Genomic DNA, 41,358 nt, shown 5'->3' on the forward strand with positions numbered 1-41,358 from the left:
AAAAGTCGAAAGCCCTTCTTAAACTTTCATAAATACTAACTTTATTATGTGTTGATAAACTTTATAAAGACTGGGAATTTTTGTATAAAGTTTGTGCTTAAAGAATACTATCACTTCATAAATTTCATTAGATTCTTTTTCAGGGTTTCTGAAGCAAAAGATGCTTTTACACTATTGTAGTATATTGTCCTATATTCTTCATATGTGATATGAAACTCTTTAGAAACAAGACTTATCTCTTTTTCTAAGTTTGTATTTGATACTGTCCTATTATCTGTGTTTAGTGTAACTTTTATCCCATCCTTTAAAAATCCGTAAACAGGATGCTCTGAAAACTTTTTTACAGCTTTTGTCTGAATATTACTTGTTGGACACATTTCCAAAGTTATACCCTGTTTTTTAACAATGTCATAAGCCTCTGGACAATCTTTTATAAACACCCCGTGACCTATCCTTTCGGCTCCTAGTAATTTCACCGCATCCCTTACATTTTCCCCTATACCAGTTTCTCCCGCATGAATAGTTATCCTATAACCATACTCCTTGGCCAGTTTGATCGGCTCCTGAAATGCCTCACAAAAGCCTCTATTTTCATTGGCACACAAGTCTATCCCAACTACTCCTCTGCCTAAAAATTCTTTTCCTTTTTCAACTACTTCAAAGGCTTTTTCGACATCAAAATTCCTCATACAACAAAGTATAATATTTCCGTATATTTGGAATTTCTTTTCTCCAATTTTCATACCGGTTATAACACTAGAAATAACCTCTTCTATTGTAAGTCCTTTTTGAGTATGAAGCTGAGGTGCAAATCTTATTTCTATGTATTTCACATTTTCCTTAGCTGCATCTTCCATCAGTTCAGAGGTCACTCTTATGAGGTTCTCTTTCGACTGCATCACAAGTCCAGGAAGACTAAATCTTGTTAGGTATTCACTGAGGTCCTTACAGTTTATAGGAGCTATCATTTTTTCTTTAATTTTATCAAGGTCGTAGGTAGAAAGTTCTATCCCATCCTTTTTAGCTATCTCTATAACACTAAGAGGTCTTATACTCCCGTCTAGATGACAATGTAATTCTATTTTTGGTAAAGAGTTTACGTTCATTTCTCCTCCTATAAATAAAATAAAATTTTACTTAAATGCAGTTAAAAACTTAAATTTGTTTTTTATAATTTATCAATTACTTAGAAATAAAAAAATCTCATTGCGAAAAAAACATAATAATTAAATCTTTTTCGTAATCAGAAAATTAATAGTTTCTGCCAAAGGTCTCTATCATAATTAATAACAGAGAAATATAATTTTATTTTTGATTTTACTTATATTATCACCAAAAAAAGAAAAAAAGTAGGACAGTTGTCAAATTTTAAAAATTTGTATAAAAATACCGCCCTTAAAAAGAGCGGTAAAAAGTATACTTAACTTTAAAATAGTTACTTACCAACTATATCTTTTTTTCTGTATTCAAAAGCCCTCAACATACTTTTCAATTCTCCATAAGTACTATTTGCAATAAAAGTGGAACCTGCAAGTCCGTCAAATTCCATTTCATCATATTCTTTTCCTATGTAACTGTTTTTCCAATTATAGTCATGAACCTCCTGGTGTTTATCATTTGCATCTGGAAGATAAAAGTCCATTAGTTTTCCCTCAGGAGAAATTATTGCTAAAAGTGCCTCATGCTTGTTATAGCTCTTTATGTGGGTTATGGCTCCATACCCAACTGTTTCACCATTTTTATAAAGAGGAATAAAGTTATAATATCCTAGTTTCTTTGAATCCTTTTTATCTCCAAACCTATCATAGTCTACCTTCATCATTCTAAAACTTCCTCTAAAATAATCGATATTGTATCTTGACTCATCCTTACTGCTTATCTTATACCCCCAAGAAGAAACTGAAAAAATCATAATAAATAAAAATAAAATATTTTTTTTCATAAAATCCCCTCCTATATAATAATACAGCCTATATCTAAATTATAATCTATTTTCTATACTTAATCAATTAAACAGATGAGTACTTTATTTAAATTATTTAATCAAAATTCTTCTTCAGCTGTCTTGAACTTTATCTTTTTATAAAGTAATCTCTTATTAAAAAAGCTTCTTAAATGGTGGTGTTTATGAAAATTGATTATTCTTTCCCCAATACTTTTTTTGATTTCATTAGAGAAAACAAAACTCTAAAAGAATTTATGTCACATCCCTTCTCAGAAATTTTTCTTAAAAATAACTGCTGTAACTCAGAAAATATTCAAGATTTCAGGAAAAATCCGATTTTTCAAAACTTTTTAAATAAAGAAAGCATAATTAATGAGATTATAGAGGAACTGACCTTTCATGAAAATGTCTGGTTTCATAACTTAAAAAAACATACAGAATACTTATTTCCGCAGCACAACATAGAGAATACAGAGCTTTTTTTCACTTTAGGCGAAAAACAAAACAGCAAGAATGAAATTTTTGTAAATATTGGAAAATATATAGACAGTAATAATTACCAGGAGATCATTCCTGAAATAATTTATAAAACAACTCTTTTCCTCTATACCCGTAAACATCCATACAAAATTGATTTAAATCACCTAGCTCCTGTCCACTATATGGATTTTATACATTATCTTATTCACTACAAAGGAGCTGCAGCTTATTCAACCAGACTTTATATGAGCTCTAGCTCTTTTGATTACTCAGACTCACATTTTCTTGGAGATTCTCTCAAATTAAATGAACTTCTAAACTCTTATAACTCTTTATCAAACACCTTAGAAAAGATGAAAGAGATAAATCTTTCTCCGTTTTTAGAAACTAATTCTTTTCCGGAAAATTTAGGTTATCAGATTTTCAGAAGAACTATTTTATCTGGAAAAAGTTTCTATGAAGTTGTCTCTAAACCCTTTCCAGACTTTATAAATATGTATCTCCCTCCTATACTTCCCCAGAATATACAAAAATTATCTGCAGGAAACCTAAGTGAAAGTCAAGCTAAGGAGATCGTTAATTGGGAATATCCAGATGAATTTTCTGTATACAACTTTCCATCCTGGGATGAGATGTCAAAACTTCGGTGGGCCATTACTTTTAAAGAAAAAAGAAAAAAAGAGTTCATAGGTTTTTTTATACAGGACTCTCTTATCGGTTTCGGACAAATCGTAAAAGGATCAGGGGAAATAATCATTGGTGTCGGTATACGTCCTGACCTTTGTGGCTATGGATATGGAACTAGGGTAGTAGGTATTCTTATAGAAAAGTGTAAAGAAATAAATGCAAATTCTACTATCACCCTAAAAGTTAGAAGTTTTAATAAAAGGGCAATTAACTGCTATAAAAAACTTGGTTTTGAAGAAATATCAAAATACAAAACCTATTCCCTTGCAGGGGAAGAAGAGTTCATAAAAATGGAACTTTACCAAATACACTGAAAAAGGAGCCTAAAAAGGCTCCTTTATATATTTTTGTACCAGTTCCATGCAGTTTTTATTATATCATCTATATTTGTATATTCTGGCTCCCATCCCAGATCTTCATTGGCTTTTTCGCTACAGGCTACAACACAGGCAGGATCTCCTGGCCGCTTTTCAGATATCACTGCAGGTATTTCTTTCCCTGTCACTCTTCTGGCTGCGTCTAAAATCTCAAATACAGAAAATCCATTGCCGTTTCCAAGGTTAAATAAACCACTTTCCTCTTTCTTTAGCTTGTTTATCGCCATCACATGAGCACGGGCAAGATCAGTAACATGGATAAAGTCTCTCACCCCTGTTCCGTCCTTGGTACTATATGTATCTCCAAAAACTTCAACTTTGTCCCTTTCACCCTTTGCAGCTTCTAGAACCACAGGAATAAGTGATGTCATTCCTTCGCCTATCTGACCGATATGATATTTTTCATGGGCTCCGGCCACGTTGAAGTATCTAAAAATAACATAATTCATATTATATGCAGAAGCTGAATCCTTTATTATTTCCTCAGCCATAAATTTACTCATTCCATAGGGGTTTATAGGCTGAGAGTCAAAACTTTCCGATACCAGATCGTCTCCTGAAACTTCCCCATACACCGCAGCTGTAGATGAAAAAACAATATTTTTTACATTAAATTCCTTCATTATTTCTAGAAGATTGAGAACTCCACCGGTATTATTTTCATAGTATTTATTTGGCTCGGTTACACTTTCCCCGACTTTTATATAAGCGGCAAAATTCATAACCACGTCTATTTTTTCCTTTTTAAAAACATTTCTCAGACTTTCTTTTTCTCTTAAGTCAGCCTTATAAAATTTTGCCCTGCTGTCTACAAGCTCTATATGACCCGTTTCAAGGTTATCAAGTATAATCACCTCATATCCACCATCTAAAAGTTCTACCACAGCATGACTCCCTATATAGCCAGCTCCTCCAGTAACAAGTACCCTCATAAACATCCTCTCCTCAATTATTTTGACAACTCAATATATTCAAAATACTTTTCAAAAATTTTATTTTTTATTTAATCTTTATCGCTGTCTTTTAAAATATACTGCTTGTACTTTTCAACATCTTCAGGTTTCAGAAATGTCGTTACAAGAAGTCCATCACCTGTATATTCTTGCTGAATTACCCTTGTACTGTCGAGAATATATGAAGAAATATCCCCTCTTGAAAAAGGAATCAACAAAGTTACTTCCTTGCTTGTTTTAAAAATTTCTTTTTCGATCTCTTTTAAAAGTTCCCCTATACCTTTCCCCTCTATAGCAGATATATATACAGACTTTTCAAAGATATCACCTGTTTTTTCTAGTTCCTCAGAACTAAGTTTGTCTATCTTATTATAAACCACAAGAAAAGGAGTGTCCTTTACATTTAGTTCCTCTACCACATTTCTAGTGACCTTTAGCTGATGTTTATAGTCTTCTCTAGATATATCTACTACATATAAAAGCAAGCTAGCCTCTTCAACTTCTTCAAGAGTAGATTTAAAAGATTCTACAAGATCATGAGGAAGTTTGCTAACAAAACCTACTGTATCTATAAGTATAAACTCTAGATTATCTTCAAGCTTAATTTTCCTGTGGAAGGGGTCTAGAGTTGCAAAAAGCATATCCTTTACAAAGGACTTTGTCCTTGTATCTTCCTCTTCTTCCATCTGCATAAGGTGGTTCATAATTGTGGACTTCCCTGCATTGGTATAGCCTACAAGAGCTACTGTAGGTATAGAGGTACGTTTACGTTGCTTTCTCTGAACTTCCCTCTGTTTTTTTACCTCTTCTAGTTCTTTTTCAATATCACTTATACGTTTTGATATTACCCTTCTGTCAAGCTCTAGTTTTGTTTCTCCTAGACCCCTGGTTCCTATACCTGCACCTGTTCTAGACAACTCTCCCCCTAGACCTATGAGTCTGGGTTTCTGATATTTCAACATGGCAAGTTCTACTTGGAGTTTACCTTCTTTAGACTTTGCCCTGTGACCAAATATATCCAAAATAAGACTGGTTCTGTCTATGATTTCTACACCTATTATTCTTTCTAGATTACGAATCTGTATACCGGAAAGTTCATCATCAAAGATAACCATGTCTGCATTTTTTCTTATGGCCTGATCTCTGATTTCCTCTATTTTACCCTTTCCCATATAGGTAGAAGACTCCATTTTTTCTCTGCTTTGAGTGATAATATCTATCACCTCTATACTGGCCGCACCTGCCAGTTCTTTTAGCTCATTTAATGAATCCTCGAGGTTTATACTCTCACCTTTTTGGTAGACGTCTAGTCCTGCTAAAATAGCTCGTCCTCTTATATTTTTGTTAAATATATATTCACTGCTAATATTAATCACCTCATCTGAAAATATCTTTTACTATATAATACCAGTTTTTAAATTTTTTATACATATAAATTTAGAATATCAGTAAACAAAATAATATAAAAATAAAAGATGAAATCTGAACTTATAAAGAAAAACACTATAAGACCATCTTTAATAGAAATGTCCAATGGATGAACAAAACATCTTCTGACCCAGTAAGAAATAAATATAAGACTATAATCCTCTACATAGAAAATTTTTCTTACTTTATAAACTTCAGAGCAGTGAATTTATAATGCCGAACTTTTAAGGATGTGGTTTTTATGGAACTTTTTATTACAATTTTTCTTCAGGTAACTGGTGGATTGGGAATGTTCCTCTATGGAATGGATCTTATGTCAAAGTCCTTTCAGGAAATAGCTGGAAACAGATTAAGGGAGATAATTCATAAAATGACCTCAAACATATTCCGAGGGATTATTGTGGGAACTTTTATAACGGCCATTATTCAGTCTAGCTCAGTTACCACTGTTATGGTTGTAGGGTTTATAAACGCCTCTCTCATGACTCTGAGACAGGCCATAGGCATAATCTTAGGGGCAAACATAGGAACCACGATAACAGGATGGATACTTGTTTTTAAGATAACAGAGTACGGACTCCCTATGATCGGTATAGGGGCTTTTGTTTTTCTCTTTTCGAAAAATCCAAAGAGGAAAAAAAGAGCCTCGATCTTCATAGGTTTAGGACTTATTTTTCTGGGATTGACCCTTATGAAAAAAGGAATGGCTCCCTTAAAGGATATGCCTCAATTTATAGAATTTTTCCACATCTTTTCTGCAGAAAGCTATAGAGGCGTCATCTTATCTGCACTTACAGGGGCTGCCTTGACCTCTATACTTCAGTCCTCATCTGCCACTATAGGTATCACCATGGCCCTTGCAACTCAGGGACTTATTATTCCAAAAACTGCAGTTGCACTTGTTTTAGGAGAAAACATAGGAACCACAATAACAGCATATCTAGCCTCTCTCAAGACACGGTCAGATGCAAAGAGAGCCGCCTATGCCCATATTCTCATAAAGATAGTAGGAGTATCCTTGATACTTCCTTTTTTCTACGGCTATGCTTCGATAATCGAGAGGTTAACCCCTCCTGAAAAAAATATCTCCGAATATATCGCACTTTCTCACACCCTTTTCAACATTGGAAATGCCGTTATATTTTTACCCTTTATAAATATATTATTAAGATTTTTAAATAAAATAGGAGTTGATAAAAAAGAAAATGAGTCAGAGTCTTATGTAACTGAAAAACTATACCAGTTCCCCTTAGCATCCCTTGAAAAATCGAGACTTGAAGTTAGTCAAATGATAACCAGATTCAGAGGAGATCTATATATTTTCATCCGACTAATAAAAAGTGAACTATCTCCAGAGAACTCTGAGCTTCTCTTTGAAGGGGAAAAATACCAAGATGAAAAAAAAGACTCTATTTTTAAAAACCTTACAGGTCTACTTCACTCTACAGACTCTAAAAACATTTTGAAATCCATTAGGCTGTTGCTTCTTTTGGCAGACACAATGGAATCCCTAGGAGATTATGCAGCAAGCCTTGGAAAAATATACAAAAAAACAATAAATAACAAACTTATTCTACCTGAAAATTTTATCAACCAGATAGATTATTACCATGAGAAAATAGCCATGTCCTTGGAAAACCTAGAAAAAATAACCATGAACCCCAATATACAGGAGATAATAAATGAAAAAAAAATATGTCAGGATATCTCCACTGCTCTCCAATTTGTCGACCCCCTCAAAAATGTAGATTATCCAGAGCATATTTTTATGGAGGTCTTATCAAAGTACAGGAGAATAAACAGACATATTTTATTTATGTTAAACAATCTAGAAGAAGAGATAAAATTGCAGATGAGTTGATTATAATGTATACTCGCAATTCAATTCTACAGCACTATACTTATATTGATATATACCTAAAAAGAACGCCTTTTAAAGAATAAAGTCTGTTTTTCTATTATTGACAACAATTGTCTTTTGTGGTAAGATCATTCCAATATATTAAAATAAAATTTATTTTTTTCTCATATAAGCTGCTAATAAGGTGCAGTGTATCTACGATTAACCTAAAATTAATCTCTATGAGTGAAAGCGGTTCAGCAAATTTAAGGCCTGAGTCTAATCTTTCACCAGCTTAAAAGGTGAAGTTTGGACTTAGGCTATTTTTATTAGAATTAATTTATCTTAAGGAGGAATTCAGTTCATGTTGAATGGAAAAATTATCAAAGAGGCTATAACTTTTGACGATGTTCTACTGGTACCACAAAAATCTGATATCTTACCAAATGAAGTTTCGCTCAAAACAAAAATTACAAAAAATATAGAACTAAATGTTCCAATTTTAAGTGCTGCCATGGACACAGTAACAGAGGCAAAACTGGCTATAGCCTTAGCAAGACAGGGTGGATTGGGATTCATCCATAAAAATATGGCTATTGAGGAACAGGCTGCTGAGATAGATAAAGTTAAAAGAAATGAAAGTGGTATGATCACAGATCCTATAACTCTAAACAGGGAATCTACCCTTGCAGATGCTGATGGTATAATGGCAAAATACAGAATCTCTGGACTTCCTGTAGTAGAAAGCGACGGAACTTTAGTCGGTATAATCACAAATAGAGATCTGAAATACAGAAAAGATCTAGATGAAAAAGTAGAAACTATAATGACAAAAGAAAATCTTATAACAGCTTCTGTAGGTACTACTCTTGAAGAAGCAAAAGAGATCCTTTTGGAAAACAGGATAGAAAAGCTTCCAATAGTTGATGAAAATTCCAAGCTTATGGGACTTATAACAATAAAAGATATTGATAATATAGAAGAATATCCAAATGCCTGCAAGGACTCTCGTGGAAGACTCAGAGTAGGAGGAGCTGTAGGTGTAGGAGCTGATACTTTAGAAAGAGTAGCTGCCCTTGTAAAATCAGGTGTAGATATAATTACAGTAGATTCTGCTCACGGACATTCTAATGGTGTAATTCAAACTGTAAAAAAAATCAGAGAAGCATTCCCTGATCTTGATATAATCGGTGGAAATATAGTAACTGCCGAAGCTGCCAAGGATCTTGCTGATGCAGGAGCAACTGCAGTAAAAGTAGGAGTAGGACCAGGTTCTATATGTACTACCAGAGTGGTAGCTGGTGTAGGGGTTCCTCAGATATCTGCGGTAAACGATGTATATGAAGCTTGTAAAGAAAGAGGTATAGGAGTTATTGCCGATGGTGGAATAAAACTTTCTGGAGATGTTGTAAAAGCAATAGCTGCAGGTGCTGACTGTGTTATGATCGGAGGGCTTTTAGCCGGTACAGAAGAGGCTCCTGGAGAAGAGATCATTTTTGAAGGAAGAAGATTCAAGGTTTATGTGGGAATGGGTTCTCTAGCTGCAATGAAGAGAGGTTCTAGCGACAGATATTTCCAAAAAGAATCTGAGGCAAAAAAACTTGTTCCTGAAGGTATAGAGGGAAGGGTTGCTTATAAAGGTAAATTAGAAGATGTGATTTTCCAACTTACAGGTGGACTAAAGGCAGGTATGGGGTATTGTGGTACTGCCACTATAGCAGATCTTAAAAAAGATGGTAAGTTTGTAAAAATAACAGGTTCTGGACTAATCGAATCACATCCTCACGATATAAACATTACAAAAGAAGCTCCAAATTATCATAAATAAATTCTTCAGCTGCTGAAATATTTCAGCAGCTTTTTTTTATTCTTTGATACTCTTCCGCTTTCTATCTTTACAGGATTTTAATTTTTCACTTTGAATAACTATATGAATCATATTTCAAAATATCTTTCCTAAAACATATAAAAAAAACTTAAACTCAGTTTCTTGACTTTTTTTCAAAAAAGTTATATATTAAACATAAGAAGTTTAGCACTCACTTTGATAGAGTGCTAACAAAAATTAAAAGGAGGTTTACTATGAATGATAAATACACAGAAAAATCAGTTCTTGCCATAAATGATGCCCATAATTATGCATTAAAATACAAGCACACAAATATCAAACCTGAACACCTTGCCTTGGCTTTAATGACTCAAAATGATGGACTTATTCCAAGGCTTCTTGAAAAAATGGGGCTCAACCTCACCTCGCTGATAAAGGAGATCCAAAATGAATTGGATAAATACCCCAAAGTAGAAAGTTCATCCCAGGGAAATTTGACACTTGAAGCTACCACCAACAGGATAGTCATGGAAGCTGAAGATATTATGAAAAAAATGGGAGACTCTTATATAAGTGTAGAACATCTTTTTAAAGCCCTTTTAAAAAATCTTCCCATTTTAAAAAGGATGGGGATAGATAGTAAAGAGTTTGAAATAGTTCTCACTGAAGCGAGAGGCAGCCAAAAGGTGGACTCTCCAAATCCAGAAGGTAAATTTGAGGCACTTTCAAAATACGGAAAAGACCTTGTGGAACTTGCTAAAAAAGGAAGCCTTGACCCAATTATAGGAAGAGATTCAGAGATAAGAAGGGCTATTCAAATATTGTCTAGAAGGACAAAAAATAATCCAATTCTTATAGGGGATCCCGGAGTAGGGAAGACTGCCATAGTAGAGGGACTGGCCCAAAGGATCCTCAAAGGGGATGTTCCAGATTCCCTCAAAGGAAAGACTATATTTTCTTTGGATATGGGATCACTTATTGCAGGGGCAAAATTCCGTGGAGAATTTGAAGAAAGGCTTAAAGCTGTTTTAAAAGAGGTAGAAGAATCTAAGGGAAATATTATTCTTTTTATAGATGAGATCCACACCATAGTAGGGGCAGGGAAGACAGACGGAGCCATGGATGCAGGAAATATCCTAAAACCAATGCTTGCAAGGGGAGAGGCTAGAGTTATAGGGGCTACAACAGTAGACGAATACCGCAAACACATGGAAAAAGATGCTGCACTAGAAAGAAGGTTTCAGACCATAATGGTCGACGAGCCAGATGTGGAAGATACAATTTCTATATTGAGAGGTTTGAAGGAGAAATATGAAGTTTATCATGGTATCAGAATAAGTGACTCTGCAATAGTTTCCGCTTCTACGCTAAGTCACAGGTATATAAGTGACAGATTCCTTCCAGACAAGGCTATAGATTTGATTGACGAAGCTGCTGCAATGATAAGAACAGAGATAGACTCTATGCCAAATGAACTAGATGAACTTACCAGAAGAGCCTTACAGCTAGAAATTGAAAAAGAAGCCTTAAAAAAAGAAAAAGATAAGGGGTCCCAGGAAAGGCTTGGAATTTTAGAAAAAGAACTCTCTGAGTTAAACTCCAAAAAATCAATATTAAAGTCTCAGTGGGACTTAGAAAAAAACGAAATCTCCAGCGTAAAAGATATCAAAAAGAAAATTGAAGAAGTTCAGCTAGAGATAGAAAAAGCAGAAAGAGATTATGACCTAAATAAATTAGCAGAGTTGAAATATGGTAAATTGGCTTCCCTTGAAAAGGAATTAAAACTCCAGGAAGAAAAACTTAAAAAGGGGGAGAATACTGCAAAACTTTTAAAACAGGAAGTTACCTCTGAAGAGATAGCAGATATAGTGGCCCGTTGGACAGGAATTCCTGTATCTAAGTTGATGGAAGGAGAAAGGGAAAAAATTCTTCACTTAGAAGACTCTCTGAAGGAAAGAGTAATAGGTCAGGAAGAAGCCATAAAAGCTGTATCTAATACAATCATAAGATCTCGGGCAGGTCTAAAAGACCCAAACCGTCCAATGGGTTCATTTATATTTTTAGGACCTACAGGTGTCGGTAAGACATATCTTGCAAAATCATTGGCACACAACCTTTTCGATGACGAGGACAACGTTGTAAGGGTGGATATGAGTGAATATATGGACAAATTTTCTGTCACAAGGCTTATAGGGGCACCTCCTGGTTACGTAGGTTATGAAGAAGGAGGACAGCTCACAGAATCCATAAGAAGAAAACCATACTCAGTTATACTTTTAGATGAAATCGAAAAGGCACATCCTGATGTATTTAATGTCCTTTTGCAAGTTTTAGACGATGGAAGACTTACCGACGGAAAGGGAAAAGTTGTAAACTTTAAAAATACTCTTGTTATCATGACCTCAAACATAGGAAGTCAGTTTATAATAGAAGACCCTGACCTTTCTGAAAGTACAAAAAAATCGGTGATGGATATATTGAAAACAAATTTCAAACCGGAGTTTTTAAACAGAGTGGATGATACAATTATATTTAAAGCTTTAGATTTACAAGCAGTGGAAAATATAGTGAAGCTTATACTTGCAGATATAAATAAAAAACTAGAAGAGCGTTATATTTCTCTTGAATTTACAGATAAAGCCATAAGGTATATTGCAGAGACTTCCTTTGATCCGCATTACGGTGCCAGACCGCTTAAACGTTTTATTCAAAGGGAACTAGAAACAAAACTGGCAAAAATGCTTCTAAAAGGAGATGTTCCTGACAACAGTAAAATTACAGTAGATCTTTCTAATGGAAATTTGGATTTTTCTATCAATTAAGGGGTGCTCTTGCACCTCTTTTTTATGTATTAAGAGGAAATTTTTGACATAGCCTGTACATTAGTTTAGGTTCACAGACTATAGTGAAGAGGTGATGGTCATGTCAAAGAAACTCATGCCACTGCTAAATACAGATGATATATTTCAAATTTTAAATAAAATATCTATTTTTGGAGGACTAGATGATAAGCAACTTGGTTTCCTTTTTGAAATTTTAAAGCAGTCTAATTATAAAAAAGGAGAGTATATCTTCAGACAGGGTGAAGTACCTTCCAATATATATATTATACAGAAGGGAAGGGTTCGGTTTATAGAGGAATTGGATATGACCCCTTATCAGATTTTTGAATTTGGCGAGGGAAACTGTATAGGGGAGGCATCTGTTCTAAGTAGACAACCCCACGTTGTTTCGGCCGTTGCATGTGAAGATACTCTTATTATAGTTCTTTCAAAAGAGGAATTTTTTAAAATTTTTAAAAAAGATAAAAACCTTTTCAGTATTCTCATCTTAAATATAACAAGAGAGGTCTGCAGACGTCTTAAAAGTAGTGATGATGTTTTACTTCATTATATAGACAAAAGACAAGTATAATTGGTTTTCTTATCTTTATTTATATTAAAATTTAGGAGGTATATATTTATGAACAAGTTAGTTTTAATTCTTTCTCTTCTTATTCTTATTCCAAATTATCTATTTGCTCACTGTGAGGTTCCTTGTGGAATTTATGATGATGAATTGAGATTCAAGGAACTTTATGAAAATACCGCCACTATCGAAAAAGCTACAAAAATAATAATTGAAATTTCAAAAGACAAGTCCCCAGACTACAACCAGCTGGTTCGATGGATAAATACAAAAGAGATCCATGCTGAAAAAAATCAATCTATAGTTTCTCAATATTTTTTGCATCAAAGAATAAAACCTGCACACAACAACAGTCCAGAATACAAAGATTATATTCGATCCTTAGAGCTTCTCCACCAAATCTCTGTATATTCTATGAAAACTAAACAATCTACAGACCTTAAAAATATAGAACTTTTAAAAGATTCTATTCATGACTTTCAACATCATTATTTAAAAGAAGATAAGTAGCGAATAATATTCGCTACTTATCTTCTTCATTTATTATATAAATTACATTGCCTTTTACAAAAGAGGCTGGGAATTTTTTTCCAGACAAAACTAACTCAAGTATCTCTTTTTTATCATTTTTTAAAATAAACAATTTTTTTCTACAACTATTTATTACCCCTAAACCTAGACTTATTCTATTGTATTTATGATCTTTACCTTCCAACGAAGGCACAACAGTTCCTTCCATATCCAGATTATCAGAAAAAAGAGAAGCTGTATGACCGTCCTTTCCCATCCCTAGAACTATAAAATCAAAGGATTTTTTTTTACCTTTTATAAAATCTTCCACTTCTTTTTCATATTCTAAACGACTAATTTCCAAACTTTCCATGTACTTTATAGTTTTAATATTTTCAATAGGTATATTTATCTTGCTAAAAAGATTATCCCATAAAAGTCTATTATTACTGTCTACGTGAGTTGGAGGAAGATACCTCTCATCTACCATAAAAATTTCTACGTTTTCCCAATTTATTTCCATCTTTACAAGTCGTTTAAAAAGTTCTTTAGGAGTATTCCCTCCAGATAAGGCTACAGAAAAACTTCCTTTTTCTGATAAATAATTTTTATACTCTTCCATAAATATCTCAGCTGACCTGTCAAAAAGGTCTTTCTCATTTCTGGTTTTTATTACCATCTAAAACCACCTCTTCATGGAACTCACATGTATTCCCAAATCTCCAGCATCTTCCATCTCTTCCTAAAAGAAGCTCCGCTTTCTCAGGTCCCCATGAACCGGCAAAATAATTTGGTAGTTCCCCTTGATAACTGTGTTCAAAATATTCATTTATAGAGTCCACAACTTCCCACATAGCCTCTATACTGTCCTGCCTTGCAAATAAGGTCAGATCCCCCTTTACACAATCTAAGAGAAGTCTTTCATAGGCATCTAACGATAATATATGTGCCAAATCCTTATAGTTAAAGTCCATCTCCACAGGATGAGGAAAATTTTCACTCCCAGGATATTTCAAGTTTAATCTAACTGATATTTTTTCTTCAGGCTGTATAGATATCAGAATACCATTGGGAACTATCTTATTATATTTATCTCCAAAAAGCTTTAAAGGAGGTTGCTTAAACTGCAGATAGATTTCCGTGACTCTTTCTCTCAGTCTTTTTCCTGCTCTTATATAAAAAGGAACATCTGCCCATCTCCAGTTGTCTATATAAAATTTCCCTGCAATGTATGTTGCCATTTTTGAATTTTTTCCTACATCTTTTTCCTCAGTATATCCAACTACACTTTTTCCTCCGGATTTACCAGGTCCATACTGCCCTTTTACAATATTCTTTTTAAGATAATTAGAATTCATCGATCTTATAGATTTGAAAACTTTTAGTTTTTCATCTCTGATTCTGTCTGCATCAAAGTTTGCAGGAGGTTCCATAGCAACAAGAGATAAGAGCTGCATTACATGATTTTGAACTATATCTCTGATTACTCCAGCCTTTTCATAAAATTTTCCCCTATGCTCTATTCCAAGGGTTTCCGCCGCTGTTATTTGGACATGGTCAATAAAATTCCTATTCCATAGCGGTTCAAATATACTGTTCCCAAATCTGAAAAATAATATATTTTGTACAGTTTCTTTTCCTAGATAATGGTCGATTCTATAAATTTCATCTTCTTCAAATGCTCTTAAAACTATACGGTTTAGTTCTTTTGCACTTTCTTTGTCCACTCCGAAAGGTTTTTCCATAACTATTTTTTTTTCATATATTGCAGAGCAAAGGCTTGATTTTTCCAGATGTTTTATTACAATAGGTGCATATTGCGGCGGTATGGCCAGATAAAAAATAACCTGCCTTTTTTCATCAGCTATCTCAATTGATTTTTCATAAATTTTTTCATACATTTTTTTGTCATCAAAAGCACCTGATATATAATGAAATTTTTCCAGAAACTCTCCCCATTTTTTCTCTGATTTTTCAGAGACAAATTTATTTAGAGAAGTTTTTATAATATTTCTATACTCTTCTTCTGTAAGATCAGGCATTCCACAGGAGATGACATTAAAATCTTTATGCAATTGATTTAAATTAAAAAGATTATTCAGTGATGGTGTCAGCTTTCTCTGACTAAGGTCTCCAGCACCTCCGAATATCACAAGGGTAAAAGGAAGTTTTTCATTATTTTTACAATCTTTTTGTGCCGAATCCAAATCGATATGTCCGTCCATAGAGTTTTAACCTCCTTTTTTGCTTTTTACAGAGTGGCCTCCAAATTGATTTCTAAGCCCTGCTATAACCTTGTCACTAAAGGTTTCATCTTTTCTAGACCTAAACCTTTGAAGAAGTGAAAGAGTAATAACAGGAGCCGCAACTCTCTCCTCTATGCTCTCCATAACAGTCCATCTTCCCTCTCCCGAATCATCCACATAGCCTTTTATCCCTTCTAGATTACCTTCCTTTTCAAAAAGTGCCCCACAAAGTTCTAAAAGCCAAGAATCAATAACACTTCCGTGCTGCCAAACCTTAGATATTTTTTCAAGATCCAGGTCGAACTCCTTCTTTTCTTTTAGTATCTCAAATCCTTCTCCAAAGGCTTCCATCATAGCGTACTCTATACCGTTATGAACCATTTTTACAAAATGTCCAGACCCTGCAGGTCCCATGTATTCATACCCACCTTCAGGCTTTGAGAGGTCTTTTAGAATAGGCTCTATAAAGTCATAACTCCTTTTATCGCCCCCTATCATAAAACAGTATCCTTTTTCAAATCCCCATATCCCACCGCTGGTTCCGGCATCCATCAGGGTATGTCCATTTTTGCTTATATTTTCTTCAAGTTTTACTGTATTTTTATAGAATGAATTCCCTCCATCTACTATTATTTTGGATTCTGCACACCTCATAGATATATCTAGTATCGTGTTTTCAGTTATCTCTCCTGCAGGAAGCATAGACCATATTATATCAATGTTTCCTTTTTCAGCCTCTTTACATAATTTCTCTATACTTTCTACAGCCTTAGCTCCCATATCTTCAAATTCCTTCCTGAGTTCAGGACTAATATCATAAACCGTAACATCATGTTTTTTTTCTATGAGTTTCTTAGCCATATTCCCACCCATTTTCCCCAAACCTATCATGGCTATTTTCATCTGCCACCTCCTATATACAGTATTTTCTTCTACACCTCATTAAAAATTTTTACTGTGCAATTAGTCTAATTCCTCTTAATTCCTTTATTCTAATTATCATATTTAGATTATTAGTTATAAATTTACTTTTAAATTTAACTGTGAATTTAATCTGTATTTAATGCAAAAAGGACCTTCATAAAGAAAGTCCTTTAAAATTATTATTAATATAATTTTCTCACAATAAATTTTTGATTTTTATAAATAATAGCTGTTTAACGGTACACAAATTGATAATATAATTAATATCATGGGAATATATTGTCTCATTATTTCCCAAAAAATAAAAAAAAGCTTGGCAAGTACCTATCCTCCCAGAGGGCTGCCCCTCAAGTACTTTCAGCGTATGCAGGCTTAACTTCTGGGTTCGGAATGTGACCAGGTGTACCCCTACAGCTATTCTCACCAAGCTGTTATCAACATTTATATATTGATATCATATTCTTTTGTCTGTCATGGACATTCAAAACTATATAGTAGATTTAGGTTAAGACTTCGACATATTAGTATTGGTCAGCTAAAAACCTCACGGTCCTTACACCCCCAACCTATCAACCTCCTAGTCTCGAAGGTGTCTTAGTTCATATAGAACAGAGTACTTATCTCAAAGCTGGCTTCCCGCTTAGATGCTTTCAGCGGTTATCCGTTCCAAACGTGACTACCCAGCTGTGCCACTGGCGTGACAACTGGTACATCAGAGGTTTGTCCATCCCGGTCCTCTCGTACTAAGGACAGATCTTTTCAATACTCTTGCGCCTGCAGTGGATAGGGACCGAACTGTCTCACGACGTTCTGAACCCAGCTCACGTACCGCTTTAATGGGCGAACAGCCCAACCCTTGGGACCTTCTCCAGCCCCAGGATGCGATGAGCCGACATCGAGGTGCCAAACTTTGCCGTCGATATGGACTCTCGGGCAAAATCAGCCTGTTATCCCCAGAGTAGCTTTTATCCGTTGAGCGACGACCCTTCCATTCGGAATCGCCGGATCACTATGTCCTGCTTTCGCACCTGCTCGACCTGTCAGTCTCGCAGTCAAGCTCCCTTATGCCATTGCACTCTTCGGTTGATTTCCATCCAACCTGAGGGAACCTTTGAACGCCTCCGTTACTCTTTCGGAGGCGACCGCCCCAGTCAAACTGCCCACCTAGCACTGTCTCTATGCGTACAAAGCACAGATTAGAATTTCAAAATTACGTGGTTGGTATTCCACCAGCGACTCACACACAGCTAGCGCCATGCCTTCATAGTCTCCCAACTATCCTATACACGTAATGCCAAAACCCAATACCAAGCTACAGTAAAGCTTCATGGGGTCTTTCCGTCCTACTGCAGGTAACCGGTATCTTCACCGGTAGTACAATTTCACCAGGCCTCCCGCCAAGACAGCTCTCAAGTCATTACACCATTCGTGCAGGTCGGAACTTACCCGACAAGGAATTTCGCTACCTTAGGACCGTTATAGTTACGGCCGCCGTTCACCGGGGCTTCAATTCGGAGCTCTCACTCCTCCTCTTAACCTTCCGGCACTGGGCAGGTGTCAGCCCATATACATCGCCTTTCAGCTTAGCATAGACCTGTGTTTTTGCTAAACAGTTGCTTGAGACTCTTCACTGCGGCCACCAATCGCTTTAGTTCGCTTGTAACTATCACAATCAGTGGCACCCCTTCTCCCGAAGTTACGGGGCCATTTTGCAGAGTTCCTTAGCGAGAGTTAGCCTGTACGCCTTAGGTTTCTCACCCTGAACACCTGTGTCGGTTTCGGGTACGGGCGGTTATAATTTAACGTTTAGAAGCTTTTCTCGGCAGCGTGGGATTTGCACCTTCGTCCGAAGACTCCGCGTAACACCTCAGATATAACCTGGCGGATTTTCCTACCAAGTCACCCTACATGCTTGCACATGGACAACCGTCGCCATGCGCGCATACCCTTCTGCGTCCCTCCATCACAAACTATAACCGGCGCAGGAATATTAACCTGCTTTCCATTCGCCTACGCAATCTAGCCTCGGCTTAGGTCCCGGCTTACCCAGGGAAGACAAACTTTACCCTGGAACCCTTGTTCTTCCGGCGAGGGGGATTCTCGCCCCCTTTCTCGCTACTCATTCCTGCATTCTCACTTCTGATACCTCCAGGGTCCCTTATCAGTTCCCCTTCAACGGCCTACAGAACGCTCTCCTACCAATCCAACTTAAAAGTTGAATTCCACGACTTCGGTTTATAGCTTAGCCCCGTTACATTGTCGGCGCAGAGACTCTCGACCAGTGAGCTATTACGCACTCTTTAAAGGTATGGCTGCTTCTAAGCCAACCTCCTGGTTGTTACAGAATCTCCACCTCCTTTCCCACTTAGCTATAATTAGGGACCTTAGTCGGTGGTCTGGGCTGTTTCCCTTTTGACCATGGATCTTAGTACCCATAGTCTCACTCCTAAGCTCTAGAACTATGGTATTCGGAGTTTGATTGATTTCGGTAAGCGGTACGCCCCCTAGACCATTCAGTGCTCTACCCCCATAGTTGAACGCTTAAGGCTGCACCTAAATGCATTTCGGAGAGAACGAGCTATCTCCTGGTTCGATTGGCTTTTCACCCCTATACCTACCTCATCCCCCGGCTTTTCAACGACGGTGGGTTCGGACCTCCACTGTGTCTTACCACAGCTTCATCCTGGACAGGCATAGATCACCAGGTTTCGCGTCTACGACCAGCGACTGTATCGCCCTATTCAGACTCGGTTTCCCTACGGCTCCGTTATACTTAACCTTGCCACTGATCGTAACTCGCAGGATCATTCTCCAAAAGGCACGCCATCAGTCCGAAGACCTCTGACCGCTTGTAAGCACACGGTTTCAGGTTCTATTTCACTCCCCTCCCGGGGTTCTTTTCACCTTTCCCTCACGGTACTATTCACTATCGGTTAACAAGAGTATTTAGCCTTACGAGATATGGTCCTCGCAGATTCACACAGGGTTTCACGTGTCCCGTGCTACTCGGGAGAGAACGCACAACTTAAAGAGTTTACCTGTACGGGGCTATCACCCGCTACGGCGGAACTTTCCAATTCCTTCCAGTTACGTCTTTAAAATTGCCGGATACCTTGTAGTTCTCCAGGCGTTCTTCCCACTACCCCAATACAGCAACGGCTACATCCTTGACACTGTATTGATTTAGGCTCATCCCCGTTCGCTCGCCGCTACTTAGGGAATCGTTTTTACTTTATTTTCCTCGGGTTACTTAGATGTTTCAGTTCACCCACTTACCTCTTTCGCGCTAGATCTTCAATCTAGCAGGTTGCCCCATTGGGAAATCTGCGGATCAATGCTCAATTGCAGCTAACCACAGCTTATCGCAGCTTATCACGTCCTTCATCGGCTCTTGTTACCTAGGCATTCTCCGTGTGCCCTTAATATCTTAACCTAAATTGTTCATCAGCTAACTCTCTTTCTTGACAAATTTTACTTCGAATGAAATAAATCCATCCTCGAAAATTTCTTCAGAAAAAAAATTTTATGTTGATTTCTCTACTATATAGTTTCCAATGTCCATCTCAGTAATTATTCAAACCTTTACAGGAAAGAACAATACCAAATAAATAGAGAAGGTCGTCTGTGCTCCTTAGAAAGGAGGTGATCCATCCGCACGTTCCCGTACGGATACCTTGTTACGACTTCACCCCAATCGCTAATCACACCTTAGGAACATCCCTCCCGTAAACGGGTTAGGCCTGCTACTTCAGGTGCAACCAACTCTCGTGGTGTGACGGGCGGTGTGTACAAGACCCGAGAACGTATTCACCGCGACATTGCTGATTCGCGATTACTAGCGATTCCAACTTCACGCAGTCGAGTTGCAGACTGCGATCCGAACTAAGAACAACTTTCTGAGATTGGCTCCCCCTCGCGGGATCGCGACCCTCTGTATTGTCCATTGTAGCACGTGTGTAGCCCAGCCCATAAGGGGCATGATGACTTGACGTCATCCCCACCTTCCTCCTGCTCGTCGCAGGCAGTCTCGCATGAGTCCCCAACTTAATGATGGTAACATACGATAGGGGTTGCGCTCGTTGCGGGACTTAACCCAACATCTCACGACACGAGCTGACGACAGCCATGCACCACCTGTCACCAAGTTCCTCCGAAAAGGCACCTAAGCATCTCTGCCTAGTTCTTGGGATGTCAAGGGCTGGTAAGGTTCCTCGCGTTGCGTCGAATTAAACCACATGCTCCACCGCTTGTGCGGGTCCCCGTCAATTCCTTTGAGTTTCATACTTGCGTACGTACTCCCCAGGCGGATCACTTATCGCGTTAGCTTGAGCACGGAGGTTCGACCCCCCACACTTAGTGATCATCGTTTACGGCGTGGACTACCGGGGTATCTAATCCCGTTTGCTCCCCACGCTTTCGCGCTTTAGCGTCAGTATTCATCCAGTGAGCTGGCTTCCCCATCGGCATTCCTACAAATATCTACGAATTTCACCTCTACACTTGTAGTTCCGCCCACCTCTCTGATACTCTAGCCTTCCAGTTTCCAACGCAATACGGAGTTGAGCCCCGCATTTTCACATCAGACTTAAAAGGCCGCCTAGACGCGCTTTACGCCCAATAATTCCGGATAACGCTTGCGACATACGTATTACCGCGGCTGCTGGCACGTATTTAGCCGTCGCTTCTTCTGGTGGTACCGTCACTTTCTTCTTCCCACCTGAAAGCACTTTACGATCCGAAGACCTTCATCGTGCACACAGAATTGCTGGATCAGACTTTTAGTCCATTGTCCAATATTCCCCACTGCTGCCTCCCGTAGGAGTAAGGGCCGTGTCTCAGTCCCCTTGTGGCCGATCACCCTCTCAGGCCGGCTACCCATCATCGTCTTGGTAGGCCATTACCCTACCAACTAACTAATGGGACGCAAAGCTCTCCTCTAGCGCATATAGCCTTTCATAGTTCCGCGATGCCGCAGTTCCATAATATCCGGTATTAGCTGTCGTTTCCAACAGTTGTCCCAGTCTAGAGGGCAAGTTCTTTACGCGTTACTCACCCGTCCGCCACCGTACTATCACCCGAAGGTGAATTCCAGTCGACTTGCATGTGTTAAGCATTCTGTCAGCGTTCATCCTGAGCCAGGATCAAACTCTTCATTCAAAAAGTTTATTTAAATCTCTTGCGAGATTATTAACACCTAACTGTGTCCAAATCTTGTTTGGACTTCTTTGTCATCTATGATGACGATTTTGACTTCCTTCTCTATTTAATTGCTAATGTCCTTTTGTTTTTCTCTGTGCAGCTCTCTCGTGCACAAGGAGTATAATATCACAGTTGAAAACATGCGTCAACGTTTTTTTTATTTTTTTCTGTTGTTTATAAATAAAGCTTATTTCAACTAAATTTTATTAGAATATTTTTTAGAAAGGGTTTCAATTATATATTTTGAATAAATAGATATCAATCTGTCAATTCTAAGGTGGTGTAAGACTGTGAATGATTTTAAAAATATTAATGAAAGTATAAATTTGTCAATTTTTGATAGTGAAAGAATTTTAAAAAACTTTTTTCTAAATACTACTGTAGAAGTGACTTTTATATCAGGTGACCTCAACATAAAACAAACTCTTAACATTTCGAAAGTTACCAGTAAAGGAGAATTTATCGATCTCGTTTTTTTAGAGCTTTCAAACTTTCAAATAAATACGCTAGAATTTGATTCTGTCTATTATTACTCTATAGGATCCCTTGTGTTTATATTTAAAAATGGTTCTACCCTTACATTTAGGCCCTTAGATAATTTAAAAAAATTAAAATCTATTATTGACTAAAAAATAAAAAAAATCTGTAAAATTACAGATTTGAGATTAAAAAATGGCTGGGCTGGCTGGATTCGAACCAGCGCATGACGGAGTCAAAGTCCGTTGCCTTACCGCTTGGCGACAGCCCAATAATTATAAAGTTTAAGTGGTGCGTCACACAGGGATCGAACCTGTGACAACACGATTAAAAGTCGTGTGCTCTACCAACTGAGCTAGTGACGCAAATGGTCGGAACAGCAAGATTTGAACTTGCGACCCCCTGCTCCCAAGGCAGGTGCGCTACCGGGCTGCGCTATGCTCCGATATTTTTTACGAACAGGATTGATTTTATCACAGATAAATACTCCTGTCAATTTTTTTTATAAATATATTCATTTTTTATTTGAAATAAAATATATAAGCCAAAAAATTATGGTCTCATAACTTCAATCCTGGTATAATTATTTAAGTGAAGGATATTTTTCAACTCTAAAATCAAACTTCAAAAGATATACAAAATTTAATATAAAGGAGTTTTTTATGAATAGATATAAAGCAGTTATATGTGACCTTGACGGGACTCTCTTAAATTCAGAACACACTATCTCAGCTTACACCAAAAAAGTAATAGAAAAAATTAAAAGTCTAGGCATAAAGTTTTTCATTGCTACAGGCCGTCATCATAGAGATGCTTTAGCATTTAAAAATATTTTAGGCTTAGACTCTTTTCTTATAACCTCAAATGGAGCAAAAATACATGATGAAAATGACAAAGAAATTTTTTCAAGTAACATCCCAAAGGAAATGGTGAAAAAAATCATTGACTTTCCCGTTGATGAAGAAATACATAGAGGAATTTACAAAGATGAATTTTGGTTTCTCGAAGAACACATAGAGGGGCTCGATGTTTTTCACAAGGAGTCTGGATTTTCTTCAATCATAAAACCTTTTGACGAATTAAAGAATGAGGATGTTACCAAATTTATTTTTATAAGTGCAGATTCTGACAAAATAAACGAATTGGAAAAAATTATTAAATTAAAATTTAATGATTTACTTAATATAACTCTATCATTTGAAAATTGTCTTGAAATAGTTCAAAAGGGAGTTTCTAAAGGCTTTGCTATAGAAGAGATATTAAAAAAGGAAAATATCTCCCCTGTAGAGGCCTTGGCTTTTGGTGATGGACTAAACGACCTTGATATGCTGCAAACAGTTGGAAAAGGTTTTTTGATGGGAAATTCCCACAAAAAGTTAATACAGAGTCTCCCTAACCATGAGATTATAGATACCAATAACAACGATGGTGTTGCCAAATATTTAGAAAAAATATTTTTGTAATTAAAACAATAAAATAAGCGACCATATGGTCGCTTATTTTATGAATGCACTTGCTATAACTTTTCCGTCAAAATCATAAAGTACAAGCCCCTGACCAGGTGTAACTGCTCGAACCTTGTTATCTAAAAACTTCACTTTAATCAAATTATCTTTTATAACTTCCACCTTACAAAGATGAAGAATATCTCTAGATCTTGTTTTTGCCTGACACTCTATTCCATCTATGTCCTCAATTTTATCAAAAGATAACACATTTATACTATCAGCAAAAAGTTCATTTTTAAAAAGGTCTTCATTACCTCCAACTATAACTCTATTTTTTTTAGAATCCAATTTCAAAACATATAAAGGAGTTTCATGCTGTATTCCGAGACCTTTTCTCTGACCAATTGTGTAAAAAGCAAATCCTTTATGTTTACCTAGCACCTTCCCGTCTTTAGTTACTATATCTCCTTCTTTTTCCACTCTTCCATCTGTCATATCTACCAAAAACTCTTTAAGCTTACCATCCTCTATAAAACATACTTCTTGGGAATCTCTTTTTGCATAAACTCTAACCCCTAAATATTCGGCTATTTTTCTCACCTGAGGCTTTTCCAGGTCTCCTACAGGAAACATTAAATATTTTAAATTCTCTCTTTTTACCTGAGATAAAAAATAAACTTGATCTTTTTTAGGGTCATCTCCCATATAAAGATTACCATTTTTTATTTTTGCGTAATGTCCCGTAGCAACAAAGTCTGCTCCCATTTTTATTCCATACTCCAATAGTTTTCCAAGCTTTATATATCTATTGCAGACCATGCAAGGATTAGGAGTTCTACCTTTTTCATATTCTTCTATAAAGTAATCTACGACTTTTTCCTTGAAAGGTTCTTTTAAGTTTATAACATAGTGAGGTATATCAAGGTCATCACATACTCTTTTGGCATCGTATATATCATCAAGGCTGCAGCATGTTTTTGAATTTGAGTCTTCACTTAGTTCATCCATTCCACTCCAGTGTTTCATTGTAATCCCTATTACATTATAACCCTGCTTTTTTAACATATAAGCGACTGTTGAGCTGTCTACTCCACCACTCATTCCTACTGCTACAGTATACTTATTGTTTTCAGGGCTGTATTCAACATATTTTTTAAAATCATTTAAATCAAAAACCATTCCACTACCTCTTTTCTTAAAATATAAATTCATAAATTTTTGAAAAAAATAGGAAAAAGCTATTCCTTCATTTTTTTATGACTAATCAGTGATAAAAAAGTGTAACCAAGGTCAAAGCTCCAAAAAAAAGCAAAACAAGACCACAACTCTTTGTTATTTTCTCTAATATTGGTAATTCTATTTTCTTTCTACAGTGATATAATATATAAGTGATGAAAAACCACATAAAAGCTCCACCTATAAATATCCCACCTCCCAATTCCAAAGGAAGAAACTTAGAATTATCCTCTACTATTCCCAATGTTGTAAAAATTGCAACAAATATAAATACCGTCGAGGGATTTGCTAAAGTTACCAAAAAACATGTAAAAAAATTTTTTACTATGCCCTCTCCTTCATTTTCAATTTGTTTTACTTCAAAATGGGATTTAAACTTTTTATATCCCATAACTATGAGGCATATTCCTAAAATAAATTTCAAGTAGGTTTCGTATTTTAGTATTAAAACTTCTATCTGGTTTAAAAATAGATAAGCTAGAATACCATACACAACGTCTACAGAAACCATTCCCAACGCAGAAAAAAAACCCTCTTTCTCGCCTTCTACAAGGGTTTTCTCCATACAGTATATTCCTATTGGACCCAGAGGTAGAGAAAGGATAAATCCAGTTAAAATTCCCTTCAATAAAACTATACCCAAATTACTCACCCTTTTTTCTCTAGATTATATTTAGGTTTCTCTCGTTTGCTACCGCCAATTCCAACGCTTCTACAAAATAATCTATATCTTCCTCTGTTGTAAATCTTCCTAGACTTATTCTCAGTGTGCTCTTAGCTGTGTTACCGCTAAGAGCTATAGCTTCTAAAACGTGCGATGGGCTAAGAGTACTAGAAGCACAGGCTGATCCGGCACTTACAGCGATTCCTTTCATATCTAAAGCAAATAATAATGATTCTGCTTCCACTTTTTCAAAAGTAATACTAGAAGTATTGAAAAGTCTATTGCTCAAATCTCCGTTAATGGTTATTTTGTCTATTTTTTCTAGTATTTTATTCTCCATATGATCCCGGATTTTTTTTTCTTTTTCCATTTCTATATATAGATTTTCAAGGGATATTTCCAAAGCCCTTGCCATTCCACATACTCCCACCACATTTTCTGTTCCAGCTCTTCTATTTCTCTCTTGATATCCACCTGTCAAAAGTTTTTCTATTTTCACACCACTTTTTACATAAAGTGCCCCTATACCTTTTGGTCCGTAAAATTTGTGAGCAGCAAAAGAAAAAAGATCAATGTTTTCAAAGTCGATTTTCACCTTTCCCAAACTTTGTACTCCGTCTACATGAAATATAATATTTTTTGATTTCGCTATCTTGCCAATCTCTCTAATAGGCTGTAAGGTTCCAATTTCATTGTTGGAGTGCATAATTGATATCAATACAGTTTCATCTTTTATGCTACTTTGAAGCTCCTTTATATTAACTCTCCCTTTTTCATCTACGCCGAGATAAGTCACTTCCCATCCCAAGCTCTCCATATCTTTAAAGGTGTTTAATACAGAAGAATGTTCAATCACAGAAGTTATCAAATGTCTGCCCTTATTTTTAAGAGCCTTTGCAGCTCCCCTTATAGCCATATTGTTAGATTCTGTTCCTCCAGAGGTAAAAATAATCTCTCTAGATTTTAATCCTAAGAGTCCGCTTATCATCTCTCTAGACTCTTCCAAAATTTTCTTTCCTTTTTGTCCTATTTGATACACACTAGACGGATTTCCGTAGCTTTCTCTCATAACCTTAGTCATAACCTCTATAACTCTTTCATCCATCTGAGTCGTAGCATTGTTGTCCAAATAAACATTCTTTTTATTCATATAATACCGCCATATATTATTTAAGTTAAATTTTATTATACCATACCGACTTTAATTTCACCAGCTAAGCATATTATCTTATAGTTTTTTACCACATTTAGGACAATACTCATAGCCGTCTACTATTTTTTCTCCACATTCACATATGCGATTTTCATAGATGACCTCTTCCATATCCTCATAGTCTACTTTTTCAGTTTCTAATATTTTTTCTATAGAGCTGTCATGTATTTTGTACATACTTTTGCATTTTGTGCATATTAAAATATATTTTTTACTGAACTTAAATACAGGAATAAAGAAAAATTCAAATACATTTGAATTTTCTGTCAATTCTCCTTTTTTATTCAAGCAACCAGTACATCTAAATGAAACCTCTTTAATTTTTTTGCTTCTGCTATTTATACCAAATATTCCTATAAAAAACACAATTATATCCTTTCAACTTCTTTATTTGATTTTATCACACTTATACCGTAAATAAAAAGATTTTACATATTTAAAACTTTGCTGTATTATCATCCCTGTATTATTATACTTTTCTCCTTATAAATCTCTATAAAATTAAATTATAATTTAAATAGGATGATAAGTTTTAGTTTTTATTCTTCTTTATTGCAATAGATGCAATCCCTAAAAGATTGACATCTTGCTCATTTATATATATTTCTTCATATTCTGGATTTTCAGGAAGAAGTATTATGGCATTTCTCATTTTCATAAGACGTTTCAAGGTAGCTTCTCCATCTATTGCAACTGCTATTATATCACCGCTTTTAGGGTCTAAATCCTGACGCAGAAGAACTAAATCTCCGTCATCTATATCTGCGTTCTTCATACTATCCCCTCTCACCCTCAAGAAAAACCCACTTTCATCCTTCACAAGTTCTTTAGGAAGGTAAAAACTTTCATTTTCTTCAGAATTCATGAATACAGGAACATCTCCTGATACCTTCCCGTATATTGGCATGGAAAAAACTTCTTCACTAGGATACCTCTCACTTATTCCTCCAAAATCAACTTCCATACTTCCGTCTTCATCCTTAAAAAGAATAAGCTCCCTATTTTTTTCTAGGTCCAATGCTATATTTATATCTGCTTTTGACGGCATCATCTCCATATTAAAAATTGGAATATCACCTTTTGGTTCTCTAGAACTGTCAAAAACTTCAAGAGCAGTGCCATCGGTAATCATACAGTATTCAATGTTTTTAGATACAGATGCATAACTCAATACCTGGTTTCTAGCTTCTTCTATCCCTTTTTGAATAGATTTCACCTCTATATATATAAAGGTTTTCTTTTTTCCATTTTCATATCTACTCACTGCTATATCAACAAATCCCTTTTTAGAACCCATTATTACCGGGTACTCTATTTCTATTAATTCCAAAGGATATCTATAGTTATTTATAAGCTCATTTATCACCCACTGTCTTACCTTTTCCTCTGGTGAGTAGATATTAATGATATTTTCTTTAAATTTGTACTCATCTACTGAAAGATTATACATTCCTCTGATCTGACTTTTTTTATCAAACCTCAGATATTTTGAATTAATCTCTTGAATAAATTTTGATGGTTTTACACTAGAGGTGATATATAGGATTTCAGTGGCCCTAGTCATTCCCACATAAAAAAGTTTCTTTTCTGTAACTTCCTCAAATTCTCTTATTTTTTCATCTTTTGAGGAATAAAAAGGCACTATCCCCTCGTTTACATTTATCAAAATAACAACTTTACTTTCTATTCCTTTTACTGAATGCATCGTCATAAGCCTCACAGCATCTTTTTCAAAATCACTGTTGTCTCTGTCTATTATTTCACAGGATATATTGTTATTTTTCATGATTTGTTTTGCATTTTCTAATTGTATTCTTGATCTTCCTACAATTACGATCTCATTCATTTTATAATCTGACAGCTCATTTTTTATAAGCTTTATCAGATAGTCCATCTCCTGTGATTCTGTTGAGAAATGTCTATAGACTGGATAGTCTCCCTGCCTGTCTATTAAATAAGGTTTTACATAATTTTCATCATCTATTATGTCATGGGATTTTTCCAAAAGGCTGTAAGCTGCCTGAGATATTTGTGTAGTAGTTCTAAAGTTTTTACTTAATGTCTTACTTCGCCCCGCCATATTAAAACCGATAGTTGTAAAATTTCTTTTATTCCCAAGCCATGATTGTGAATATATACTCTGCGCACAGTCAAACAAAAAAGTTATGCTTGAATATTCTTTTTTATTATATACTTTTTTTAACAGTTCTAGCTGAAGTTTGGAAAGATCCTGACTCTCATCTATTATTATGTGGGTAAATTTATTTACAGTATATTCATCCATAGTTTCTAAAGCTATTCTTCTAACATCATTAAAATCAACTCGATTTCTGTTTAATAATTCCTTTGAATAAAGCTCCATTAAACTGTAAATAGCTTTTCTTATTTTAGAATTTTTAGGTAACCTGTGGTTGTGTTCGTCATATTTTGTTGCACCTAGTCTATCTGCATTTTGGTATTCTTCTTCATTGTAGTTGCAAGACTTTATCCATTCTATCTCATCATAGAGAAATTTAAGATTATTTTGATTCAATAAACTTATACCGCCATATTCTTTTGACAGTTTTTCCAAATAATCCCCTATAATTGAAAATTTTTCACTATTACCTATATCTGTAGAATATTTTTTATTGTTTTTTTTACAATATTTTAAGTAGTATGGATAGATCAAACCATCTATCGTCGTTATCTTAACTCTGTCCCTAGGTAGTTCAAACAGTGTCGGATAATTTTTTTTATATTCCTTTTCTATTTTTCCATAAAGATAACCCATATAATTAACTAATGTTTTATTATAAGTCATTAGAAGAACCATATCATCAGGCTCGAAACAATAGTTGTTGAGCAAAAATGGGATCCTGTTAACCCCAACAGTTGTTTTACCGCTTCCTGCTATGCCCTTTACAAGCATAGGTCCCGAAGGCTTTGTATAGGATATCTTTTCCTGCTCTTTATTAAGATGCATCTTCTTCCTCCGATATTTTATATCAAATAAAATCTTTCAGATCTTATTTTATGTTTAAATTTTGGTACTTCTTGACCTTTAGATGTCCTTAAATTATATCTTTAGTTGAAAATAAACACAAGATTTTTAACAAAAATATATAACTTTAAATTTCAAATATAAAAAGTGCACCTTAATAATCAGATGCACTTTTTCAGATTCTTTAATTATTTATAAATTTTATTTTATTATAAAATCTATATCATCTTCCTGTTCCTCACCACTATTTTCTCCAACTATTTTAACAATAGCTCTATCAGGAATTCCTATCAAAGTATCACCAGGAACCTTTGCCCATCCTTGTTTGACAATTAATTTCAAAGGTGAGTTTGAGCTTGTAACCCTTACCTTTTTGTCTTTTAACTGGACGTTTATGCCTCCTAAATTGGTATCTACAAATATATTTTTTTCTTCATCTTGCAATTTATAAATATATTTTAAATCCCCGTCAACGTATATTTCTGCCTTTGAAGCCTTTTGGGTTTTCATCCCCTTTATGTTAAATAATAAAAAAGCAAATAATGAAAAAACAAAAGCATATAATAGAATATCACCTTTTTTAAAATAACTTCTTTTCCTTTTCATTTTCACTTCCTTTAAATCATTTTCTTTTATTTTTTTTTAAAACCTGCTGCAACTTTTACTTGTCTATAACTAAGTCTTTATGATTTTCTGACTTATTTTACAGAACTTCCTATTTTTTCTCCCATATATACCTTAGTTTCAACTCCTTGTAAAGTGTTTTCAACTATATCTTTATCGATCTTTACTTTTCCTTTTTCAAACAACATAATACAGGTCGATCCACCAAAATAAAAATACCCTTTTTCATCGCCTTTTTTTACAAAGGTATTTGAGATATAAGTCTGTTTTATTCCTCCAACCATTGTTGCACCAATCTCACTTAACAATATTTCTCCAAATTCTTTAGTATCTAGAATTGAATACTCTCTTTTATTTTCACAAAATATCATAAAATTTTTCTTTATTGCATGAGTTGAAACTGAATAATAATAGCCCTCTATCTTTTTACTACCACTGATTTTTCCGCTTGCAGGAAAATGAAATCTATGATAGTCAGAGGGTGCTAGTCTTACTATTATAAAGGTTCCACCTTGAAATTTCTGGGCTAATTTGTCATCCCTTAAAAATCCACCTAGAGAAAATTTTGATCCCTTTAGAAAAAATTGATCTTTTTTCTCTATATTTTCATAGGCTAATATTTTCCCGTCTGCTGGAGACGAAAGGTCATCTTTAGTTTCTGATACTTTTCTTGCACCTTCTTTTAGCCTTCTGACGAAAAAATCATTAAAAGATTGAAATTCCTCTATATTTTTAACTGATTCTTCCATATTTATATTGTTATTTTTGACAAAATTTTGGATCTTTTCACATGATTTTTTTTTGTCCATTATTCTACCATACAGGGATGATAAAAATTTTCTCTTAACTATAGATTCAAGGGTCAATTTCCCCAATGGGTTGTAATATAAGAACTTCAAATAATTTTCTCCGGGAACCTTCTCCTGTTTTATTTCTCCGGTTTTTCTATCTCTGTAGTTTATTTTTTCAAATTTCATTTCTCAGCCTTTCAGATTTTTAATAAAATTATACCACACATTAAATATAAATTTGAAGTTTCATTTTTATTGTAGACGTGATAACATAGATGCATATTAATTTTATGGGGAGGTAAGTTATGGAACGTATCGCATTGATTGCTCATGATAAGAAAAAAGATGACTTAGTAGATTTTGTAAAGAAGCATAGAGATTTTTTTGAAAAATTTGAACTGGTTTCAACAGGAACAACTGGAGGAAGAATAATCCAGGCTACAGATTTAAAAGTTCACAGATATCTTTCCGGTCCACTTGGAGGAGACCAGCAGATAGGTTCTGACATTGCCAATGAAAAAATTAAAGTTGTTTTCTTTTTTAGAGACCCTCTAACAAGTCAACCTCATGAACCTGATGTTCAGGCTTTGATAAGATTATGTGATGTGCATAAAATTCCTGTAGCAACAAATAAAAGAACTGCTGAATTATTAATTAACGCTTTAATTAATGAAATCTAAATTAAATTTCAAGTTGCACTTCTATTCTTTTAACAGAAAGCTGGTGCAACTTGAACTTCTATGTTCAAACTACTTAATCCCAACTTTTTACCACTCATATTCTCCACTCTAAACTCTGACAGGGCAATATCAATATATTTTCTTAAAAATTAAATTACTGGAAATTATAAATATAAATTATCCTAGATAATATTTCATTTTTTTTATCATCCTTTTCAAATTATAATTTTTAATAAAATCTTCCTTCGTTTTTTAAAACTATTTTAGCTTCTTTATAATCTGGATAATATTTTTTTAATTCATTCCAAAATTCCTTAGAGTGGTTATGATGAATTAGATGACACAGTTCATGTATTATTACATAATCTATTATTTTAGGATCTGCTTTTATTAATTTTATATTTAAGCTTATGTTGCCATTTGAATAACAGATTCCCCACGCTGTTTTTAGGGGTTTAATTCTAACCTGTAAAGGAGAAACCCCTATAATATCACTCCATTTTTTAATTTTATTCATCAATATTTTTATTCCTTTTTCTTCCATCTTCTCTTGAGTAAGGTTATTTTCTTTTTCTGATAAAATTTTTCCTAAAAATTTTATTGTTCCTTTTGGTTTTATCACCCTAAGTTTTTTCTCATAATCAATTATTTTTTTTTCTATGATCTCTTTATTTTTATTTATAAAATTAACTCCATTTATATAGGAATCTCTTTTGGGTATAGATAACTCTACTGAAATTTCATCTTTTATTCTTAAAATATAATTTTTTTTACTTCTTTTTATTATCTTATATTGGATTGTTATTCTTGAAGCTTTTATTTTTCCCTCTCTCATGGTTATCTCCTTTTTTAGTGTCGCCGCGACACTAAAAAATCCCCTTTAAGGGGATTTTTTAAATTTGACTTTTAATTTTTTTTATCAGTGAATACTTTAATTCTAGAAGGTCCTTTGATAAGTCTATTTTGTATTTATGTGGATTTACTAGTCTTTTTCTCTCTTCTGACATATTATTTAAATTAGCAATATAATAATCACGTGAGCCTTTCACATCCAATAAAGTCTTATAACTTTCTGTTAAAACTCCTTCTTTCATATATTGAATGGTTATTTTCTTTGCAGTATACTCACCTGATTTTAAAAGACTTCTCTTAAAATCATACCTTTCGTCTATTATTGTGAGGTCACTGTTTTCAATTATACTGTTTTTATCTTCGTCCTTTTCTACAAGAGTTATCAAATCAGCATAAGCAGCACCAAATTTATCATAAATTCTATAGACCTCTTTAAATCCAGGGTTAGATATTTTAAATACATCCTCAGAAAGTTTTATCACCGGTTCACCGTTTATTTGGACAATTTTGTATACCCCTCCAAAGCACGGATTAGATTTGCTTGTTGCTATAGCATCACCCACACCAAAGGAATCCACACAGGCTCCTTGTTCTTTTAGGGATCTAATTAGTTCCTCATTCAGAGAACTAGTTAACACTATCTTTGCTTTTTTGAATCCTGCATTATCCAATTCTTTTCTGCATTTTTTAGATAAATACGCCAAATCTCCAGAATCAATTCGTATTCCATAGATTCCATTATAACTATCATCTATTCCATTTTCTTTAAAAGCCTCAATTGCATTCTTTATACCCATTCCAATGGTATTGTAAGTATCTATTAATAATATTAGAGTATTACTTTCTCTTTTTCTTCTGTGTTTTATAAAAACATCAAAAGCACGTTTTTCTGCGTCTCTTCCTATTCCAAATGTTTGAACATATGAGTGGGCCATTGTTCCAATACTTGGAATTCCATATTTATATTCAGTTATTATATTAGAGTGACTAGAACATCCTCCAATATAAGCAGCTTTATTGCCTGATACGGCGCTATCGAAGCCGTGAGCCCTCCTCGTACCAAATGCCGATACACCTATAGGGTCAGCCGCTCTGGTGACTCTAGAGGCCTTTGTAGCCACTGCCATTTGAAGGTTCATTGTGTTTAGTATAGGGGTTTCCAATATTTTGGCCTGAATCAAAGGTGCTTTGATTGTTATAACAGGTTCATTTGGATACGCTATCTCTCCATCTCTGAGTGCATATACGTCTCCAGTAAACTTCATTTTTACTAAATACTCTAAGAGGTGTTTTTCTTTTATAATCTTTGAAAAATATTTTCTTTTTTCATCCTCTGAAGTAGCATTTAATGTCTTTATCAAGTATAGTACTTCTTGAACTCCACATACGACAGCAAATCCTCCATCTTCAGTTCTTCTAAAGTACATATCAAATATGGCTTCCTGCTCTTCAAGTCCTTCCATCAAATATACATCACTTTCTGTATACTGGTATCTATCAGAATTAATAACTTTTGCAAATTCTGTCAATAAAATTTCCTTATCCAAAACAATTACCTCATTTCTATTATTATTGTGCTTAATATTATTTAGTATAGCACTATCATATTCATTTTACAACTTCCATCCTTGCAAAATAAGGGTAACTATATTAAAATTTTATTATTACCAACGAAGGGGGAAAACTGTTATGAGAGTTGTCGTACAAAGAGTTACAAAGGCACAGGTATCCGTAGAAGGAAATGTCATTGGAAAAATAAAAGAAGGTCTTCTCATTCTACTTGGAATAACACACGGGGATAATGAGAAAGATACAAAGTGGCTTGTTAACAAAATTTCAGGACTAAGGATATTTTCCGATGGAAATGGAAAAATGAACAAATCAATTGAAGATATAGAGGGTGAAATTCTTTTAATCTCGCAGTTTACTTTGTATGGTGATGCTAGAAAAGGAAGAAGACCTAGCTTTATTGAAGCTGCCAAACCTGATATTGCTGTGCCTCTATACAATAAATTTATTGATCTTGTAAAAGAAAAAAATATAAAAATTTCTGTCGGAGAATTTGGCGCCGATATGAAAGTTGAACTTCTCAATGATGGACCTGTCACCATGATAATTGATTCTCCTGAAAAATAGAAAGTTATTTTTTATAATTAATTTTTTTTGCAAAAGAAAAAGGCTGTTGATTTTATTTCAACAGCCTAAGAGATAAAAAATCTAATATAAATTTAGTTAGCTATCTTATCTACCAACTTTTTACCTGGTTTAAATTTAACTACTTTTTTAGCTTTAACAGTCATCTTTCTACCTGTTTGAGGATTTCTTACTTTTCTTTTGGCCCTTTCTACAACTTCCCATTTACCCCAACCAATGAAATTGACTTCATTTCCATCGACTAGAATATTTTCAATAGTATCTAATAAAGCATTTAATTTTCTCTCAGCTTCAGCTTTAGATACAAAACCTCCGTTTTCACAGTACTTTGCTATAAATTCTTTCTTAGTCATTACCATCCCCCCTTTATTACCTAGTATACTATATATTTTTCTTAAAACAAGTTATCATAATAAAAATATTTACAAAAATTATATAACATATTCTTTTATTTCCTTTTTTTATTCTCGATTTTGTTATAAGTTTAATTTTTCCAGATATAAAATTAAAAATATTGTTATATTTTTATAATTGTCTTGAGTTATTAGGTACTACGGCACATTTTAATAAATCTCTTTATATTAATAAGACTCTTAAACATATACAAAATAAATCATATTTTACCAGATAATATATATAATATATGTTTTGTATATAAAATGTGTACTTGTTTTAATTTTCCATATGAAATATCATTTATATAAGCAATTTGCCTGATTTTGATATATTTAGTATCAAATTATTGCAAATATAGGGGGGGATTAATTTGTCGCATTATGCAAATAAAGCTTTTGAAAATTTAATTAAAATGGCACAAAATAATAATTTTATCAAACCTGAACATTATGATAAGTACAGTGTAAAAAAAGGTTTGAGAAATAAAAATGGAACAGGAGTTCTTGTTGGACTCACTAAAGTTGGTTATGTACAAGGATATGACGTAATTGATGCGGTTAAGGTTCCAAAAGAGGGGGCTTTATATTATAGAGGTATAGAGGTAAAAGATTTTGTAAAGGGATTTCAAAAAGAAGATAGAATGGGTTTTGAAGAATGCGTTTTTTTGCTTCTTTTCGGTAAGCTTCCATCAAAAGATGAACTTGAAGAATTTAATTTATTACTCGATGAACTGCGGTTTCTTCCAGATGGGTTCACTGAAAATTTTTTGCTAAAACTTCCAAGCAAAAATATTATGAACTTACTTCAAAGAAGCGTACTTTTTCTTTATTCTATGGACGATGAGGCTGATGATCTCGATGTTGAGAATTTAGTCAGACAAAGTCTTGAGCTTATTGCTAAAATTCCTACCATAATGGCATATGGATATCATGCTACAGAACATTATTTTAACGAAAAAAGTTTATTTATACATCCACCTAAAAGAGGTCTTAGTACTGCTGAAAATATTTTACATATGAGTAGACACAACAGTAAGTACACAAAAACAGAAGCAGAAGTTTTAGATCTATGCCTAGTACTTCATGCTGAACACGGTGGAGGTAACAATTCCGCTTTTGCGACTCATGTTGTTTCATCTAGTGGTACAGACACTTATTCCGCTATTTCCACGGCCATAGGTTCTCTGAAAGGTCCAAAACATGGTGGAGCAAATTCAAAAGTTAAACTTATGATTAGCAACATCAAGGATAATGTTAAAAATTTTGAAGATAAAAACGAACTTAAAAACTATCTAATGAAAATACTGAGTAAAAAAGCTTTTGATAACGAAGGATTAATATATGGTATGGGACATGCTATCTACACTCTCTCTGATCCTAGAGCAGTTCTTTTAAAAGAAAAAGCTTATGAACTTGCCAAAGAGAAAAATAATATAAAAGAGTTCCAACTTTATAGTGATGTAGAATCTCTTACAAAAGAAATTTTTAAAAATTCAAAAGGTAAGCTTATGTGTGCGAATGTTGATCTATACTCCGGATTTATTTATGATATGCTGAACATCCCAGAGAATCTTTACACTCCTATTTTTGCAGCTGCCCGTTCTGCTGGATGGTCAGCACACAGAATTGAACAAATTCTAAGTGATAAGAAAATCATAAGGCCTGCTTATCAGCATGTTCATGGTGACAATGATTACACGCCATTAAGTAAGAGGTAAAATAAAGAATTTTATACTTTAAACTATACCTTGTAGCAGGAATACTAAAAAAACTATCCTTAAGAGTATAAAAGATGACTTCTGTACAATATAGAAGTCATCTTTTTTAAATTCTACTGATAATTATGCTTATTATAATCATTTTTATATTTTGCCACCACTCTTTTAATCTTATTCGTTGTCTTCTTTGATTCTAAATCTAAATAATGCTTCATATGTCTAAAAAATTATTTTATTAAAGCATTATCCTAGAAATTTTTTTTACGTAATATTTATTGAGAATTTTTCTTAGATTTCAATAACTTTTTAAATTTTGGATTATTGTAGTTAAACCCTTGATATAATTAAATTAAGCAAACGGAATCAAGCTTAAATTTACTTTTAATCATGTGCTTGACTGTATTTAAAGTAATATCAAAATGAAAACTGCTTCTATCTTCATAAATTTTTTTTAAGCTTCATGAGGCTTAATATTCTCAAAATTAGTAATATCTTTTCCCAAAGGTCGTCCTGAGTTTGATTGTCTTAAGTCTTTTAACTCTAATTCTACTTATTTCTTAAAAGTATTTCTAAAACGATTTTTTATAGTAATATTCTCTTCAATCCTAATATATATATATCAAATCAAACTCCTTCAAAGATTAAATTCTAAAGCTTGTCCGATTTATATTTTTCAATAGATTAGCTTTTAAACTCAAGACTATCTGTTATAGTTTTATTGGACACTTTTAATATATTTTTATTTTGTGATAACAACTTAAATTTTTTATCAGAGACTAGTTTTTTTTACAAATAGATTCATCTATTTGTAAATTCGTATAAATTTTTATCAAAAAAACCATAAAACAGGAACTTTTTTTCAAGTGTCAAGTTTCATGGTTATACTTTATTGTCTGTACCGATTTTCTATTTTCTATTTTTTAATTGATTAGATTTAAGTTAAATAAGCTATGAATAATAAAATATTTTGAAGTTTTATAATTAAAAATTGATTATCTCTGCGGTTATTTCGTACCAAGGACCGTCTTCATCTTCTCCTAGCTCTACATAGAAAGTTACCTGAGTATCTTCCAATGTAAATCCTACATAAGAATTATTTTCATCATCATTAAAGTAAGCTACTTTTTTTAATTTGAAATTTAATATTTTCTCTCCGATTTCCGGTTGTTGACTAATCAATTCATAGAGATCCTCTTTTATATCAAATCCAAACTCTTTAATTTTATCTGAAATAACATCTAATCTACGATAAAGTTTTTCTTTATCCATAATTCACCTCTTAATTTACTTAATAATATATTGTTTTGAATCTCATATTATATGATAGATATTTTATCATAAATATAAAATAAATAACAATGAATTTTATATTTATTTTCACTAGTTATTCTTGTTATGAATTCTTTGAGTCAAAAGAATTTTGACTTTTTTTAGGTTTTCAATGTAAAAAGTCTCCTATGAAATATTTAGGAGACTTTTTACATTAAATATTTAATTTTTTAACTTCAGATAAGATCAGATAAAAGTATCGCGGCGACACTTTTATTTGATAAAAAAATAATATAAAGTATAAATAATGTAAAAAAATAAAACAATCTTTATAAAATGATCTTTTTTTATTTTATGTTTATTTACTATTTTTACTACAAATAAAATAAATTTGATTTTTCTCATTTCAAAAGGTATTTTATCAATAGATTTATCTATAAGCAGATCTATTTCACTCTTATTTAAGCTTTTTTTCATTTTAAAAATATTTCTCCCTCTTTAATAATATTCATGAATGTATTATTAAAAAATTAAGCTTTTTCTTTCGCTTTTTTCAGGTTCTTTACAAGAATCCACATAAAACATTCAATATCAATATAATCTCTTGGGTTTAAAATATCAATATTTTTTTTAGAAATTTCAGCAAATTTTAAAAATTTAAAATATGTATTCCAGTTTGGAGTCATATTATAACTGATATCAAAAGCAAAAATTTCAGCAGATTTTTTTGAAATTTTTGGTTTGAGAAATAAATATTTATCTGGTTTTAGCATATTCATAAAGTACGTTATTATCGTCCACTTATTACAGTTAATCGATTCTAAACAATCTTTAAAATCTATGAACCTCTCTTCTTCTGTTTTTTTATCTGTGTAAAATAGATCATACAGTGTTTGAATAAATCTTTCTTGATTTTCTACTTTACTTATTGCTTTTCTAAAATTTGTTTTTTCAATACTATGAATGTTCTTACTAGCTGAGATAAGTTTTTTAGAAACTTCAGCAATTTCTGAATAATCTTTGCTTTCCAGACTTTTTGATAATTTTTCTTCTGACAAATTCATTTTAAATTCATTTATCAGATTTTCTTTGTATTTTCTTTCATTTTCAAGGTAACCTTCATCATAAAATCCTTTTGGATAAACAGATAAAAAAATCTGTATAAGATCTTCTATTGGGAAGTTTTCTTTTACACTTACTTTTTTTGTTTTTTTATTATTTAATGTACATAAAAGTCTATCTTCCTTATATTTGGTTATTTCACCCTCATCTAAAATTTCTTCTAAAATTGCAATTTTACTATTTAAAAGTTTAACTCCAGCATTAATAAAGTCAATTGTAACTTTATAACCATTTGTTTCTATTATCTCTCCTATTCCCCACTCCTGTTTTTTTATATGTTTGACAAATTTCAAAGTATTTTTCCCCCCTTACTTTTCCCTTATAATATTACCCTATAAATTATTAAAATCAAAATTAGAATTTTTTAATAATAAAAATTAAACTGAACAAAACCTATATGTATGTGATATGTAATATGTATTATGTATTATGTAGTGAATCAATTAATAGTAGATGACTCTTTTAAATACCTTATAAAATAAGGGATACAGAGGATTTAAAGAAATAAAATTATAATTTCAAAAGGATTATAATTTTAGACCAGTAATACCAGGTATAAAATTATTATTAAATATAAAGGATTATAATCTAATCCAGTAAAATAAGCTTTTAAATAAGATTATGTAGACATTGTTTTTTATAAAGTATAAAGGATGACAACAGCTAAAGTAGAAATTTCAATGAAGTGAATAGATATAAAATAATGAGGATGATAAAATGGACCTTATATTTCAAGGCGCGATACTTTTCAGTGTTATAATAATAAAAGGATGACAGAGTTTAAAATATATTTTATATTATAAAACATAAGGGATGATAAAGTATCTCAATTAATTCAGGTATTATTAAATGTTATTATATTAATAAATAAAACATTATAAATTATAATTATTCAGTGATGCTAATCTAAGTTAGCAAAACTTAAAATTTTTGATTATAAATAATAAAGGATGATAATCAAAAATAATATTTTTTATAAAAATTCTCTATGTATAATCTACTTAAAATTTTATATAAAATATAAAAAAAATTTTTTATATTAATCCAATCCTTTATTTATAAAGGCTTGGAAACAAAATACTAAATTTAAAGTTTGCTTAAAAATCATAATATACCAAATAAAAAGCTTTATTTGATATTGTTATAAATAATGTTGAATTTTAGAAATAGTTTATTTTCTTTTGGTTAATAAATAAGTGATGATAAAATAAGTACTAGTTTTACAGGCTAATTAAAGGAAGAGGTAAAAAAAAAGAAATTATAATATTTAAAGGATAATAAAAACCAGTTAATTTTTCATTGTATAATTAATAAAGGATTATAAAAAAGTATCTATTTTTATAGATGTAGAATATCATCACTGATTAGTTATAATAGAATTACTTATATTATAATTAATAAGGGATATTAAAATAAACCAATAAAATAAGGAATTTATAAGTAGAACTACAATAAATTAAAGTATAATTTTACAGGGATGATAAGAAATATCGAAATAAAAATTCAAAGGAATTGGTATGATTATATGGAAAGCATGTATAGAATAGATTTAAATACTATTAAACTTTCTTTTTATACTAATTTATATAAAGTTTTAGAATAACCCAATAAATATACATAATTAATTTATCCATTGAAAATTAGGATAATATAGTTTTATAAATTTTAAAAATTATATTACAGATTATTTTTTATCTACTTATAAAATAAGCATTTTCATAATAAAAACTTAAGTTAAAATATAAAAAAGTGTAACTTATAATTTATTGGTGATGATATAAGTTATTAAATTATTATTTTACAAGGATGATAAAAAAAGCTTGGTTTTATTAATCTTCTTGATTTTTATTGAAAAAATGTTATAATTTAAAAAGGATGATAAAATTATAACTTTTCTGGGATGATAA

30 protein-coding genes, 3 tRNA genes, 3 rRNA genes and 1 riboswitch are annotated in these 41,358 nt (G+C 33.2%); of the genes, 11 read left to right on the forward strand and 25 right to left on the reverse strand.

Features of this window, described 5'->3' with window-relative positions; genetic code table 11:
* Positions 1-110: 110 nt before the first annotated feature.
* Both add and ILYOP_RS14225 read right to left on the reverse strand, forming a co-directional pair.
* Positions 111-1,106, reverse strand: a complete 996-nt coding sequence (gene add, locus ILYOP_RS14220) for an adenosine deaminase (RefSeq protein WP_013389183.1) — start codon at positions 1,104-1,106, stop codon at positions 111-113.
* 329 nt (positions 1,107-1,435) lie between these two features.
* The gene (locus ILYOP_RS14225; RefSeq protein ID WP_013389184.1) at positions 1,436-1,942 is read right to left on the reverse strand and encodes a hypothetical protein; all 507 of its coding nucleotides are present in this window, start codon (positions 1,940-1,942) and stop codon (positions 1,436-1,438) included.
* A 185-nt stretch (positions 1,943-2,127) separates the two neighbouring features.
* On the opposite strand from ILYOP_RS14225, the gene ILYOP_RS15380 reads away from it, so the two are divergent.
* Positions 2,128-3,426 carry a GNAT family N-acetyltransferase gene (locus ILYOP_RS15380; protein WP_013389185.1) on the forward strand — a complete coding sequence of 433 codons (1,299 nt, stop codon included), beginning with the start codon at positions 2,128-2,130 and terminating at the stop codon, positions 3,424-3,426.
* 23 nt (positions 3,427-3,449) lie between these two features.
* Here ILYOP_RS15380 and galE read toward each other — a convergent pair whose 3' ends face one another.
* Both galE and hflX read right to left on the reverse strand, forming a co-directional pair.
* Positions 3,450-4,421: a UDP-glucose 4-epimerase GalE gene (gene galE / locus ILYOP_RS14235; RefSeq protein ID WP_013389186.1), complete on the reverse strand. Its 972-nt coding sequence runs from the start codon at positions 4,419-4,421 to the stop codon at positions 3,450-3,452.
* A gap of 71 nt (positions 4,422-4,492) precedes the next feature.
* Positions 4,493-5,818 (reverse strand): GTPase HflX, encoded by a 1,326-nt coding sequence (hflX, locus tag ILYOP_RS14240; protein ID WP_013389187.1) that lies wholly within the window; start codon positions 5,816-5,818, stop codon positions 4,493-4,495.
* Positions 5,819-6,111: 293 nt separating this feature from the next.
* Here hflX and ILYOP_RS14245 point away from each other — a divergent pair, with 293 nt between their 5' ends.
* From ILYOP_RS14245 to ILYOP_RS14265, 5 genes are all read left to right on the forward strand, one after another.
* Positions 6,112-7,731: a Na/Pi cotransporter family protein gene (locus ILYOP_RS14245; protein WP_013389188.1), complete on the forward strand. Its 1,620-nt coding sequence runs from the start codon at positions 6,112-6,114 to the stop codon at positions 7,729-7,731.
* Between the two features lie 144 nt (positions 7,732-7,875).
* A riboswitch (purine riboswitch) is annotated at positions 7,876-7,973 on the forward strand.
* Positions 7,974-8,074: 101 nt separating this feature from the next.
* Positions 8,075-9,538: an IMP dehydrogenase gene (gene guaB / locus ILYOP_RS14250; protein WP_013389189.1), complete on the forward strand. Its 1,464-nt coding sequence runs from the start codon at positions 8,075-8,077 to the stop codon at positions 9,536-9,538.
* Positions 9,539-9,792: 254 nt separating this feature from the next.
* A complete protein-coding gene (gene clpB / locus ILYOP_RS14255) occupies positions 9,793-12,360 on the forward strand; it encodes an ATP-dependent chaperone ClpB (RefSeq protein WP_013389190.1) in 2,568 nt (855 codons plus the stop codon).
* 100 nt (positions 12,361-12,460) lie between these two features.
* Positions 12,461-12,952, forward strand: a complete 492-nt coding sequence (locus ILYOP_RS14260; RefSeq protein ID WP_013389191.1) for a Crp/Fnr family transcriptional regulator — start codon at positions 12,461-12,463, stop codon at positions 12,950-12,952.
* Between the two features lie 48 nt (positions 12,953-13,000).
* Positions 13,001-13,456 (forward strand): superoxide dismutase [Ni], encoded by a 456-nt coding sequence (locus tag ILYOP_RS14265; protein WP_013389192.1) that lies wholly within the window; start codon positions 13,001-13,003, stop codon positions 13,454-13,456.
* Between the two features lie 13 nt (positions 13,457-13,469).
* Here the strand turns inward: ILYOP_RS14265 and pgl are convergent, their stop codons facing one another.
* From pgl to ILYOP_RS14295, 6 genes are all read right to left on the reverse strand, one after another.
* On the reverse strand, positions 13,470-14,135 hold the full coding sequence (gene pgl, locus ILYOP_RS14270) for a 6-phosphogluconolactonase (protein ID WP_013389193.1): 666 nt from the start codon (positions 14,133-14,135) through the stop codon (positions 13,470-13,472).
* On the reverse strand, positions 14,113-15,681 hold the full coding sequence (zwf, locus tag ILYOP_RS14275; RefSeq protein WP_013389194.1) for a glucose-6-phosphate dehydrogenase: 1,569 nt from the start codon (positions 15,679-15,681) through the stop codon (positions 14,113-14,115). Before zwf ends, pgl begins: the two co-directional genes overlap by 23 nt.
* Before the next feature lie 6 nt (positions 15,682-15,687).
* The gene (gnd, locus tag ILYOP_RS14280; RefSeq protein ID WP_013389195.1) at positions 15,688-16,605 is read right to left on the reverse strand and encodes a phosphogluconate dehydrogenase (NAD(+)-dependent, decarboxylating); all 918 of its coding nucleotides are present in this window, start codon (positions 16,603-16,605) and stop codon (positions 15,688-15,690) included.
* A gap of 332 nt (positions 16,606-16,937) precedes the next feature.
* A 5S ribosomal RNA gene (rrf, locus tag ILYOP_RS14285) occupies positions 16,938-17,054 on the reverse strand.
* Between the two features lie 73 nt (positions 17,055-17,127).
* Positions 17,128-20,059 (reverse strand): 23S ribosomal RNA (locus ILYOP_RS14290).
* Between the two features lie 202 nt (positions 20,060-20,261).
* Positions 20,262-21,783 (reverse strand): 16S ribosomal RNA (locus ILYOP_RS14295).
* The 16S, 23S and 5S rRNA genes sit together here, the layout of an rRNA operon.
* Positions 21,784-22,115: 332 nt before the next feature.
* Between ILYOP_RS14295 and ILYOP_RS14300 the strand changes: the two genes are divergently transcribed.
* The gene (locus tag ILYOP_RS14300; protein ID WP_013389196.1) at positions 22,116-22,454 is read left to right on the forward strand and encodes a hypothetical protein; all 339 of its coding nucleotides are present in this window, start codon (positions 22,116-22,118) and stop codon (positions 22,452-22,454) included.
* Positions 22,455-22,498: 44 nt separating this feature from the next.
* On the opposite strand, the gene ILYOP_RS14305 is transcribed toward ILYOP_RS14300, so the two are convergent.
* The 3 genes from ILYOP_RS14305 to ILYOP_RS14315 form a co-directional block, all read right to left on the reverse strand.
* Positions 22,499-22,573: transfer RNA gene (locus tag ILYOP_RS14305), tRNA-Gln, on the reverse strand.
* An 18-nt stretch (positions 22,574-22,591) separates the two neighbouring features.
* Positions 22,592-22,667 (reverse strand) — tRNA-Lys (locus tag ILYOP_RS14310).
* A 3-nt stretch (positions 22,668-22,670) separates the two neighbouring features.
* Positions 22,671-22,747, reverse strand: a tRNA-Pro gene (locus ILYOP_RS14315).
* A gap of 217 nt (positions 22,748-22,964) precedes the next feature.
* On the opposite strand from ILYOP_RS14315, the gene ILYOP_RS14320 reads away from it, so the two are divergent.
* Positions 22,965-23,765, forward strand: coding sequence for a Cof-type HAD-IIB family hydrolase (locus ILYOP_RS14320; protein WP_013389197.1), 801 nt, complete (start codon positions 22,965-22,967; stop codon positions 23,763-23,765).
* A 33-nt stretch (positions 23,766-23,798) separates the two neighbouring features.
* Here ILYOP_RS14320 and mnmA read toward each other — a convergent pair whose 3' ends face one another.
* From mnmA to ILYOP_RS14355, 7 genes are all read right to left on the reverse strand, one after another.
* Positions 23,799-24,929 (reverse strand): tRNA 2-thiouridine(34) synthase MnmA, encoded by a 1,131-nt coding sequence (mnmA, locus tag ILYOP_RS14325; RefSeq protein ID WP_013389198.1) that lies wholly within the window; start codon positions 24,927-24,929, stop codon positions 23,799-23,801.
* 85 nt (positions 24,930-25,014) lie between these two features.
* Entirely contained in the window at positions 25,015-25,638 is a 624-nt protein-coding gene (locus tag ILYOP_RS14330; RefSeq protein WP_013389199.1) for a LysE family translocator, read from the reverse strand.
* 10 nt (positions 25,639-25,648) lie between these two features.
* Positions 25,649-26,800 (reverse strand): cysteine desulfurase family protein, encoded by a 1,152-nt coding sequence (locus tag ILYOP_RS14335; protein ID WP_013389200.1) that lies wholly within the window; start codon positions 26,798-26,800, stop codon positions 25,649-25,651.
* A gap of 78 nt (positions 26,801-26,878) precedes the next feature.
* Positions 26,879-27,229: a zinc ribbon domain-containing protein gene (locus tag ILYOP_RS14340; RefSeq protein ID WP_013389201.1), complete on the reverse strand. Its 351-nt coding sequence runs from the start codon at positions 27,227-27,229 to the stop codon at positions 26,879-26,881.
* A gap of 166 nt (positions 27,230-27,395) precedes the next feature.
* The gene (locus tag ILYOP_RS14345; protein ID WP_013389202.1) at positions 27,396-29,828 is read right to left on the reverse strand and encodes a S24 family peptidase; all 2,433 of its coding nucleotides are present in this window, start codon (positions 29,826-29,828) and stop codon (positions 27,396-27,398) included.
* A 219-nt stretch (positions 29,829-30,047) separates the two neighbouring features.
* Entirely contained in the window at positions 30,048-30,452 is a 405-nt protein-coding gene (locus tag ILYOP_RS14350) for a NusG domain II-containing protein (protein ID WP_013389203.1), read from the reverse strand.
* A gap of 92 nt (positions 30,453-30,544) precedes the next feature.
* Complete coding sequence (locus tag ILYOP_RS14355) at positions 30,545-31,447, reverse strand: phosphatidylserine decarboxylase (RefSeq protein ID WP_013389204.1); 903 nt, start codon at positions 31,445-31,447, stop codon at positions 30,545-30,547.
* Positions 31,448-31,566: 119 nt separating this feature from the next.
* Between ILYOP_RS14355 and mgsA the strand changes: the two genes are divergently transcribed.
* Positions 31,567-31,941 (forward strand): methylglyoxal synthase, encoded by a 375-nt coding sequence (gene mgsA / locus ILYOP_RS14360; RefSeq protein ID WP_013389205.1) that lies wholly within the window; start codon positions 31,567-31,569, stop codon positions 31,939-31,941.
* 229 nt (positions 31,942-32,170) lie between these two features.
* Here the strand turns inward: mgsA and ILYOP_RS15385 are convergent, their stop codons facing one another.
* Both ILYOP_RS15385 and ILYOP_RS14370 read right to left on the reverse strand, forming a co-directional pair.
* Positions 32,171-32,776: a M48 family metallopeptidase gene (locus ILYOP_RS15385; RefSeq protein ID WP_013389206.1), complete on the reverse strand. Its 606-nt coding sequence runs from the start codon at positions 32,774-32,776 to the stop codon at positions 32,171-32,173.
* A 58-nt stretch (positions 32,777-32,834) separates the two neighbouring features.
* Complete coding sequence (locus ILYOP_RS14370) at positions 32,835-34,340, reverse strand: nicotinate phosphoribosyltransferase (RefSeq protein ID WP_013389207.1); 1,506 nt, start codon at positions 34,338-34,340, stop codon at positions 32,835-32,837.
* A gap of 142 nt (positions 34,341-34,482) precedes the next feature.
* Between ILYOP_RS14370 and dtd the strand changes: the two genes are divergently transcribed.
* Entirely contained in the window at positions 34,483-34,929 is a 447-nt protein-coding gene (gene dtd / locus ILYOP_RS14375; RefSeq protein WP_013389208.1) for a D-aminoacyl-tRNA deacylase, read from the forward strand.
* Between the two features lie 92 nt (positions 34,930-35,021).
* Here dtd and ILYOP_RS14380 read toward each other — a convergent pair whose 3' ends face one another.
* Positions 35,022-35,300, reverse strand: coding sequence for an HU family DNA-binding protein (locus ILYOP_RS14380; RefSeq protein ID WP_013389209.1), 279 nt, complete (start codon positions 35,298-35,300; stop codon positions 35,022-35,024).
* 413 nt (positions 35,301-35,713) lie between these two features.
* Here ILYOP_RS14380 and ILYOP_RS14385 point away from each other — a divergent pair, with 413 nt between their 5' ends.
* On the forward strand, positions 35,714-37,060 hold the full coding sequence (locus ILYOP_RS14385; RefSeq protein ID WP_013389210.1) for a citrate/2-methylcitrate synthase: 1,347 nt from the start codon (positions 35,714-35,716) through the stop codon (positions 37,058-37,060).
* 981 nt (positions 37,061-38,041) lie between these two features.
* Here the strand turns inward: ILYOP_RS14385 and ILYOP_RS14390 are convergent.
* Together ILYOP_RS14390 and ILYOP_RS14400 are read right to left on the reverse strand one after the other, a co-directional pair.
* The gene (locus tag ILYOP_RS14390; RefSeq protein WP_013389211.1) at positions 38,042-38,329 is read right to left on the reverse strand and encodes a hypothetical protein; all 288 of its coding nucleotides are present in this window, start codon (positions 38,327-38,329) and stop codon (positions 38,042-38,044) included.
* 530 nt (positions 38,330-38,859) lie between these two features.
* Positions 38,860-39,744 carry a DUF3553 domain-containing protein gene (locus tag ILYOP_RS14400; RefSeq protein WP_013389213.1) on the reverse strand — a complete coding sequence of 295 codons (885 nt, stop codon included), beginning with the start codon at positions 39,742-39,744 and terminating at the stop codon, positions 38,860-38,862.
* Between the last annotated feature and the right edge of the window lie 1,614 nt (positions 39,745-41,358).

The organism is Ilyobacter polytropus DSM 2926 (genome assembly GCF_000165505.1).
GTDB classification, from domain to species: domain Bacteria; phylum Fusobacteriota; class Fusobacteriia; order Fusobacteriales; family Fusobacteriaceae; genus Ilyobacter; species Ilyobacter polytropus.

Excerpts from the sequence above, each read along its gene's own strand:
- zwf (WP_013389194.1), bottom strand. The coding sequence starts at position 15,681 with ATGGACGGACATATCGATTTGGATTCGGCACAAAAAGATTGTAAAAAT.
- ILYOP_RS14265 (WP_013389192.1), top strand. The coding sequence starts at position 13,001 with ATGAACAAGTTAGTTTTAATTCTTTCTCTTCTTATTCTTATTCCAAAT.
- ILYOP_RS14355 (WP_013389204.1), bottom strand. The coding sequence starts at position 31,447 with ATGAAATTTGAAAAAATAAACTACAGAGATAGAAAAACCGGAGAAATA.
- add (WP_013389183.1), bottom strand. The coding sequence starts at position 1,106 with ATGAACGTAAACTCTTTACCAAAAATAGAATTACATTGTCATCTAGAC.
- ILYOP_RS14260 (WP_013389191.1), top strand. The coding sequence starts at position 12,461 with ATGTCAAAGAAACTCATGCCACTGCTAAATACAGATGATATATTTCAA.
- ILYOP_RS14225 (WP_013389184.1), bottom strand. The coding sequence starts at position 1,942 with ATGAAAAAAAATATTTTATTTTTATTTATTATGATTTTTTCAGTTTCT.
- clpB (WP_013389190.1), top strand. The coding sequence starts at position 9,793 with ATGAATGATAAATACACAGAAAAATCAGTTCTTGCCATAAATGATGCC.
- ILYOP_RS15385 (WP_013389206.1), bottom strand. The coding sequence starts at position 32,776 with ATGAGAGAGGGAAAAATAAAAGCTTCAAGAATAACAATCCAATATAAG.
- mnmA (WP_013389198.1), bottom strand. The coding sequence starts at position 24,929 with ATGGTTTTTGATTTAAATGATTTTAAAAAATATGTTGAATACAGCCCT.
- ILYOP_RS14345 (WP_013389202.1), bottom strand. The coding sequence starts at position 29,828 with ATGCATCTTAATAAAGAGCAGGAAAAGATATCCTATACAAAGCCTTCG.
- pgl (WP_013389193.1), bottom strand. The coding sequence starts at position 14,135 with ATGGTAATAAAAACCAGAAATGAGAAAGACCTTTTTGACAGGTCAGCT.
- dtd (WP_013389208.1), top strand. The coding sequence starts at position 34,483 with ATGAGAGTTGTCGTACAAAGAGTTACAAAGGCACAGGTATCCGTAGAA.
- ILYOP_RS14380 (WP_013389209.1), bottom strand. The coding sequence starts at position 35,300 with ATGACTAAGAAAGAATTTATAGCAAAGTACTGTGAAAACGGAGGTTTT.
- ILYOP_RS14320 (WP_013389197.1), top strand. The coding sequence starts at position 22,965 with ATGAATAGATATAAAGCAGTTATATGTGACCTTGACGGGACTCTCTTA.
- guaB (WP_013389189.1), top strand. The coding sequence starts at position 8,075 with ATGTTGAATGGAAAAATTATCAAAGAGGCTATAACTTTTGACGATGTT.
- galE (WP_013389186.1), bottom strand. The coding sequence starts at position 4,421 with ATGAGGGTACTTGTTACTGGAGGAGCTGGCTATATAGGGAGTCATGCT.
- gnd (WP_013389195.1), bottom strand. The coding sequence starts at position 16,605 with ATGAAAATAGCCATGATAGGTTTGGGGAAAATGGGTGGGAATATGGCT.
- ILYOP_RS14335 (WP_013389200.1), bottom strand. The coding sequence starts at position 26,800 with ATGAATAAAAAGAATGTTTATTTGGACAACAATGCTACGACTCAGATG.
- ILYOP_RS15380 (WP_013389185.1), top strand. The coding sequence starts at position 2,128 with ATGAAAATTGATTATTCTTTCCCCAATACTTTTTTTGATTTCATTAGA.
- mgsA (WP_013389205.1), top strand. The coding sequence starts at position 31,567 with ATGGAACGTATCGCATTGATTGCTCATGATAAGAAAAAAGATGACTTA.
- ILYOP_RS14390 (WP_013389211.1), bottom strand. The coding sequence starts at position 38,329 with ATGGATAAAGAAAAACTTTATCGTAGATTAGATGTTATTTCAGATAAA.
- ILYOP_RS14245 (WP_013389188.1), top strand. The coding sequence starts at position 6,112 with ATGGAACTTTTTATTACAATTTTTCTTCAGGTAACTGGTGGATTGGGA.
- ILYOP_RS14350 (WP_013389203.1), bottom strand. The coding sequence starts at position 30,452 with ATGAAAAGGAAAAGAAGTTATTTTAAAAAAGGTGATATTCTATTATAT.